This window comes from Pantoea sp. Acro-807, from assembly GCF_011752675.1.
In the GTDB taxonomy this organism is placed as follows: Bacteria; Pseudomonadota; Gammaproteobacteria; order Enterobacterales; family Enterobacteriaceae; genus Pantoea; species Pantoea eucrina.
The window spans coordinates 115,344-173,014 of record NZ_VWXE01000006.1; the positions used below are offsets into that span (position 1 = coordinate 115,344).

At 57.5% G+C, this 57,671-nt stretch carries 48 protein-coding genes and 4 tRNA genes (2 of these 52 cut by a window edge); 41 read left to right on the plus strand and 11 right to left on the minus strand.

What is annotated here, in order from left to right:
• From F3J39_RS14610 to F3J39_RS14635, 6 genes are all read left to right on the plus strand, one after another.
• On the plus strand, positions 1–2,383 hold the 3' portion of the coding sequence (locus F3J39_RS14610; protein WP_104085863.1) for a cellulose biosynthesis protein BcsC. It extends 1,418 nt beyond the left edge of the window; 2,383 of the gene's 3,801 nt are visible here — the last part of the coding sequence; its start codon lies off the left edge, out of view; the stop codon is at positions 2,381–2,383.
• On the plus strand, positions 2,383–2,829 hold the full coding sequence (bcsD, locus tag F3J39_RS14615) for a cellulose biosynthesis protein BcsD (RefSeq protein ID WP_039381668.1): 447 nt from the start codon (positions 2,383–2,385) through the stop codon (positions 2,827–2,829). Before F3J39_RS14610 ends, bcsD begins: the two co-directional genes overlap by 1 nt.
• Positions 2,830–2,847: 18 nt before the next feature.
• Entirely contained in the window at positions 2,848–3,843 is a 996-nt protein-coding gene (locus F3J39_RS14620; RefSeq protein WP_175540446.1) for a glycosyl hydrolase family 8, read from the plus strand.
• A 205-nt stretch (positions 3,844–4,048) separates the two neighbouring features.
• Positions 4,049–6,058, plus strand: coding sequence for a biofilm formation regulator HmsP (hmsP, locus tag F3J39_RS14625; RefSeq protein ID WP_175540445.1), 2,010 nt, complete (start codon positions 4,049–4,051; stop codon positions 6,056–6,058).
• A 233-nt stretch (positions 6,059–6,291) separates the two neighbouring features.
• A complete protein-coding gene (locus F3J39_RS14630) occupies positions 6,292–7,572 on the plus strand; it encodes a dicarboxylate/amino acid:cation symporter (RefSeq protein WP_039385674.1) in 1,281 nt (426 codons plus the stop codon).
• A 245-nt stretch (positions 7,573–7,817) separates the two neighbouring features.
• Entirely contained in the window at positions 7,818–9,308 is a 1,491-nt protein-coding gene (locus F3J39_RS14635; RefSeq protein ID WP_039381678.1) for a pitrilysin family protein, read from the plus strand.
• Between the two features lie 163 nt (positions 9,309–9,471).
• Here F3J39_RS14635 and F3J39_RS14640 read toward each other — a convergent pair whose 3' ends face one another.
• Positions 9,472–10,344, minus strand: a complete 873-nt coding sequence (locus F3J39_RS14640) for an alpha/beta hydrolase (RefSeq protein ID WP_039381681.1) — start codon at positions 10,342–10,344, stop codon at positions 9,472–9,474.
• Positions 10,345–10,919: 575 nt separating this feature from the next.
• Between F3J39_RS14640 and pdeH the strand changes: the two genes are divergently transcribed.
• Together pdeH and F3J39_RS14650 are read left to right on the plus strand one after the other, a co-directional pair.
• Positions 10,920–11,690 carry a cyclic-guanylate-specific phosphodiesterase gene (gene pdeH / locus F3J39_RS14645; protein ID WP_104085862.1) on the plus strand — a complete coding sequence of 257 codons (771 nt, stop codon included), beginning with the start codon at positions 10,920–10,922 and terminating at the stop codon, positions 11,688–11,690.
• Between the two features lie 59 nt (positions 11,691–11,749).
• Positions 11,750–13,810 (plus strand): AsmA family protein, encoded by a 2,061-nt coding sequence (locus F3J39_RS14650; protein ID WP_104085861.1) that lies wholly within the window; start codon positions 11,750–11,752, stop codon positions 13,808–13,810.
• Here F3J39_RS14650 and ppiC read toward each other — a convergent pair whose 3' ends face one another.
• On the minus strand, positions 13,811–14,092 hold the full coding sequence (gene ppiC, locus F3J39_RS14655; RefSeq protein ID WP_039381691.1) for a peptidylprolyl isomerase PpiC: 282 nt from the start codon (positions 14,090–14,092) through the stop codon (positions 13,811–13,813).
• Positions 14,093–14,243: 151 nt separating this feature from the next.
• Between ppiC and rep the strand changes: the two genes are divergently transcribed.
• Positions 14,244–16,262 (plus strand): DNA helicase Rep, encoded by a 2,019-nt coding sequence (rep, locus tag F3J39_RS14660; protein WP_039385675.1) that lies wholly within the window; start codon positions 14,244–14,246, stop codon positions 16,260–16,262.
• 17 nt (positions 16,263–16,279) lie between these two features.
• On the opposite strand, the gene gppA is transcribed toward rep, so the two are convergent.
• Complete coding sequence (gene gppA / locus F3J39_RS14665) at positions 16,280–17,764, minus strand: guanosine-5'-triphosphate,3'-diphosphate diphosphatase (RefSeq protein ID WP_166714346.1); 1,485 nt, start codon at positions 17,762–17,764, stop codon at positions 16,280–16,282.
• A 6-nt stretch (positions 17,765–17,770) separates the two neighbouring features.
• A complete protein-coding gene (gene rhlB, locus F3J39_RS14670; RefSeq protein WP_094111166.1) occupies positions 17,771–19,066 on the minus strand; it encodes an ATP-dependent RNA helicase RhlB in 1,296 nt (431 codons plus the stop codon).
• Positions 19,067–19,182: 116 nt separating this feature from the next.
• Between rhlB and trxA the strand changes: the two genes are divergently transcribed.
• The 18 genes from trxA to F3J39_RS14760 all read left to right on the plus strand — a co-directional run bounded on the left by trxA (position 19,183) and on the right by F3J39_RS14760 (position 34,769).
• Positions 19,183–19,515: a thioredoxin TrxA gene (trxA, locus tag F3J39_RS14675; RefSeq protein WP_039381699.1), complete on the plus strand. Its 333-nt coding sequence runs from the start codon at positions 19,183–19,185 to the stop codon at positions 19,513–19,515.
• A gap of 344 nt (positions 19,516–19,859) precedes the next feature.
• Positions 19,860–21,119 carry a transcription termination factor Rho gene (gene rho / locus F3J39_RS14680; protein ID WP_039381703.1) on the plus strand — a complete coding sequence of 420 codons (1,260 nt, stop codon included), beginning with the start codon at positions 19,860–19,862 and terminating at the stop codon, positions 21,117–21,119.
• Between the two features lie 274 nt (positions 21,120–21,393).
• Positions 21,394–22,470 carry a UDP-N-acetylglucosamine--undecaprenyl-phosphate N-acetylglucosaminephosphotransferase gene (gene wecA / locus F3J39_RS14685; protein WP_071668220.1) on the plus strand — a complete coding sequence of 359 codons (1,077 nt, stop codon included), beginning with the start codon at positions 21,394–21,396 and terminating at the stop codon, positions 22,468–22,470.
• A 33-nt stretch (positions 22,471–22,503) separates the two neighbouring features.
• Positions 22,504–23,550 (plus strand): ECA polysaccharide chain length modulation protein, encoded by a 1,047-nt coding sequence (gene wzzE, locus F3J39_RS14690; protein WP_071668219.1) that lies wholly within the window; start codon positions 22,504–22,506, stop codon positions 23,548–23,550.
• 10 nt (positions 23,551–23,560) lie between these two features.
• On the plus strand, positions 23,561–24,685 hold the full coding sequence (gene wecB, locus F3J39_RS14695) for a UDP-N-acetylglucosamine 2-epimerase (non-hydrolyzing) (protein WP_039385676.1): 1,125 nt from the start codon (positions 23,561–23,563) through the stop codon (positions 24,683–24,685).
• 2 nt (positions 24,686–24,687) lie between these two features.
• On the plus strand, positions 24,688–25,947 hold the full coding sequence (gene wecC, locus F3J39_RS14700; protein ID WP_071668218.1) for a UDP-N-acetyl-D-mannosamine dehydrogenase: 1,260 nt from the start codon (positions 24,688–24,690) through the stop codon (positions 25,945–25,947).
• Positions 25,944–27,020 carry a dTDP-glucose 4,6-dehydratase gene (gene rfbB, locus F3J39_RS14705; protein WP_104085860.1) on the plus strand — a complete coding sequence of 359 codons (1,077 nt, stop codon included), beginning with the start codon at positions 25,944–25,946 and terminating at the stop codon, positions 27,018–27,020. The genes wecC and rfbB overlap by 4 nt, the downstream gene beginning before the upstream one ends.
• Positions 27,021–27,042: 22 nt before the next feature.
• Positions 27,043–27,924 (plus strand): glucose-1-phosphate thymidylyltransferase RfbA, encoded by an 882-nt coding sequence (gene rfbA / locus F3J39_RS14710; RefSeq protein ID WP_039381718.1) that lies wholly within the window; start codon positions 27,043–27,045, stop codon positions 27,922–27,924.
• Positions 27,902–28,600 (plus strand): dTDP-4-amino-4,6-dideoxy-D-galactose acyltransferase, encoded by a 699-nt coding sequence (gene rffC, locus F3J39_RS14715; RefSeq protein ID WP_039381720.1) that lies wholly within the window; start codon positions 27,902–27,904, stop codon positions 28,598–28,600. The genes rfbA and rffC overlap by 23 nt, the downstream gene beginning before the upstream one ends.
• Positions 28,597–29,727, plus strand: coding sequence for a dTDP-4-amino-4,6-dideoxygalactose transaminase (gene rffA / locus F3J39_RS14720; protein ID WP_071668217.1), 1,131 nt, complete (start codon positions 28,597–28,599; stop codon positions 29,725–29,727). The genes rffC and rffA overlap by 4 nt, the downstream gene beginning before the upstream one ends.
• Positions 29,727–30,980, plus strand: coding sequence for a lipid III flippase WzxE (gene wzxE / locus F3J39_RS14725; RefSeq protein ID WP_039381724.1), 1,254 nt, complete (start codon positions 29,727–29,729; stop codon positions 30,978–30,980). The genes rffA and wzxE overlap by 1 nt, the downstream gene beginning before the upstream one ends.
• Positions 30,977–32,047 carry a TDP-N-acetylfucosamine:lipid II N-acetylfucosaminyltransferase gene (locus F3J39_RS14730; RefSeq protein WP_039381728.1) on the plus strand — a complete coding sequence of 357 codons (1,071 nt, stop codon included), beginning with the start codon at positions 30,977–30,979 and terminating at the stop codon, positions 32,045–32,047. Before wzxE ends, F3J39_RS14730 begins: the two co-directional genes overlap by 4 nt.
• Positions 32,044–33,387, plus strand: a complete 1,344-nt coding sequence (gene wzyE / locus F3J39_RS14735) for an ECA oligosaccharide polymerase (protein WP_166714347.1) — start codon at positions 32,044–32,046, stop codon at positions 33,385–33,387. Before F3J39_RS14730 ends, wzyE begins: the two co-directional genes overlap by 4 nt.
• 19 nt (positions 33,388–33,406) lie before the next feature.
• Positions 33,407–34,150 carry a lipopolysaccharide N-acetylmannosaminouronosyltransferase gene (gene wecG, locus F3J39_RS14740; protein ID WP_175540443.1) on the plus strand — a complete coding sequence of 248 codons (744 nt, stop codon included), beginning with the start codon at positions 33,407–33,409 and terminating at the stop codon, positions 34,148–34,150.
• Positions 34,151–34,308: 158 nt separating this feature from the next.
• Positions 34,309–34,385, plus strand: a tRNA-Arg gene (locus tag F3J39_RS14745).
• Positions 34,386–34,475: 90 nt separating this feature from the next.
• Positions 34,476–34,551: transfer RNA gene (locus F3J39_RS14750), tRNA-His, on the plus strand.
• Between the two features lie 16 nt (positions 34,552–34,567).
• A tRNA-Leu gene (locus tag F3J39_RS14755) sits at positions 34,568–34,654 on the plus strand.
• A 38-nt stretch (positions 34,655–34,692) separates the two neighbouring features.
• Positions 34,693–34,769: transfer RNA gene (locus F3J39_RS14760), tRNA-Pro, on the plus strand.
• An 812-nt stretch (positions 34,770–35,581) separates the two neighbouring features.
• Here F3J39_RS14760 and hemY read toward each other — a convergent pair.
• Genes hemY through hemC form a run of 4 tightly spaced genes read right to left on the minus strand, consistent with a single transcriptional unit; the run spans position 35,582 to position 39,613 of the window.
• Positions 35,582–36,778, minus strand: coding sequence for a protoheme IX biogenesis protein HemY (hemY, locus tag F3J39_RS14765; RefSeq protein ID WP_071668214.1), 1,197 nt, complete (start codon positions 36,776–36,778; stop codon positions 35,582–35,584).
• 2 nt (positions 36,779–36,780) lie between these two features.
• Positions 36,781–37,911 (minus strand): uroporphyrinogen-III C-methyltransferase, encoded by a 1,131-nt coding sequence (gene hemX, locus F3J39_RS14770; protein ID WP_039381739.1) that lies wholly within the window; start codon positions 37,909–37,911, stop codon positions 36,781–36,783.
• 23 nt (positions 37,912–37,934) lie between these two features.
• Positions 37,935–38,675, minus strand: coding sequence for a uroporphyrinogen-III synthase (gene hemD / locus F3J39_RS14775; protein WP_104085857.1), 741 nt, complete (start codon positions 38,673–38,675; stop codon positions 37,935–37,937).
• Positions 38,672–39,613 (minus strand): hydroxymethylbilane synthase, encoded by a 942-nt coding sequence (gene hemC, locus F3J39_RS14780; RefSeq protein ID WP_094111176.1) that lies wholly within the window; start codon positions 39,611–39,613, stop codon positions 38,672–38,674. Before hemC ends, hemD begins: the two co-directional genes overlap by 4 nt.
• A gap of 308 nt (positions 39,614–39,921) precedes the next feature.
• Between hemC and F3J39_RS14785 the strand changes: the two genes are divergently transcribed.
• The 9 genes from F3J39_RS14785 (at position 39,922) to F3J39_RS14825 (ending at position 50,828) form a co-directional block, all read left to right on the plus strand.
• On the plus strand, positions 39,922–42,480 hold the full coding sequence (locus tag F3J39_RS14785; protein WP_104085856.1) for a class I adenylate cyclase: 2,559 nt from the start codon (positions 39,922–39,924) through the stop codon (positions 42,478–42,480).
• A gap of 112 nt (positions 42,481–42,592) precedes the next feature.
• On the plus strand, positions 42,593–42,796 hold the full coding sequence (locus tag F3J39_RS14790) for a lipoprotein (protein WP_039381747.1): 204 nt from the start codon (positions 42,593–42,595) through the stop codon (positions 42,794–42,796).
• 29 nt (positions 42,797–42,825) lie between these two features.
• Positions 42,826–43,650, plus strand: a complete 825-nt coding sequence (dapF, locus tag F3J39_RS14795; RefSeq protein ID WP_039385679.1) for a diaminopimelate epimerase — start codon at positions 42,826–42,828, stop codon at positions 43,648–43,650.
• The gene (locus tag F3J39_RS14800) at positions 43,647–44,351 is read left to right on the plus strand and encodes a DUF484 domain-containing protein (protein WP_094111160.1); all 705 of its coding nucleotides are present in this window, start codon (positions 43,647–43,649) and stop codon (positions 44,349–44,351) included. Before dapF ends, F3J39_RS14800 begins: the two co-directional genes overlap by 4 nt.
• Positions 44,348–45,250: a tyrosine recombinase XerC gene (gene xerC / locus F3J39_RS14805; RefSeq protein ID WP_108570304.1), complete on the plus strand. Its 903-nt coding sequence runs from the start codon at positions 44,348–44,350 to the stop codon at positions 45,248–45,250. Before F3J39_RS14800 ends, xerC begins: the two co-directional genes overlap by 4 nt.
• Positions 45,247–45,963, plus strand: a complete 717-nt coding sequence (gene yigB / locus F3J39_RS14810) for a 5-amino-6-(5-phospho-D-ribitylamino)uracil phosphatase YigB (RefSeq protein ID WP_145339801.1) — start codon at positions 45,247–45,249, stop codon at positions 45,961–45,963. Before xerC ends, yigB begins: the two co-directional genes overlap by 4 nt.
• Before the next feature lie 167 nt (positions 45,964–46,130).
• Positions 46,131–48,293, plus strand: coding sequence for a DNA helicase II (gene uvrD, locus F3J39_RS14815; RefSeq protein ID WP_039385680.1), 2,163 nt, complete (start codon positions 46,131–46,133; stop codon positions 48,291–48,293).
• 315 nt (positions 48,294–48,608) lie between these two features.
• Positions 48,609–49,562, plus strand: a complete 954-nt coding sequence (gene corA / locus F3J39_RS14820) for a magnesium/cobalt transporter CorA (protein WP_039381760.1) — start codon at positions 48,609–48,611, stop codon at positions 49,560–49,562.
• A 213-nt stretch (positions 49,563–49,775) separates the two neighbouring features.
• Positions 49,776–50,828 (plus strand): AbrB family transcriptional regulator, encoded by a 1,053-nt coding sequence (locus tag F3J39_RS14825; RefSeq protein ID WP_039381762.1) that lies wholly within the window; start codon positions 49,776–49,778, stop codon positions 50,826–50,828.
• Here the strand turns inward: F3J39_RS14825 and rarD are convergent.
• Entirely contained in the window at positions 50,799–51,698 is a 900-nt protein-coding gene (gene rarD, locus F3J39_RS14830; RefSeq protein WP_104085853.1) for an EamA family transporter RarD, read from the minus strand. The genes F3J39_RS14825 and rarD overlap by 30 nt on opposite strands.
• Before the next feature lie 41 nt (positions 51,699–51,739).
• Positions 51,740–52,210 (minus strand): thioesterase family protein, encoded by a 471-nt coding sequence (locus F3J39_RS14835; protein WP_039381765.1) that lies wholly within the window; start codon positions 52,208–52,210, stop codon positions 51,740–51,742.
• 166 nt (positions 52,211–52,376) lie between these two features.
• Between F3J39_RS14835 and pldA the strand changes: the two genes are divergently transcribed.
• From pldA to rhtC, 3 genes are read left to right on the plus strand one after another with little or no spacing between them, the layout of a single operon-like run.
• Entirely contained in the window at positions 52,377–53,255 is an 879-nt protein-coding gene (gene pldA / locus F3J39_RS14840; protein WP_039381766.1) for a phospholipase A, read from the plus strand.
• A gap of 19 nt (positions 53,256–53,274) precedes the next feature.
• Complete coding sequence (gene recQ / locus F3J39_RS14845) at positions 53,275–55,101, plus strand: ATP-dependent DNA helicase RecQ (RefSeq protein ID WP_039381770.1); 1,827 nt, start codon at positions 53,275–53,277, stop codon at positions 55,099–55,101.
• Positions 55,102–55,113: 12 nt separating this feature from the next.
• A complete protein-coding gene (rhtC, locus tag F3J39_RS14850; RefSeq protein ID WP_104085852.1) occupies positions 55,114–55,737 on the plus strand; it encodes a threonine export protein RhtC in 624 nt (207 codons plus the stop codon).
• 62 nt (positions 55,738–55,799) lie between these two features.
• Here rhtC and rhtB read toward each other — a convergent pair whose 3' ends face one another.
• A complete protein-coding gene (gene rhtB / locus F3J39_RS14855) occupies positions 55,800–56,423 on the minus strand; it encodes a homoserine/homoserine lactone efflux protein (protein ID WP_094111154.1) in 624 nt (207 codons plus the stop codon).
• A 104-nt stretch (positions 56,424–56,527) separates the two neighbouring features.
• Here rhtB and pldB point away from each other — a divergent pair, with 104 nt between their 5' ends.
• Positions 56,528–57,523 (plus strand): lysophospholipase L2, encoded by a 996-nt coding sequence (gene pldB, locus F3J39_RS14860; protein ID WP_166714348.1) that lies wholly within the window; start codon positions 56,528–56,530, stop codon positions 57,521–57,523.
• Between the two features lie 32 nt (positions 57,524–57,555).
• Positions 57,556–57,671, plus strand: the 5' end (the start) of a protein-coding gene (gene yigL, locus F3J39_RS14865) for a sugar/pyridoxal phosphate phosphatase YigL (protein WP_166714349.1). The gene runs 685 nt beyond the window's last position; the window shows 116 of its 801 coding nt (coding positions 1–116); it begins with the start codon at positions 57,556–57,558; the stop codon falls past the right edge of the window.

The following is a 57,671-nucleotide window of genomic DNA, read 5'->3' on the forward strand; positions in this document are numbered from 1 at the left end:
CGCGATCGCCACGCTGACCAGCGGCGTACAGCGCTATCCCACCGATGGCTGGCTGCGTCTGGATCTGGCGCGGCTCTACCGCGCGCAGGGCAATACGCTGATGGCAGCCAATGTGATGCAGCCGGTGATGCGCAATGGCGCGACCAGCAGCGAACTCTATGCCGGTGCGCTCAACGCCAGCGAAAGCGGCGCGTGGCAGCAGGCGAGCCAGCTGCTGGCACGTATTCCCGATCGCAGTAAAACCGGCGCAATGCGTGAACTGGCGCAGCGCGTTAACTTTAATCTGCAAATGGCAACGGCCGATCAGTATCTGGCACAGGGCTCGGATGCGGCGGCGGCGAATACGCTGCGCGCGCTGGCTGCTGCCCCGCCGGCTAATCCGGTTGACGCCGGCAATCTGGCGGAGAAACTGGCGAAAGCGGGCGATCTCACCAGCGCCGTGGCGGTGGTACGCAGCAACATGCAGCGCGGCGTGCAGGGTAACGCCGGGGACTATGCCACGCAGGTCACGGTGCTCAACCAGGCCGGGTTGAGCGGTGAAGCGCAGCGTTTTCTCAGCTCGCCTGAACTGCAGGCGCGCAGTACGCCAGCACAGCTGGCTGATGTGCGCAACGGCTATCTGATCAATGAAGTAGATCGCCTGCGTGAGCAGAAACAGTATGCGGCGGCCTATGACAAACTGGTGGGTGCGCTGCAGCAGGATCCGCAAAACCGCGATCTGATGTTTGCCATGGCGCGTCTCTATCAGTCCGGCAAAATGAACAAAGAGGCGGGCGTGGTCTATGACTATCTGATCACGCAGGATACGCCGCAACAGGATGCGCGCACCGGGGCCATTAACGTGGCGCTGGCAGAGAATGATATCAGCAGGGCGAATACGCTGACGCGCGGACTGCGCAATGAAGAGACGCCGGAGCGGCTGCTGCTGCTGGCGCGCGTAGCGGAAGCCAACGGCGAGCACGGCGAAGCGATGCGTTATCTGCGTACCGCACGCGGTAAAATGATTGGTCTGCAGGGCGCGCAAAGCGGCAGCGTACCTGTGGTTGGCGGACTGGCGCTGGCAGACAATCCCTTTATTAACCGCAGCACCTCGCCGGTTGGCCGTTCCTCTTCCAGCTATGGCGCGGTCATGCCGTGGCAGAACGCACCAACAGTAAGCCGCACAGCAGACACTGCGCTGGCAGCCAATACGCCTGTGCTGCAGCAGAACCAGACGCTGCATCAGATTGACACGATGATGGACGCGCTGCAGGAGAAAACCGGGACCTGGGTACAGGGACAGATGCAGGTGCGCGGACGCGATGGCGAGTCAGGCTTGAGTAAGCTGACCGAAGCGAAAGCGCCGCTGACCTTTTCCACGGTGCCGTTTGGCGAGTCGCGGTTTGATTTTACCGTTACGCCGGTTTCACTGACCGCGGGCAGCGCTGGCGGAGATGCATGGCGCCGCTTTGGCAGCAATGCGCTGGTGCAGGGCAATGTCGTGGCAGCCGGGGATGCGAAAATCACGGACGTTCCCGCTTCAGCCACCGATTCGCAGTCCGCTTCCGGCGTTGAGCTGAACATGGCGCTGAAGGGCGACAGCTATAAAATCGATCTCGGCAGCACGCCGCTGGGCCAGGATCTCAGCACGCTGGTGGGCGGGATCCAGTGGTCACCGAAGCTGACTGATTTCCTGACGCTGATCCTGACCGGTGAACGCCGTGCCATGACCGACAGCCTGCTTTCGTATGTGGGAGCAGAAGATAAAACCAGCGGCAAACGCTGGGGACGCGTAACGAAAAATGGCGCGAATGCCCTGCTGAGCTATGACAACGGCGATGCCGGACTTTATGCCGGCGGCGGCGCTTATAGCTACATTGGCGAAAATGTGGCGAGTAACCAGAGCGTTCAGGCAACCGCTGGCGTTTATGTACGGCCTTTCCACTACGACGATCGCGAGCTGAAGGTGGGAATGAACCTCTCCTGGATGGATTTCTCCAAAAACCTCAGCTATTTCAGTTATGGCCAGGGCGGCTATTTCAGCCCGCAGAACTATGCATCCGTTTCATTCCCGGTGGATTTCAGCCGTCAGTTTGACGATCTGAAAGTCAACGTCGGGGGATCGGTAGGGTATCAGTCTTACAGCCAGGATAAGAGCGCCTACTTCCCGGACGATGCTGCGCTGCAGTCGCAGCTGCAGAGTCTGGCCGATCGCGGCTTTGTCAGAAGTGCTTACTACAGCGGTGAAAGTAAAAACGGCATAGGTTACAACCTGCACGCCGGTGCGGATTATAAAATTAATAAAGATGTCACGATTGGCGGGCAGCTGGGGTATGACACCTTTGGCGACTACAACGAAAGCACTGCCAACCTCTACTTCCGCTATATGTTTGGAGATAACTGATGAGCGAGCAACCCACCGCACGCGTGACCTGGTCGCATCAGCCTGGCTGGTTTGACCTGGTCTGCGTGATGACAGAGAGCGTGCTGGAGAACGGCGGTGATGAAGCCACGGCTTTTCTGGCCAGCACCGGGGAGACGCTGGCGATGCGCTATCCGCTGCCGGCTTCACGTACCGTGCAGGATCTGGAGCGGGAGATGAATCTGCAGCTGGCCCGCTTCAACTGGGGCTTTGTGCAGATTCATCCGGCAGAAAATGCGATTCAGATTGAGCATCATGCGCTGCCGGCCGGTCACGACACGCTGCCGGCTGAACGCTGGCGGCTGGCAATGGGGGCCGTGCTGGGCGGGCTGTATGCGCAGTGGCTGCGCGGTCAGGGCGGCAGCGCCGCAGTACCGCTGACGCTGGAAAACGACAATGGCTCAACGCTGCTGTATCGATATCAATAGGAAGCGGTAATGAATGTAATGCGGCACGGGCGTCGGTGGATGCTCTGTTTAATGATGATATTTTTTAGCGCGCAGGCGATGGCAGACGGCTGGAGCAGTTATAAAAGCCGCTTTCTGAACAGCGACGGCCGGATTATCGATACCGGCAACAAAGGCGTCAGCCATACAGAGGGTCAGGGCTATGGCATGCTGCTGGCGGTAGCGAATAACGATCGCGCTACCTTTGATCTGCTGTGGCAGTGGACGCGTGCGCATCTGCATAATCCGCAAAATGACCTGTTCTACTGGCGCTATGTGCCTGATGCGGCCGATCCGGTGGCAGACAAAAACGACGCCAGCGACGGTAATGTGCTCATTGCCTGGGCGCTGCAGCGCGCGGCCCAAAAGTGGGGAGGAGATTATCAGCAGGATTCCGATCGCATTCAGCGGGCAATTATTAAGCTGAACGTGATCGATTACGCCGGACACAAAGTTATGCTGCCTGGCGCAAACGGCTTTAATAAGTCGAGCTACGTCGTGCTGAACCCCTCCTATTTTCTGTTTGCTGCCTGGCAGGCGTTTGCTCAGCAGAGCCATCTGCGCGTCTGGAATACGCTCATTGACGATGGCATGACGCTGCTGGGTGAGATGCAGTTTGGTAAAACCGCGCTGCCACTGGACTGGGTCGCGCTGAACGCGGATGGCTCTGTCGCACCGGCGGTGGGGTACTCTAATCGGTTCAGTTATGATGCGATTCGCGTGCCGCTGAATATCTGGTGGTACGATCCGCAGAGCCTGCGGCTGGTGCCTTTTCAGCACGTCTGGCAGGGCTATCCGCGTCAGACTACGCCGGCCTGGTTCGACGTACTGGCTAACAGCCCGGCGCCTTATAATATGGAAGGCGGCCTGACAGCGGTACGCGATTTGACGCTGAACCAGACCGGTCATCTCAGCGACCGCATTCAGCCGGAACAGAATTACTTCTCTGCCAGCCTGCAGCTATTAGTGTGGCTTGCCTGGCAGGAAAAAGGTTAATGCTCTCCTGCGAGCGCGCGGTGCGCGCTCGCTTTCTACGCTCCCGGCAACGGGTAAAACGCTGAAAACGCGCCTCTCTTCCTTCCGACCGATGATTTTCACCCTTATCGCGGCGTACAACGTCTGAGACCTGGGATATACTTGCTGCGCATTCAGGCTACTATCACTGCGAATTATGGCGGCATTGCGGCCGGGAGAAATTTTGTTGCGCGTCAGTCGCTCGTTAACCATCAAGCAAATGGCAGCCGTGTCTGCGGTTGTGCTGGTGACGATCACGATTTTTATCGTTATCCAGCTTTTTCATTTTGTGCAGCAGCGCAGGGTTGATTACGCCCAGCAGATGGAGAATGTGGCGCACACGGTACGCCAGCCGCTCTCAGAGGCGGTGCTGAAAGCGGACATCCCTCAGGCGGAGCATATTCTTAATACACTGAAACCCGCCGGTATCCTGTCGCGAGCCGATGTGGTGCTGCCCAATGCGTTTCAGGCGCTGCACGCCGATTTTGCACCGGAAAAGCCGGTTCCGCGTCTGGTCGCCCGGCTGTTTGAACTGCCGGTGCAGATCACGCTGCCGCTGTATGCGATAGAGCGGGGCGGCATGCCAAAGCCCATCGCCTATCTGGTGCTTCAGGCGGACTCCTCGCGCGTTTACCAGTTTCTGCTCAGTACGCTCTCAACCATGATCACCACCTGGCTGCTGATGGCGCTGATCCTCTCAGTCGCTATTAGCTGGTGTATTAACCGTCTGGTTGTGCACCCGCTGCGCGATATTTCACGCGAGCTGCAGGAGCTGCCGCCGCAAGCCATCCTGACACATAAGCTTACGCTGCCCGGCAATCACCGCGATGATGAGATAGGCATGCTGATCCGCAGCTATAACCGCAATCAGCAGGTGCTGGAGTCCGTTCACGATGAGATGAGCCGGCTGACCACCCATTTTGCCGTGACGGATCTGCCTAACCGCACGCTGTTCCTGGCACTGCTCGACCAGCATCTGCAGCAGCGTCACCGGCAGCAGCCCTGGAGCGTCATGGTTATCCGTATCGAAACGCTGCAGGAAGCCAACGGCGTGCTGAGCGATGAGCAGCGTGATGCGCTGATGCTGACGCTGGTAGAGAAAATCCGCAGTACGATTGATGACCACACGCTGCTGGCGCAGACGGGGCCCAGCGATTTTGCGCTGCTGCTGAAGCGGGCGCACAACCCCTTCCGCGCGATGCGTCTGGCGCGCAACCTGATGCTGCGTATCAATCAGCCGGTCAATCTGTATCAGCTGCAGCTGCGACCCAATGCCAGTATCGGGCTGTCGCTCTCTGACGAGAGCCTCTGCTCTGCCCGCGAGCAGCTGGATCGGGCGACGTCAGCCATGATGTCAGCGCGGCATCAGGGGAAAAATCAGATCCTGTTTTTTGATCCGGTCCTGACCGAACGGGCGCAGAAGCGGCTGACGCAGGAGCATGACATTCTGCAGGGGCTGCAGGAGGGTGAGTTTGCGCTTTATCTGCAGCCCCAGCTTAACATGGCAACCGGTGAGCTGACGGGGGCTGAAGCGCTGCTGCGTATGCGGATGGCGGATGGCAGCTTCGGGCTGCCGGAAGAGTTCATCGCCAGCGCGGAAGAGATCGGCGTGATTTCCGCCATCGGTCGCTGGGTATTTGAAGAGGCGTGCCGCATTCTGGCCGGCTGGCAGCGACGGGGGATTACGCTGCCGCTGAGCGTAAATATTTCGGCCGTCCAGCTGCGCGACAGCGGCATGGTGACGCATCTGCAGAGCCTGCTGGAACGGCATCGCATCCGGCCGGGTTCTTTAGTGCTGGAAGTCACCGAAACCGCCGGAATAGGTGATGCCGAACAGGCGATGGCGCTGCTGCTCGCGCTGCAGCAGACCGGAGTTGCCGTTGCGCTGGACGATTTTGGTATGGGCTACTGCAATCTCAATTATCTGCATCAGTTTAAAGCGTTACCGGTTAATAAGCTGAAGATGGACCGCAGCTTTGTCGCCGCGCTGCCGGACGATGACACTATGGTGCGCATTGTGGCCGCCGTGGCAAAGATTGTGGATGCTGACGTTGTGGCTGAAGGGGTGGAAACGGCGGAGCAGCGCGACTGGCTGCTGGCGCGTGGCATTACTATTGGTCAGGGCTATCTGTATGCCGAAGCCCTGCCGCTTACCACCTTTGAACAGGGCTGGCTGCAGCGCTGTTCACGCACGTGATAGTGACCTTATCAATTGATTGTTCTGCAGAAACCGCGCCACAGCGCCAGCTGAAGCGTTTCAGTTCATAGTTAGAGTTTTGTAACTTTTGTAAGGAATGTCAGGGGATACTCATCCTGTTAACAGGGTGTTATTTTCAGTTTATCGGTAAGGTTTTACGCTCTCAGGCGGCTTGCCGCATGCGTTTCTCCCTGACACAGGCGGTGAATGCCGTCTCTACCTGGACACCTGTTATGAAACTGTTTAAAAGCCTCTACTTTCAGGTGCTGGTTGCCATCGGCATCGGCGTTCTGTTAGGCCATTACTATCCCGAATTAGGCGCGCAGATGAAGCCGCTTGGTGATGGTTTTGTAAAGCTGATCAAGATGATCATCGCCCCCGTAATCTTCTGTACGGTGGTGACCGGTATCGCCGGCATGGAGAGCATGAAAGCCGTCGGACGCACCGGCGCCGTAGCGCTGCTCTATTTTGAAATCGTCAGTACTATCGCGCTGATCATCGGACTGGTGGTGGTGAACGTGGTTCAGCCTGGCGCAGGAATGAACGTGGATCCCGCCACCCTGGATGCGAAAGCGGTAGCCGTTTATGCACAGCAGGCAGAACAGCAGGGTGTGATCGCGTTCCTGCTTGATATCATCCCGGGCAGCGTCATTGGTGCCTTTGCCAGCGGCAACATTCTGCAGGTGCTGCTGTTCGCTATTCTGTTTGGTTTCGCACTGCATCGCCTCGGCAGCGCCGGTACCGTGATGTTCAACGTTATCGAAAGCTTCTCAAAAGTGATCTTTGGCGTGATCAACATGATTATGCGCCTGGCACCTATCGGGGCGTTTGGTGCCATGGCCTTCACCATCGGTAAGTATGGTGTCGGCTCGCTGGTGCAGCTTGGCCAGCTGATCATCTGTTTCTATATTACCTGTATCCTGTTTGTCGTGATCGTGCTGGGCGCAATTGCGCGCTGGGCTGGCTTTAACATCTTCAAATTTATCGGTTATATAAAAGAAGAGCTGCTGATTGTGCTGGGTACGTCATCGTCTGAATCAGCGCTGCCGCGCATGCTGGATAAGATGGAGCGCCTCGGCTGCAAAAAATCGGTGGTGGGGCTGGTTATTCCAACGGGCTACTCGTTTAATCTGGATGGCACCTCAATCTATCTGACCATGGCCGCCGTGTTTATTGCGCAGGCGACCAACGCTCATATGGATATCTTCCATCAGATCACCCTGCTGGTGGTCCTGCTGCTCTCCTCGAAAGGCGCGGCGGGCGTTACCGGAAGCGGCTTTATTGTTCTCGCCGCGACGCTCTCTGCGGTAGGGCATCTGCCGGTCGCGGGCCTGGCATTGATTCTGGGCATCGACCGCTTTATGTCCGAAGCGCGTGCGCTGACTAATCTGGTCGGTAACGGCGTAGCCACGGTGGTGGTGGCTAAGTGGGTGGGTCAGCTGGATGAAAACCAGATGAAAGAGACGCTTTCTTCAGCGAAAAAGGTCAATCACGTCTCTCATACCGGCGCATAATCCGCAATTTGCGTTAATTTCCGATTAAATGCCCGCTGTCACTTGCCCTGACAGCGGGCATTTGCATAATAAACCCCGTTGATTTTTTTCCCGATTTTTTTCCTTGTTGCGCGACTTCCTGGCCATCCTGTGGTCAAAGGAACTGTCATTAAATAAACGCGGCGGCAATACGCCGCGCGGGCCGCTTTCCCGGTGGCCAGTCAGTCCGTGCTAACAAGCGTTTATCTGTTTGATTAGGGGTTCACATGCAGGGCACCAGAATTCGGCTTTTGGTTGGCGGCTTGCTGCTTGCAGCAACCGGTTTCGGCGCGCACGCCGAAACACTTCAGCCCGATCCCGCCTGGCAGGAGGGCAAACTGGACAACGGGTTCAGTTGGCAGCTGCTGACCACACCACAACGTCCCAGCGATCGCATTGAGCTTCGCCTGGTGGTTAATACCGGCTCGCTGGCGGAGAGCGCTCAGCAGACCGGCTTCAGTCATCTGTTACCGCGCCTGGCGATGGTGCATAACACCGCGCTGGATACCAATCAGCAGCGTGCACTGTGGCAGCAGGCGATGGATCCGCAGCGTCCGCTGCCGCCAGCGATCTCGTCATACGACTACACTCAGTACAACCTCAGTCTGCCCAACAACCGGCCAGAACTGCTTAAAGAAGCGTTAAACTGGCTGGCGGCGACCGCGGGTAAGATGAGCATTAATGAGCAGGTGGTCGCGACGGCATTAAGCGCGACCGATCCCATCGCCACCTGGCCATCTGACACGCAGGATGTCTGGTGGCGCTACCGCCTGAAAGGCTCAACCATGCTGGCGCACGACCCCGGTGAGCCACCGCGCGCGCCGGTCGATCCCGCGCAGCTGAACAGTTTTTATGAGCAGTGGTATACGCCAGATAATATGACGCTCTATGTGGTTGGTAATGTCGACAGCCGCACTATCATGGAGCAGATTGGCAAGACTTTCGCAACGCTGAAAGGAAAACGCGATACGCCGGCACCACTGCCCACGCTGTCGCCGCTGCCGCATCAGCCGGTCAATCTGGTTGATGGCTCTCTGGCACAGGATCGGCTGTCGCTGGTATGGGATACGTCGTGGCAACCGATTCGCGAATCGCAGTATCTGCAACGTTACTGGCAGAGCGATCTGGCGCGGGAAGCGCTGTTCTGGCACGTGCAGCGCGCGCTGGCAGATAATAAAGCGCAAAATGTGCAGGTCGGCTTTGACTGCCGCGTGCTTTATCAGCGCGCGCAGTGCTCCATCAATATGGAGAGTCCCAACGCGTCACTGCCGCAAAACATGAATCAGATCGCTAAAGCGCTGGCCGTGGTTCGCGATAAAGGGCTGCCGCAGGATGAATTTGATGCGCTTATGGCGCAGAAGCTGCTGGAGCTGAATAAGCTGTTTACCACCTACGCCCGTACGGATACTGACATTCTGATGGGGCAGCGCCTGCGCTCGCAGCAGAATGCGGTAGTGGATATTGCTCCCGAGCAGTATCAGAAACTGCGCCAGTCTTTCCTGAGTGAGTTAACGCGTGAGCAGCTCAACCAGGAACTGCGCCAGCAGCTGACGCAGGAGCTGACTATGGTACTGATCCAGCCACAGGGCGAAGCAGAGACCAATGTGAAGATGTTGCAGGAGAGCTGGAACAAGGTGATGGCAGTGCCTGATGCGCCCGCCGCCCCGGCCCCGGACGAAAGCAGTAAAGCAGAAAACAGCACCGATCGGGGCGCATAAATGCGCCCCCTACGATGAATTCCCCGTAGGGGTGCCATTCATGGCGCGCTGGTCGATGCGCGCACGGGACGTGATGACGTTATTAATGGCCACCGTGCACATGGCCGGCCCGGGGCGCATAAATGCGCCCCCTGTGATGAATTCCGCGCAGGGCGTAACAACGTCAGGTTTTCGCCCGCAGCCATTCGGTGACCAGCATCGGCCAGCTTGCCAGTGGCAGATCGGCTACGCCGCGGATACCGAAACCGTGCCCGCCTTTCTGATAAAAATGGATCTCGGCCGGAATTTTATGTTCACGCAGCGCGCTGAAGAACAGCATGCTGTGGTTAACGGAAACCGCTTCATCGTCAGCCGCATGGATCAGCAGGGCTGGCGGTGTTTGCGCGTGCACGCGCGTCTCCAGCGAATAGGCATCGATACTTTTCTGATCAGGCCAGGCGCCCAGCAGGCGCGTGCGTGAACTTTCGTGTGCCAGGCCGTCACGCATACTGATAATCGGGTAGATCAGCACCATAGCGTCGGGGCGCGGTGAGAGCGCATCGATACGATCCTGGACCGGATAGAGCTTCTCGTTAAACCGCGTTCCCAGCGAGGCCGCAACGTGGCCGCCTGCGGAAAAGCCCATCATCACAATGTACTTACCGTTTTTGCCCTGCTGCGCCCGTTCGCGCAGCACGCGGACCGCCCGCTGGGCATCGGCCAGCGGTGCATCCGCGCCTTCATGATGCCCGTCATAGGGCAGGCGATATGTCATTACGGCCAGCGTATAGCCCATTGAGGTAAAAAACGTGGCCAGCGCGCTGCCTTCACGATCGATTAGCACCCGCTGATAACCGCCGCCCGGTGCCACCAGCAGGGTGATCCCGTTGGAGGTTTCCGGATACCAGATAGCCATTTCCGGGCAGCGCACGCCGGTGGCTGCGCGATCGTAAGGCTCATACTCTTTAGCCAGGTCAACAATCTGCGGCTGAGCGCGGGAGTCACTGGCGCCTGGCGCATCACCGGATGGCCAGATATTGATAATTTCTGTGTGCATAAATCTGTCCTGAGCAGGGCGTATAGTCGTTGTTTTTCTGCGGCCGAAGGAACAGCGTCCTGCTGTTATTGATTAAAAGATGGTCTTCTTTTGCGTTGTCGTCCAGCCGAAAAAACGATAACCAGCGAGAATCAGACTATACCTGGCAGGCGGGCATTCTCTTTCAAGAGACTGAATTTAAACAGTTATGTTTAGCGAAGATAATAAGTGCACACTTCAGATAAAGTGCGAAAGATGGAAGAGGCGTACTAAGCGTAATGAACAGGATAAAACAGAGTAGTAAGTCAAACCAGTCACGGGAAATTTCAGCGGAGAAATCCCTCCGGCTGCGCCTTTTTCCGAACCCTTCCGGCGGCCGGTTTTCTGGCGCGTCAGTTTGCCTTAAGTCTTTAAATCGCCCTCCGGCGACGATTTAGCAGACAAAGCATCCTCTGTTTCTGCGATTAAGGCAAAGGCGCGCTGTTAGACTCGACGCCCTATATGGCTGCACAAAGCGATAAAGTTATCCAGGGACCAGCCGATACTTGCCGCCGGGTTGCTTTCTGCAGGCACTCACCACCGACCAGGAAAAAACCATGGTGATGAAGAATTCCGGACACCGGCTGCCTGTTTCTCTCAAACATGCGCAACCGGATATCGCATTTTTCCGGCAGCAGTGCCAGCGTACTTATACTTTTCAGCCTATTTATCAGATATCTGGCCGCCTGCTGGCGATTGAGCTGCTGACCGCCGTTACGCACGCGGCTATGCCGGAAAAGCGTCTTTCACCGGAAAGCTACTTTGCTGCGCTATCGACAGAGCAGCGGCTGGATGTGGTGCATGAACAACTTACTCTGCTGTTGACGTGGTCCCGCTTTTTTATCCGCCATCAGCTGGTGGCATCGGTCAATATTGACGGGCCGACGCTGCTGGCGATACAGCAGCATCCGGCCCTCCGACGGCTGATTGGCCAGCTGCCGTGGGTGCGCTTTGAACTCACTGAGCATCATGCGCTGCCGCAGGAGGAGATGGTGGCGCAGATGCCGGAGCTGGGGCCGCTATGGCTGGATGATTTTGGCTCCGGCATGGCAAATTTTTCCGCGCTGACCGAACTGCGCTATGACTACATCAAATTATCGCGTGAACTCTTTATGCTGCTGCGCGCGTCAGAAGAGGGGCGAGTCCTTTTCTCAACGCTGCTGACGCTTATTAATCGCTACTGCAATGGCGTAATAGTTGAGGGCGTGGAAACCGAAGAGGAGTGGCGCCAGGTACAATCCTCACCCGCTATTGCAGCTCAGGGATACTTTTTTTCCCGTCCGCTTCCTTTTAGTGAGCTGAGATCGCTGCCGTTGATGCTTCTCTGATGTTGTTGCGCCGCGTCTCGACTATCTTTAATGAGACGTGAGAACAAGGAGGAAAAAGCATGACTCGCACGGGAAAAGCTGCCAGCTGGGTGGCGGGCATTCTGCTGTTACTGATCGTGGTACTGGTTGTGGTGATTGCCACCTTTGACTGGAACCGCCTGAAACCAACCATTAATCAGAAAGTGTCAGCAGAGCTGAACCGTCCTTTCGCGATACGCGGCGACCTTGGCGTACACTGGGCGCGTAACCGCGCTGAGCCGGGCTGGCGCAGCTGGATCCCCTGGCCGCAGGTACACGCTGAAGATATCATGCTGGGCAATCCGCCCGACATTCCTGACGTGACGATGGTACACCTGCAGCGCGTTGATGCGACGCTGGCCCCCCTGGCGCTGCTGCACAAAGAGATCTACCTGCCCTGGATCAAGCTGCAGCAGCCCGACGCGCGTCTGATACAGCTCGCCAGCAAGAAGAATAACTGGACATTTACGCTCGCCAGCAGCGAAAACAGCGAGGCTGACGCCGCTCCCTCAGCCTGGTCATTCCGCATGGATAATATTCTGTTTGATCAGGGGCAGCTGCGCTACCGCGATGCGATCAACAAAGCGGATGTAACGGTGAATATCAACTCACTCGGTAAACCCGTGCCTTATGCTCAGGTTACCGGCGGCGATGATAAGCAGAAAGGCGCCGGCGATTTTGTTTTTGGCTGGCAGGCGAAAGGCACCTATAACCAGCAGCCGCTTTCCGGCGACGGCAGAATTGGCGGCATGCTCTCACTGCGCAGCAAAACCACGCCATTTCCGCTGCAGGCCGATCTGCGTAACGGCACCACGCGGGTAAGGCTGGAAGGCACGCTGCAGGATCCGCTGAACCTGGGCGGGCTGGATGTGCGCCTGCGATTTTCCGGCGATACGCTGGCCAATCTCTATGGCTTAACCGGCGTGCTGCTGCCTGATACCCCCCCTTATGAAACTGACGGTCATCTGACTGCCCGCTTTAATGACGCCAAAGGCGCGCTGTTCCGCTATGAAAAGTTTAATGGCCATATCGGTGACAGTGATATCCATGGATCGCTCACCTATCGTCAGGGCAAACCCCGGCCGAAGCTGAGCGGCGAACTCACTTCCCGTCAACTGCGCATGGCCGATCTCGGCCCGCTGATTGGCGTTGATTCCGGTAAAGGGAGTGAGAAAACGGCGCGGGCGAAGGCGCAGCGTGGTGAAGCCGCCACGCAGCCTGCCGATCGCGTGCTGCCTTACGATAAGTTTGAAACCAAAAGCTGGGATGCGATGGATGCCGACGTGAAGTTTAGCGGCAAGCGCATTGAGCACAGCAGCAAGCTGCCGCTCAGCGACCTCTATACGCATCTGACGCTGGAAAAAGGCGATCTGCTGCTTGATCCGCTGCGCTTCGGCATGGCCGGCGGCAATATCAATACCACTATCCGGCTTGAGGGCAGCCGTTCACCGATGCGCGGCCGCGCCGATCTGCACGCGCGCAAACTGCAGCTGCGCCAGCTGTTCCCTGATGTAACCGCCATGCAGCGCAGCCTGGGCCAGCTCAACGGAGACGCAACGCTAAGCGGTACTGGCAATTCGGTTGCCGCACTGCTGGGCAGCAGCAACGGTCAGCTGCGCCTGCTGATGAACAATGGCCTTATCAGCCGCAGCCTGATGGAAATTGCCGGGCTTAACGTCGGAAACTACGTGGTGGGTAAACTGTTTGGTGATGATGAAGTGCGCATCAACTGTGCCGCCACCGATCTTACGCTGCGCCAGGGCGTTGCAACGCCGCGCCTGTTCGTGTTTGATACCGAAAATGCGGTAATCAACGTCACCGGCAACGTTAACTTTGCCAGCGAGCGACTCGATCTGTCGGTAAATCCGGAGAGCAAAGGCATTCGCATTATTACGCTGCGTTCTCCGCTCTACGTGCGCGGAACCTTTAAAAATCCGGATGCCGGGGTTAAAACCGGGCCGCTTATTGCACGCGGTGCGGCGGCCGTAGCGCTGGGGGCGGTTGTGGCACCGGCTGCCGCGCTGCTGGCGCTGATTTCACCCAGCGACACCGACGATAATCAGTGCAGCAATGTGCTGCAGCAGATGAAGAGCCAGAAGTGATTAACTGCGCCATAGCACCTTAATGATGTGGTAACCAAACGCGGTTTTTACCGGTCCGTAAGGCTTCAGCAGCGGGCAGGTAAAAACCGCTTTATCAAAAGCCGGCACCATCTGTCCCTGACGAAACTCGCCCAAATCACCGCCGTTGCGTCCGGACGGGCAGGTTGAATGTTTTTTTGCCAGCTGCTGAAAGTTGCCTCCTTTCTCCAGCTGCGCCAGCAGGGCTTTCGCCTGTGCTTCCTCTTTCACAAGGATATGTAAAGCTGCTGCGGTTTTCGCCATGGTGCTCTCCTGTTATGTATAATGTGCGGCGCATTATAGCGTAGTGCGCGTCAGTTGCAGGGGCGCCATTGATGGCGACCTTTGCGTTCAGGTACGCACCCTGCGACGCGATGTAATTCTTCCTGTCTGATTCAATCGAGTGATGTTTTTTATGCGTTTAAACCCCGGCCAACAACGTGCTGTCGAATTTGTCACCGGCCCCTGCCTGGTGCTGGCGGGGGCGGGGTCCGGTAAAACCCGCGTCATTACCAATAAAATCGCTCACCTGATCCGCGAATGCGGCTATCAGGCGCGCCACATTGCTGCGGTGACGTTTACCAATAAGGCGTCGCGCGAAATGAAAGAGCGCGTGGCGCAAACGCTGGGACGCAAAGAGGCGCGCGGCCTGATGATTTCAACCTTTCATACGCTGGGGCTGGAGATTATCAAGCGTGAATATGCCGCGCTGGGGATGAAATCGAGCTTTTCGCTGTTTGACGACCAGGATCAGCTGGCGCTGCTGAAAGAGCTGACCAGCCAGTGGCTGGAAGAAGATAAAACACAGCTGCAGCAGCTGATTGCCACGATCTCTAACTGGAAAAACGATCTGATCGATCCGCAGGGTGCGGCAGCAATAGCAAAATCCCAGCGTGACCAGATATTTGCGCACTGCTATCAGCTCTATGATCGGCATCTCAAATCGTGCAACGTGCTCGATTTTGACGATCTCATCCTGCTGCCCACGCTGCTGCTGCAGCGTAATGAGGCGGTACGCGAACGCTGGCAGCAGCGTATTCGCTATCTGCTGGTGGATGAGTATCAGGATACCAACACCAGCCAGTATGAGCTGGTAAAACTGCTGGTCGGCGCGCGCGCGCGATTTACCGTGGTGGGCGATGATGACCAGTCTATCTACTCCTGGCGCGGGGCGCGTCCGCAAAACCTGGTGCTGCTGAAAGAGGACTTTCCGGCGCTGGAGGTCGTGAAGCTGGAGCAGAACTATCGCTCCACGCAGCGTATTCTCAAAGCGGCTAATATATTGATCGCCAATAACCCGCACGTGTTTGAAAAGCGTCTCTTTTCTGAACTGGGGTCAGGCGAATCGCTGAAGGTGCTGAGCGCGAATAATGAAGACCACGAAGCGGAGCGCGTAACCGGCGAGCTGATCGCACATCACTTTATCAACCGCACCCAGTATAAAGATTACGCCATTCTCTATCGCGGCAATCATCAGTCGCGCGTGTTTGAAAAGCTGCTGATGCAGAACCGCATTCCCTACCGTATTTCCGGCGGCACTTCGTTCTTTTCACGCCCGGAGATCAAGGATCTGCTGGCCTATCTGCGCGTGCTGACTAATCAGGATGACGACAGCGCGTTTCTGCGCATCGTAAATACGCCGCGTCGCGAAATCGGCCCGGCCACGCTGCAGAAGCTGGGTGAGTGGGCCACGCTGCGTAATAAGAGCCTGTTTAATGCCAGTTTTGACATGGGGCTGGCTCAGACGCTAAGCGGGCGCGGTCTGGAGCATCTGCAGCGTTTTACCCACTGGCTGAATGAGATTGTGCAGCTGACTGAACGGGAGCCGATCAGCGCGGTGCGCGATCTGATCCGCGGTATCGACTATCAGAGCTGGCTGTTTGAGACCTCCGGCAGTCCGAAAGCCGCAGAGATGCGGATGAAAAACGTCAATACGCTGTTCCAGTGGATGACGGAAATGCTTGAAGGTGATGAGCTGAATGAGCCCATGACGCTGGCACAGGTTGTCACGCGCTTTACCCTGCGCGATATGATGGAGCGGGGAGAGAGTGATGAAGATCTCGACCAGGTTCAGCTGATGACGCTGCACGCATCAAAAGGGCTGGAATTTCCCTATGTCTACCTGGTCGGCATGGAAGAGGGTCTGTTGCCGCATCAGAGCAGCATTGATGAGAACAACATCGAAGAGGAGCGGCGTCTCGCCTATGTGGGCATTACGCGCGCACAGAAAGAGCTGACCTTTACGCTCTGCCGGGAGCGTCGCCAGTATGGTGAGCTGATTCGTCCTGAACCCAGCCGTTTTTTGCTGGAACTGCCGCAGGATGACGTCGAGTGGGAGCGTGAGAAAAAAGTGGTAAGCGCAGAAGAGCGCGTTAAAACCGGGCAAACCCGGGTGGCCGGGTTGCGGGCAATGCTGGCGAATGCAAAAAAGTAGTGGCAGCCGTCACGTCATCAGGAGAAGGTCAGGAGCCAGTGAACGTAGGACTGAAAGTGGCTCTCCTGCTCCAGCAGCTCGGCGCGCAGCGGATGCGCCTCCAGCCAGCCCGCCGGCAGCGTCAGGTGCAGCGTATCCTCTTCTGCCAGTAAGCGTACCGCCGGAAGCGTATCGTCACGGCGACGCGTGGAGAAGATAATCGCCAGGCGCAGCAGGCGGCTCAGGCGTTCTGCCGTACGCGGCGGCACGGCATTTTGCTGGGCCAGCAGAGCCAGATCGATACTGCCGCTCTGGTTCTGCAGCAAACAGGCGAGCACTTTTTTCTGCGCGGGCGTAAAGCCAGGCAGATCGAGATGGCGGATCAGATAGGCGGCGTGCCGGGGAGCCTGACGAAAATCGACGCTCAGGCCAATTTCGTGTACGGCACAGGCGCTTAACAGCAGATCGCGACAGCGCTGGTCAAGCTTCCAGCTCTGGCTGACCTGACGAAAAAAACGTTCAGCCAGCTGCTGCACCCGGTCAGCCTGTTCCACATCGATTGAAAAACGGCGCTGCACATTATGCAGCGTACGGCTGCGGATATCGCGATTGACCGGCAGATGGAGCATGCCATACACCAGACCTTCGCGCAGCGCGCCGCCTGCCAGCGTCATGCTATCAATATTCAGTTCGTTGAAAATGGCGATGAGAATCGACAAACCGCTGGGAAAGACCAGCGCACGCTCCAGCGTCAGCCCTTCAATTTCCAGCTCTTCCAGCTTGCCGCACTGAATAGCGCGCTGCTTCAGCTGCTGCAGTTTACTCAGGGTGATACGCTCATCCATCCCCTGCGCCACCATGATCTCCTGCAGAGCCTGAACCGTACCGGATGCACCGACGCAGACCTGCCATCCTTTCTCACGCAGCGCCGCTACCACGGGTTGCAGCATGTCGCGCGCCGCCTGTTCTGCCCGGTCAAAATTGTCCTGCGTCAGATGGCGATTGCTGAAAAAACGCTCCAGCCAGGTGACGCAGCCCATTGAAAGGCTGAACAGCGTGGTTGCGTGCGAACCTTCACCGGTAACCAGTTCGGTGCTGCCGCCGCCAATATCGACCACCAGACGCTGGTCGGAGCCGCCGGTCGTATGGGCCACGCCCTGATAGATCAGGCGCGCTTCTTCCTCACCGCTGATAACATTGACCGGACAGCCCAGGATCGCTTCAGCGGTGGTCAGAAAGTCTGGCGCGTTGCGTGCGATGCGCAGCGTGGCGGTCGCCACCACGCGGATCTGCTCTGGCGGGATATCCTGCAGCTGTTCCGAAAACAGCTTCAGGCACTGCCAGCCGCGCTGCATCGCCTCAGCAGAGAGTTCGCTGCCAGCATTAAGTCCTGCTGCCAGCCGGACTTTGCGCTTGATGCGCGCCACGGTCTGAATAGTGCCGGAAACTTCACGCACCACCAGCATATGAAAGCTGTTAGACCCGAGGTCGATCGCTGCATAGAGTGATGATGCGCTTAGCATGTGGGATTAACCTGGGCGTTTACGGTTATGATTACGGGGCGCGCTGCTCCGGCGATTACTGTTATTGCCGCCGCGACGCTGACCGTTGCCGGTGCGGTTGCGCTGCAGACGTTTTGCCGGTGGCAGATCGCTGAGCAGCGCATCGCTGTTGTATTTGCTGACCGGAATGCCGTGACCGATATACTCCTCAATCGCGGGCAGATTCAGCGCATACTCTTCACACGCGAGGCTGATAGAGTGTCCGCTGGCGCCGGCACGGCCGGTACGACCAATACGGTGAACGTAATCTTCGCGATCGTCCGGCAGATCGTAGTTAAAGACGTGCGTTACGGCCGGAATATGCAGACCGCGCGCCGCAACATCCGTTGCTACCAGAATATCCACGTCGCCTTTGGTGAAATCATCGAGAATGCGCAGGCGCTTTTTCTGCGGGACATCACCGGTCAGCAGACCGACGCGATGACCGTCGGCGGCCAGATGGCCCCAGATATCTTCACAGCGATACTTGGTGTTAGCAAAGATGATGGCGCGATCGGGCCACTCTTCTTCGATCAGCGTCTGCAGCAGACGCATCTTCTCTTCATTGGATGGATAGAAGAGCTCTTCTTTGATGCGGTGGCCGGTTTTCTGTTCCGGTTCCACTTCGACATATTCCGCGTTGTTCATATGCTCAAACGCCAGTTCCCGGACGCGGTAAGAGAGCGTTGCGGAAAACAGCATGCTCAGACGCTGCGTGGCAGGCGGCATGCGGCGGAATAGCCAGCGAATATCTTTAATAAAGCCGAGATCGAACATGCGATCGGCTTCGTCCAGCACCACAACCTGAATAGCGCCCAGATTCACATGGTTCTGTTTTGCGTAATCAATCAGACGTCCGGTAGTGCCCACCAGGATGTCGACACCGTCAGCGAGCACTTTAAGCTGCTTGTCATAGCCGTCGCCGCCGTAAGCCAGACCCATTTTCAGGCCGGTCGCTTTAGCCAGCGGCTCCGCATCGGCGTGAATCTGTACGGCCAGCTCGCGCGTAGGGGCCATGATCAGCGCACGTGGCTGATTAACCTGGCGCCCTTCAGCTGCAGGGTGAGAAAGAAGATAATGAAACGTTGACGTCAGAAACGCCATCGTTTTGCCGGTACCGGTTTGCGCCTGACCCGCAACATCACGCCCTGAAAGCGCAAAAGGCAGTGCGAGCGCCTGAATAGGCGTGCAATGCTGAAAGCCTTTAGTATCAAGGGCTTCCACGACCTGAGGGTGCAGGGCGAAGTCGGAAAACTTCTGTTCGGTTAAGTGTGTTTTGCTCATAGTGTGGTAGAATATCAGCTTACTATCGCTTTACGAAAGCGTATCCGATGAAATAAAGTTAACCAACGTTGGTATATTTTACGCCAATTCGCCAGGCATAATCTTTGGAGTTAAACATGAGCAGCGATAAAATCGTTCACCTCACCGATGACAGTTTCGATACTGACGTGCTGAAAGCCGAGGGTGTTACCCTGGTTGACTTCTGGGCTGAATGGTGTGGTCCTTGCAAAATGATCGCCCCGATCCTCGATGAAGTTGCTGAAGAGTACGACGGTAAGCTTACCATCGCCAAGCTGAACATTGATGAGAACCCAGGTACCGCGCCAAAATATGGCATCCGTGGTATTCCGACCCTGCTGCTGTTTAAAAACGGCGAAGTGGCGGCAACTAAAGTGGGTGCGCTGTCTAAAGGCCAGCTGAAAGAGTTCCTTAACGCCAATCTGGCGTAAGCGCAACGCGCTCTGTTCCGCAGTGGTGAATTTTTTCGCCACTGCTGGACGCCGCTGGTCAGGCGTGCTAATTTGACGATACTGCATTACGCACTTACCTTTGTAGTTTGCATCTAAAGATTTCTCTTGTCAGACCCCGCTCGAGTTGAACGTTTTTGTGGTTTGGCAATCTGACGGCTAGCATACCCGGCATCATCTTTCGACCGTCTCTCGCTTCCTATCGCTCTATCAGACGATACCCGCCGAGCAGTGTTGAAAAAGAGCCATTAACAGGCATGGAATTTTTGCCATACCATTCACGACAATCATTTCGAGAATTACCCCGAGTTTAAGAACCCATCACTATGAATCTTACCGAATTAAAGAATACGCCGGTTTCTGAGCTGATTACTCTCGGCGAAAATATGGGGCTGGAAAACCTGGCGCGCATGCGCAAACAGGACATTATTTTCGCCATCCTCAAACAACATGCGAAGAGCGGCGAAGACATCTTTGGTGATGGCGTGCTGGAGATATTGCAGGACGGATTTGGATTCCTCCGTTCCGGAGACAGCTCCTACCTCGCCGGTCCTGACGATATCTATGTTTCCCCCAGCCAGATTCGTCGTTTTAACCTGCGTACCGGCGACACCATTTCCGGTAAAATCCGTCCGCCAAAAGAGGGTGAGCGCTATTTTGCCCTGCTGAAAGTTAACGAAGTTAACTACGACAAGCCGGAAAACGCCCGCAGTAAGATTCTGTTCGAAAACCTCACGCCGCTGCACGCTAACAGTCGTCTGCGTATGGAGCGGGGTAATGGCTCAACTGAAGACTTAACCGCTCGCGTGCTGGATCTGGCGTCGCCAATTGGCCGCGGCCAGCGTGGCCTGATTGTGGCACCGCCAAAAGCGGGTAAAACCATGCTGCTGCAGAACATTGCGCAGAGCATTGCGTATAATCATCCGGATTGCGTCCTGATGGTGCTGCTGATTGACGAGCGCCCGGAAGAAGTGACCGAGATGCAGCGTCTGGTTAAAGGTGAAGTTATCGCCTCTACCTTCGATGAGCCTGCATCCCGCCACGTGCAGGTTGCTGAAATGGTCATCGAAAAGGCCAAGCGCCTGGTTGAGCATAAAAAAGATGTCATCATCCTGCTCGACTCAATCACCCGTCTGGCGCGTGCGTATAACACCGTGGTTCCTGCCTCAGGTAAAGTCCTGACCGGTGGTGTTGATGCCAACGCCCTGCATCGTCCGAAGCGTTTCTTCGGTGCAGCACGTAACGTGGAAGAGGGCGGTAGCCTGACTATCATCGCCACAGCGCTGGTTGATACCGGTTCGAAAATGGATGAAGTCATTTACGAAGAGTTTAAAGGTACAGGTAACATGGAACTGCACCTGTCGCGTAAGATTGCGGAAAAACGCGTCTTCCCGGCAATTGACTACAACCGTTCCGGTACCCGTAAAGAAGAGCTGCTCACCTCTCAGGAAGAGCTGCAGAAGATGTGGATCCTGCGCAAAATTATTCACCCGATGGGCGAGATTGACGCGATGGAGTTCCTCATCAACAAGCTGGCGATGACCAAAACCAACGATGAATTCTTCGACATGATGAAGCGTTCATAAGCGGTTAAAAGCGAAACAATGATATTGTTACGCAGGTAATAAATCGGCATTATTTCTGTTAAACGCCACGGCTTATCGTGGCGTTTTTTATTTGTGCGCATTAGGATTAGGCGAGTCAGAAAAGTTTTAGAATGACGCAAGCAGAAAGGCGGCGATTTTTTCAGCAACCGCGCGCGCTGCGGCCTGGTCAGACAGGGATATACAGCAATAACCGGGATTTTGCTTATTGTTGTCCACGATTTTAGCTGAGAGCGTTAATGTGAATTTACTCACTATGGGTGCAGAGCTGGGTTTAACTTTTCTCTTCTCTCTGGCATTCCTTTTTATGGCCCGTAAGGTCGCAAAAAAAATCGGATTAGTTGATAAGCCTAATGCAAGGAAAAAGCATCAGGGCGTTATCCCTCTCGTTGGCGGTATTTCCGTTTACGCTGGCGTTTGCTTCGCTTTCCTTATTACGCAGTCCTATATGCCGAACGGCCTGCTCTATCTCTTCTGTGCCGGCGTGCTGGTGCTGGTCGGCGCACTCGACGATCGCTTTGATATCAGCGTAAAGTTTCGCGCCTGTATGCAGGCGATTATCGCCGTTGTCATGATGTATGGCGCCAAGCTCTATTTGCTGAGTCTCGGTTTTATTGTGGGTCCGGTGGAGATTGTCGTCGGTCCCTTTGGCTACGTATTAACGCTGTTCGCCGTCTGGGCGGCAATTAATGCGTTTAACATGGTCGACGGTATCGATGGTCTGCTGGGCGGACTCTCCTGCGTAACGTTCGGTGCAATGGGGATCATTCTCTATTTTGACGGCATGACCAGCCTGGCAATGTGGTGTTTTGCCATGATCGCCGCCACTATTCCCTATATTTTGCTGAACCTCGGTTTTCTGGGCAAACGCTATAAAGTGTTTATGGGTGATGCCGGCAGCACCATGATCGGTTTCACTATTATCTGGATCCTGCTGGAAACGACACAGGGCCTGAGCCATCCTATTACGCCGGTAACAGCGCTGTGGCTGATCGCCATCCCGCTGATGGATATGGTGGCTATCATGTATCGCCGGCTGCGCAAGGGCATGAGTCCATTCTCAGCCGACAGGCAACATATTCACCATCTCATCATGCGTGCCGGTTTCTCGTCACGTCAGGCTTTTTTACTGATCACGCTGGCGGCGGCGCTGCTGGCAGGCATCGGCGTGCTCGGCGAATATCTGGCGTTCATACCTGAGTGGGTCATGCTGGTGCTCTTCCTGGTAGCATTTCTGCTCTATGGCTACTGCATTAAACACGCGTGGCGTATGGCACGAATGATTCGCCGTCTCAAGCGCAGATGGAATCAAGCGCATATCAATAAAACATGACCTGGATAAGCATCAGATAAGGACACCGCTGTTATGAACTCTGTTGTGGAGAACGAACTGGATATTCGCGGCCTGGGCTGCACGCTGTGGCGCGGTAAACGCTGGATAGCGGGCTGCGCTGTTCTGTTTGCCCTGCTGGCCTGGCTCGCTTCAATGCTGATGAAGCAGGCGTGGAGCACCACGGCAGTCACCGACAGGCCTACGGTTAACATGCTGGGCGACTACTATGTACAGCAGCAGTTTCTGAACAACCTCGATATCCACAGCAATACGCTGAGCCTGAATAATCCGGCCCCTACCGTAATGGATGAGGTCTATCAGGAGTTCACCATGCAGCTCGCTTCATGGGATACGCGGCGCGATTTCTGGCAGCAGACCGACTATTTTAAAAGCCGTAAAAGTGGTAATGCGCATAATGATGCGGCCTTGCTGGACGATATGATCACCAACATCCAGTTTATGCCGGCAGATAGTGCGCACAACACGCTTGATACGGTGCGGCTGGTGGCAGAAACCGCCGGTGATGCTAACAATCTTCTGCGTCAGTATATTGCTTACGCCAGCGAGCGTGCAGCACGCCATCTGAATGAAGAGCTGAAAGGCGCATGGCAGGCGCGTAACGTGCAGCTGCAGTCGCAGGTTGACCGGCAGCAGGCGGTGGCGCAGGCGGTGTACGATCGCCAGCGTCAGCGCATTGAGCAGGCGCTGAAGCTCGCCAGTCAGCAGGGTATTACCGATAACCGTGCGCCTGCTGCAGGTGAGAGCCTGCCAGAGAGCGATCGCTTTTTACTGGGCCAGCAGCGGCTACAGGCGCAGCTCGATATGCTGCAGGCCAGCGGCCCCGCCTACGATTTGAGCTATGATCAAAACAGGGCGATGCTGAGCACGTTACAGGCTGGCCCACGCCTTGATAAACAGTTCCAGACTTACCGCTACCTGCGTACGCCGGAAGAGCCCGTTTCACGCGACAGCCCGCGCCGTCTGTTTATGATGGTGATGTGGGGAGCGATCGGGGCGCTGGTCGGAGCGGGTGTGGCGCTGGTGCGCCGGCCGCGCGCGTTATCAGCTATTCGCCAATAAGAGAATCAGCGTGAAAGTACTGACTGTATTTGGCACCCGTCCTGAAGCCATCAAAATGGCGCCGCTGGTGCAGGCACTGGCGCAGGATGCTGCGTTTGAATCCCGCCTGTGCGTCACCGCACAGCACCGTGAAATGCTCGATCAGGTGCTGCATCTGTTTCAGCTGCAGCCCGATTACGATTTAAATATCATGCGCCCGGAGCAGGGGCTGACCGAGATTACCTGCCGTATTCTGCAGGGCATGAAAACCGTTTTAGCCGATTTTAAACCTGATGTGGTGCTGGTGCACGGTGATACCACCACCACGCTGGCGGCCAGCCTGGCGGCTTTTTATCAGCAGATCCCGGTGGGACACGTCGAGGCTGGTTTACGCACCGGTAATCTGATGTCGCCCTGGCCGGAGGAGGCTAACCGCACGCTCACAGGCCATCTGGCAAGCTATCACTTCACGCCGACCACCACATCGCGGCAGAACCTGCTGCGGGAAAACCTGCCTGATGCGCGTATCTTTGTCACCGGCAATACGGTAATCGACGCGCTGCTGTGGGTGCGCGATCGCGTGCTGACCAACGCCGATCTCAATGCCCGCCTGGCGGCGCACTATCCGTTTCTGGAATCGGACAAAAAGCTGATCCTGGTTACCGGTCACCGGCGCGAAAGTTTTGGTAAGGGCTTTGAGCGTATCTGCAGTGCGCTGGCGCAGATTGCGCGCCTTCATCCGCAGGCGCAGATCGTCTATCCGGTGCATCTCAATCCCAACGTCAGCGAGCCGGTTAACCGGATACTTAGCGGTATCGACAATATTATTCTGATCGAACCGCAGGAGTATCTGCCGTTTGTCTGGTTGATGAACCGTGCCTGGCTGATCCTCACCGATTCCGGCGGAATTCAGGAAGAGGCGCCGTCGCTGGGGAAACCGGTGCTGGTGATGCGCGATACCACGGAGCGGCCGGAAGCGGTCGCGGCAGGGACGGTAAAACTGGTTGGCACCGATGTCGATACCATTGTCGCTGAAGTCACCCTGCTGCTGCAGGACGAAGAGGCGTGGCAGAGTATGAGCCGGGCACACAACCCTTATGGCGACGGCCACGCCTGCGCACGCATTCTGCAGGCGCTGAACAACAACAGAGTTTAATTATGTCTTTTAATACCATTTCCGTGATCGGACTGGGTTACATCGGGCTGCCAACGGCAGCCGTTTTCGCTTCAAGGGGAAAGCAGGTCGTGGGCGTGGATGTCAATCTGCGCGCCGTTGAAACCATTAACCGGGGGGAAATCCACATCGTGGAGCCCGATCTCGGCGAGGTGGTCCGGCAGGCGGTGCAGCAGGGGCTGCTGCGCGCCACCACGACGGCAGAACCGGCAGATGCGTTTCTGATCGCTGTCCCCACGCCCTTTATGAACGATCATCAGCCAGACCTGAGCTTTGTCCGCGCGGCCGCGCTGTCGCTGGCACCGGTACTGAAAACAGGCGATCTGGTGATTCTGGAGTCGACTTCGCCGGTCGGCGCCACAGAGCAGATGGCGGAATGGCTGGCCGAGGCGCGTCCCGATCTGCGTTTTCCTCAGCATGAGGGCGAGAGCGATATCTTTATCGCCTACTGTCCGGAGCGGGTGCTGCCCGGCAAGGTGATGACCGAACTGCTGGAGAACGATCGCGTGATTGGCGGCATGACGCCCGCCTGTTCGGCGCGTGCCAGCGAGCTGTACCGTATTTTCCTGCGCGGAGCCTGCGTTGAAACCAACGCGCGTACGGCGGAGATGTGCAAGCTGACGGAAAACAGCTTCCGCGATGTCAATATCGCTTTTGCTAATGAGCTGTCGCTGATCTGCGCCGATCAGAAGATCAACGTCTGGGAGCTGATTGCGCTGGCGAACCGGCATCCGCGCGTCAATATTCTGCAGCCCGGACCGGGCGTGGGCGGACACTGTATTGCCGTCGACCCGTGGTTTATTGTGGCGCAGAACCCGCAGCAGGCGCGGCTGATTCGCACCGCGCGTGAAGTGAATGATGCCAAACCTGGCTGGGTACTGGAGCAGGTAAAACAGGCGCTGGCGGAGTGCGCGACGCAGAGCGATAAGCGCGCCAGCGAGATCGCTATTGCCTGTTTCGGGCTGGCGTTTAAGCCCGATATCGACGATCTGCGTGAGAGCCCGGCGATGGCGGTCGCGCAGCGCATTGCGGCGTGGCACAGCGGAGAGACCTGGGTTGTCGAGCCGCACGTTACGTCGATTCCTGACCGGCTGGGGCAGGACGCCTCGCTGGTATCCGTGGAGCAGGCGCTACAGCAGGCTGACATTCTGGTGATGCTGGTTGATCATGCACAGTTCCGGGCCATTGACGCTGCGCAGATTGCCCAGCCGTGGATTGTCGATACCAAAGGGGTATGGCGATGAAACGCTTTCTGATCACCGGCGGCGCGGGATTTATAGGCTCAGCGCTGGTGCGCTTTCTGATTGAAAGCACGGAGCATCAGGTCGTGGTGGTGGATAAGCTAAGCTACGCCGGCAATCTGGCGTCGCTGGCGGGCGTGCAGCAGCATCCGCGTTTTGCCTTTGAACAGGTTGATATCTGTAACCGGCCGGAGCTTGATCGGGTGCTGGCGCAGTATCAGCCCGACTGCGTAATGCATCTGGCAGCAGAAAGCCACGTCGACCGCTCGATTGATGGGCCATTTGCCTTTATCGAAACCAATATTGTCGGCACTTATCATCTGCTGGAAGCGGTACGCCACTACTGGCAGGCGATGGAGAGCACGCGCAAAGCTGGCTTCCTGCTGCACCATATTTCCACAGACGAAGTCTTTGGCGATCTGCACGGTACGGATGATTTTTTCACCGAAACCACGCCTTATGCGCCGAGCAGCCCCTACTCCGCATCAAAAGCCAGCAGCGATCATCTGATGCGTGCCTGGATGCGAACGTATGGACTGCCGGTGATCGTCACCAACTGCTCCAATAATTATGGCCCGTGCCATTTTCCGGAGAAGCTGATCCCGCTGACTATCATCAATGCGCTGGCGGGCAAGGCGCTGCCGGTCTACGGCAACGGCAGCCAGATCCGCGACTGGCTCTATGTGGAAGATCATGCGCGCGCGCTCTATACCGTTGTCAGTCACGGCAAAGCAGGAGAGACCTACAATATTGGCGGGCATAATGAGCGACGTAATCTTGAGGTAGTGCACGCTCTGTGCGATCTGCTCGATGAGCTTGCCGCCGGGCAGCGTCCTGCGGCGATTAACAGCTACCGCGAGCTGATCGCCTTTGTTAGCGACCGTCCCGGACACGATCTGCGTTACGCCATCGATGCCAGCAAAATTGCCCGCGAGCTGGGCTGGACGCCACAGGAAACCTTTGAGAGCGGCATACGTAAAACGGTGGAGTGGTATCTGGCCAACCCGCAGTGGTGGCAGGCTATTCTCAACGGCAGCTATCGCGCTGAACGTCTCGGCTTAACCGCATCGCGCTGAAGCAGAGCCAGAAGGAGCAATGATGAAAGGTATTATTCTGGCGGGTGGTTCAGGAACGCGCCTGCATCCGATTACCCGCGCAATTTCCAAGCAGCTGCTGCCGGTGTATGACAAGCCGATGATCTATTATCCCCTTTCTGTCCTGATGCTGGCAGGCATCCGCGATGTGTTGATCATTACCACGCCTGAAGACCGGGCGCACTTTGAGCGTCTGCTGGGGGATGGCAGTGAGTTTGGTGTCCGGCTCTCCTATGCTGAACAGCCAAGCCCCGATGGACTGGCGCAGGCGTTTATTATTGGTGAATCGTTTATTGGTGACGACCACTGCTGTCTGGTGCTGGGCGACAATCTCTACTTTGGTCAGGGTTTTAGTCCGAAGCTGAAAAAAGTGGCTGCCCGAACGGAAGGCGCGACGCTCTTCGCTTACCAGGTGATGGATCCCGAGCGGTTCGGCGTGGTGGAATTTGATGAGGCGTTTAATGCGCTTTCAATCGAAGAGAAGCCGGCGCAGCCAAAATCGCGCTGGGCGGTGACCGGACTCTATTTTTACGATCGCCGCGTGGTGGAGTTTGCAAAGCGCGTCCAGCCCTCGGCGCGCGGTGAGCTGGAGATTACGGCGATTAACCAGATGTACCTGGAGGCTGGCTCACTCTCTGTTGAGCTGCTGGGTCGCGGGTTCGCCTGGCTGGATACCGGTACGCATGACAGCCTGGTTGAAGCCAGCGTCTTTGTGCAGACGGTAGAAAAGCGGCAGGGATTCAAGATAGCCTGCCTGGAAGAGATTGCCTGGCGCAACGGCTGGCTGAGCGATGCTCAGCTACAGGCGGCAGGCGAGGCGTTAACCAAAACCGGCTACGGCCAGTATCTGCTGGATATTTTACATGCCCGTCCGCGTCAGTATTGATCCCCTTGAGTGGGAGAGTGACTTCTTTCATCAGCCCACGGCGCGCCTGACGCTGCAGGGTGAACTAACGTTGCCGCAGGCGCTGCAGCAGGCGACAGGCCTGCTGCAGATAAAAGTGCCGGCAGAGCAGACCGCGGCGATTGATGCGGTCTGCCAGCACGGCTTTCAGCTGGTTGAGGGAGAAGCCGATCTGACGTTACCGCTGACGCAGACGGCGCGTCAGCCTGGCGTACGAATTGCGCGTGAGGCGCAAATCCCGGCGTTGCGTGCCGCCGCTGCAGAAGCCTTCAGCCAGAGCCGGTTTCGTGCCCCGTGGTTTGACGCGGCCGACAGCGGCCGGTTTTATGCGCAGTGGATTGAAAACGCGGTGCGCGGCACCTTCGATCACCAGTGTCTGATCGCCTGCGATGAACAGGGCAGCCTGCAGGGCTTTGTCTCCCTGCGTGAAGTGAACGGCGATGTGCGTATCGGACTGCTGGCGGTGCTGCCTGATGCCCGGTCGCAGGGTATTGGCCAGCGTCTGCTGCTGGCTGCGGCTGACTGGGGCCGGGTGCGCCAGCTGGCGCAGCTGCGCGTTGCCACGCAGCTCAGCAATCTTGCAGCGATGCGCCTCTATTTACGCTGCGGTGCCCGGCTGGAAAGCACCGCCTACTGGTTTTACAGGAAAGCATCATGATCCCTTTTAACGCGCCCCCTGTGGTGGGCACTGAAACAGACTATATGCAGTCGGCGATGGCCAGCGGCAAGCTGTGCGGTGACGGCGGCTTTACCCGCCGCTGCCAGCAGTGGATGGAGCAGCATTTTGGCAGTAAAAAAGTGCTGCTGACGCCCTCCTGCACCGCCTCGCTGGAGATGGCCGCGCTGCTGATCAACATCGAGCCCGGTGATGAAGTGATCATGCCGAGCTATACCTTTGTCTCCACCGCAAACGCGTTTGTGCTGCGCGGCGCCACCATTGTCTTTGTTGACGTGCGCCCGGATACGATGAACATCGATGAGACACTGATTGAGGCTGCGATCACGCCGAAAACGCGCGCTATCGTACCGGTACACTATGCGGGCGTGGCGTGTGAAATGGACACCATTATGGCGCTGGCCGCAAAGCATCAGCTTTATGTCATTGAAGATGCTGCACAGGGCGTCATGTCACAGTATAAAGGCCGCGCGCTTGGCACCATCGGGCACATCGGCTGCTTTAGCTTTCACGAAACGAAAAATTACACCGCCGGAGGTGAAGGCGGTGCGACGCTGATAAATGATGCAGCGCTCACCGAGCGTGCTGAAATTATCCGGGAAAAAGGCACCAACCGCAGTCAGTTTTTCCGTGGTCAGGTGGATAAATATACCTGGCGCGATATCGGCTCAAGCTACCTGATGGCCGATCTGCAGGCAGCCTATCTCTGGGCGCAGCTGGAAGCGGCGCAGACTATTAACCAGCAGCGACTGCGACTGTGGCAGCGCTACTACGACGCGCTGCAGCCGCTGGCGGCTCAGGGGCGGATCGCGCTGCCGGCAGTGCCGGATAGCTGCCGTCATAATGCGCATATGTTCTATCTGAAACTGCGCGATAGTGACGATCGCGAAGCGCTGATACGCTGGATGAAAGAAGCGGAGATCCTCACGGTGTTTCACTACATTCCGCTGCATACGTCGCCTGCCGGTGAGCGATTTGGCCGCTTCCACGGTGAAGATCGCGTCACCACGCGCGACAGCGAGCGCCTGCTGCGCCTGCCGCTGTTCTATAACCTGTCAGATAACAATCAGCGTACCGTGATTAGCTCTCTGCTGAGCTACTTTGCCTGATGTCGCTGGCAAAAGCATCGGTCTGGACCGCGACCTCCACGCTGGTAAAAATTGCGGCTGGCCTGCTGGTGATAAAGCTGCTGGCGCTGAGTTTCGGTCCGGAAGGCGTCGGGCAGGCGGGTAACTTCCGGCAGCTGATTACCGTGCTCGGCGTACTGGCTGGCGCAGGCATTTTTAATGGCGTGACCGCCAGCGTGGCGCAGCTGCAGCATGAACCTGCGCAGCTGCGGGCGCTGACCGGTACGGCCTCTGCGATGGTGCTGGGCTTTTCGGCGCTGCTGGCCGCGGGTCTGCTGCTGGGTGCGGCACCGGTCAGCCGGATGCTGTTTGGGCACGAGCACTACCAGAGCGTGGTGCGCATCGTGGCGTTTCTGCAGTTTGGCATCGCCTGGGCGAATCTGGCACTGGCGCTGCTGAAAGGCTTTCGCGATGCGCGCGGCAATGCGCTGGCGCTGATAACCGGCAGCCTGACAGGGGTGGCCGGTTATATTATTTGCTGGTGGCTGGGCGGTTATCAGGGGGCGCTGGCGGGACTGGCGCTGGTCCCGGCGCTGCTGGTGATACCGGCGCTGATTATGCTGCGGCGCCATCGTGCGGTGCTGCCGCTGCGCTGGCTCAGGCCAGTATGGCAGCCGGAACTGGCACGCAACCTGGCAAAATATACGCTGATGGCGCTGATAACGTCGATCACGCTGCCGGTTGCGTGGGTAATGATGCGTAATCTGCTGGCGGAACAGCAGGGCTGGGCGCAGGTGGGATTATGGCAGGGCGTGACGACGATCTCTGACGCCTATCTGCAGTTTATTACCGCTACTTTCAGCGTCTGGCTGCTGCCGACGCTGGCACGCCTGGAGCATAAGCCGCAGATTGCACGGGAGATAGGCCGCGCGCTGCGGTTTGTACTGCCGGCGGTAGCGGCCGCCAGTTTCGCGGTCTGGCTGCTGCGCGACATGGCGATCTGGCTGCTGTTTTCCCCGCAGTTTAGCGGCATGCGCGATCTTTTTATCTGGCAGTTATGTGGCGATCTCTTTAAAGTCGGCGCCTATGTTTTCGGATATCTGGTGATCGCCAAAGCGTCGCTGCGCTTCTATATTCTCACCGAGATCAGCCAGTTTGCTTTGCTGACGCTGTTTTCGCGCTGGCTGATCCCGCTTCACGGCGCGACTGGCGCAGCGCAGGCGTATATGGCGACCTATATACTCTATTTTGCCCTTTGCTGTGGCGCTTTCCTGATTTATTGCCGGACAAAATGACGTTATTTCATGTGCTGGGATCTGATATCCCGCATCACAATCAGACGGTGCTGCGTTTCTTTAATGACGTTATAGGCACTGAATTGCCTGCCGCCGCGCCGCGCCGCTTTATGGTGGTTGCTGCGCCTGGCTCGCTGCCCGCCTGTAGTCAGCTGCAGATCGAAACTTTCGCTACTAAAGCCGCGCTGGCGCAGGCGGTAATAGCGCGCGCCGCCGATCGCTCCCGGCGCTTTTTCTTTCACGGACAGTTTAACCCGCGTATCTGGCTGGCGCTGCTCAGTGGAAAGATCCGCCGCCATCAGGCGTTCTGGCATGTCTGGGGAGCTGACCTGTATGAAGAGGGTGCCGGGCTGAAATATCGTCTGTTCTATCTGCTGCGCCGCATCGCGCAGGGGCGTATGGCACAGGTGTTTGCTACGCGCGGCGATCTCTTTTTTTATCAGCAGCGGCATCCGCAGGTGCCGGCGTCACTGCTCTATTTTCCGACGCGCATGCCTGATATTGCGCTGCCTGCCGCCACAGCATCAGACAGTGCGCTGACGATCCTGCTGGGCAACTCCGGCGACCGCAGCAACCGGCACATTGAAGGATTGCAGGCGATACGCCGGCAGTTTGGCGAGCAGGTCAGCGTGCTGGTTCCGCTCGGCTACCCGGCCAACAACTATGCCTATATTGATGAGATCGATGCGGCGGCGCAGCGTCTGTTTCCGGCCGGGCAGGTTACGCTGATCCGCGACAGGCTCGATTTTCCAGCCTACCTGCAGTTGCTCAGACGCTGCCAGCTTGGCTATTTTATGTTTGAGCGGCAGCAGGGGATTGGCACGCTCTGTTTGCTGATTCAGGCTAACATTCCCTTTGTGCTGAACCGTAAAAATCCGTTCTGGCGCGATCTCAGCGAGCAGGGCATCCCGGTGCTGTTCAGCTGTGACGAACTTGATGCCAGCCGCATCGCGGAAGCGCAGCGCCAGCTGACGGCGTGCGACAAACCGGCCATCGCTTTTTTTGCGCCGGGCTATCTTGCCGGCTGGCGCCATGCGCTCAGCCTGAGTGAAGGAAGTGCATCATGAGTCTGCTGCAGTTTAGTGGTCTGCTGGTGGTTTATCTCTGCTCGCTGGGCTTTATCCTGACGCTGACCTGGCGTGAGTTCAGGCGCGTGCGCTTTAACTTTCATCTCTTCTTTACGCTGCTGTTTCTGCTGACCTTCTACTTTGGTTTTCCGCTGACCAGCGTACTGGTATTCCGCTTTGATGTGGCCGTGGTACCGCCCGCCTTTCTGCTGCAGGCGCTGCTGGCAGCCACCAGCTTCTACGCTATTTACTACGTCAGTTATAAAGTCCGGCTGCGACCGGCCAGCGCCGCGCCGCGCAAGCCGTGGCTGGTAATGGATCGGGTGGAGACGCATCTCACCTGCCTGCTGCTGGCGCTGGTGGCGATTGGCACGGTGACCGTGTTTTTCATGCACAACGGGCTGCTGCTGTTCCGGCTCTCGGCCTATAACCAGATTTTCTCGAGTGAGGTTTCTGGCGTGGCGCTCAAGCGCTTCTTCTATTTCTTTATTCCGGCGATGCTGATCCGCTATTTTCTGCATCCGACACAGCGGGAGTGGCTGCTGTTTCTGCTGGTAACAGTGGCGTTTGGCTTGCTGACCTATGCGCTGGTGGGCGGTACGCGCGCGAACATCATCATCGCCTTTGCGCTGTTTCTGTTTATTGGTATTACGCGCGGCTGGATCACGCTCTGGATGCTGGCAGGGGCAGGCGCGATGGCAATCTGCGGTATGTTCTGGCTGGCGCTGCGGCGCTACAACCTGGATGTGGCCGGGGCAGAGGCCTTTTATACGTTTCTCTACCTGACGCGGGATACGTTCTCGCCGTGGGAGAACCTGGCGCTGCTGCTGCAGAACTATGACAAAATCGATTTTCAGGGGCTGGCGCCGCTCTGGCGCGACTTTTATGTCTTTATTCCGGGCTGGCTGTGGCCCGATCGTCCCTCTGCGATCCTGAACAGCGCTAACTACTTTACCTGGGAAGTGCTGAATAACCACTCCGGCCTGGCCATTTCGCCGACGCTGATCGGTTCGCTGCTGATCATGGGTGGCGTGCTGTTTATTCCGCTGGGTGCGGTAGCGGTGGGCCTCCTGATGAAAGGCTTTGACGCGCTTTATACGCAGGGACGTGACAGCGACAACCGCTATAGCGGCGCGGTGCTGCAGAGTTTCTGCTTCGGTGCGGTGTTTAACATGATCGTTCTCGCTCGCGAGGGGCTGGACGCATTCGGCTCGCGCGTGGTGTTTTTCTGCATCATTTTTGCCGCCTGTACAGGCCTGGCAAAGCTGCTCAGCTGGCTGCTGGCGCGCGCAGGGCTTATTCGTCCGCGTCGTGTTCAGGCGCTGCGCGGTTCCTCCTGATCATCGGGCAAAACGGAAGATGAAAACCATGACGACCACTGAGCCGCATTACGCGATACGCGGCGTTGATCTGCACGCGTTTAACGATATGGAGAGCTTTGTCAGCTTTCTGCTGCCTGATAACACGCCCCGGCGCGGTACGCTGATTGCAATCAATGCTGAAAAGATGCTGACGCTGGAAGAAGATGCGCAGCTGCGCGCTCTGATTAGCGAAGCTGAGTTTAAATATCCGGATGGCATCAGTATTGTCCGCTCGCTGCGCAAAAAGTATCCGCAGCTGCAGGTCAGCCGCATTGCCGGTGCCGATCTGTGGGAGGCGCTGATGGAGCGCGCCGGACGCACCGGGATTCCGGTATTTTTAATTGGCGGCCGCGAGCAGGTACTGCAGGAGACCTGCGACAAACTGCAGCGTCAGTGGAACGTAAATATTGTCGGCAGCCAGAACGGCTATTTTGCCCCGGCTGACCGCGAGGCGCTGTTTGCACGTATCGCTGCGAGCGGCGCAAAAATCGTTACCGTAGCGCAGGGTTCACCACGTCAGGAGCTTCTGATGCGTGACTGCCGCCAGCACTGGCCCGACGCACTCTATATGGGAGTAGGCGGCACCTATGATGTTTTTACCGGCAACGTTACCCGTGCACCGCGTCTCTGGCAGCGTCTGGGGCTGGAGTGGCTCTATCGGCTGATCCGGCAGCCTTCACGCTGGCGCCGGCAGTTAAAGCTGCTGAAATATTTGCGCTATCACTGGAGGGGCGATCTCTGAGGCTGCTGATTAATCCAGCAATTTTTTAGCTTATAAGCGTGAAATTGCGCTATTTATCGACGGAATGCACAAAGCATAACCAAACGCGTTTTTTTCTTTAAAAAGCACTGGACAGGGTGAAGCCAAATACGTAGTATGCCCATCCGCAACGGCGCTACGCGCCCGTAGCTCAGCTGGATAGAGCGCTGCCCTCCGGAGGCAGAGGTCTCAGGTTCGAATCCTGTCGGGCGCGCCATTTTCTTTTGGGCGCAAGAGCTTCGGTGGTTGGTTTTAACCGCGTTATGCAGTGAATAGTAAGCGTAACAGCTTACGCACCAGAATTATGGTGGCTATAGCTCAGTTGGTAGAGCCCTGGATTGTGATTCCAGTTGTCGTGGGTTCGAGTCCCATTAGCCACCCCAGATTTTGCTGGGACATGCGAAGGTGGCGGAATTGGTAGACGCGCTAGCTTCAGGTGTTAGTGTTCTTACGGACGTGAGGGTTCAAGTCCCTCTCTTCGCACCAGGCAGAATTTTAGTAACAGAAGTAAAGAAGTAAAAAATCGGCGAGTAGCGCAGCTTGGTAGCGCAACTGGTTTGGGACCAGTGGGTCGGAGGTTCGAATCCTCTCTCGCCGACCATATTCGAAAAGCCTGCTTGAAAAAGCAGGCTTTTTTCGTTTGCGTGTAATCTGCGGCCAGGGTCGCATAAATGCGACCCCTGCAAAAAATCCGCGATACGATGCGCGGCCCCCACCAAACCGTAGGGGGGCCATTTATGGCGCCCTGGTTAAGGGCGGGTACGATACGCAATGACGTAACCCGCGATACGGTCTGCGGCCAGGGTCGCATAAATGCGACCCCTGCAAAAAAATCCGCGATACGATGCGCGGCCCCCACCAAACCGTAGGGGCGCCATTTATGGCGCCCTGGTTTAAACCCGCCATTCGACCGCTACAGTTTTTGTCGTATTTTTGCGACAGATAACGCTTTGAATAAATTGAATTTGTTCCATAAGAGAACTATTTGTCGCTGTTTTGCGACGGAAATGACCACAATGGCATACTGCCTGCGGCATGTCGCTTTTAAGATAAGAGAACAGCAGCGTTAACTCTCTGAACCAGAAAAGCTTTTTAAGAAAAATGCCAATCTGGCACATCTTGTGCAATACTTCCTGTCGTAGATGCTCATTCCACCTCTTATGTCCGCTCAGGCGACATAAACCTGGGAATGATGCAGAGCCCCTTACGGTATCCGTTGTCCAGCCTGGCAGTAACGCTGTGCGCTACTGTAGTTAGACGGACATTACGTTGAGTCGGATACCATCAGTTGTCTTACGACCTGATCTTACACCTGCTTCTGGCAGGTGTTTTTTTATCTGCTTACGGCGGGGATGGCACGGTTCAGGCAAAAAAAAGCCGGGACAAGCCCGGCAGACAAACAACAAGCATAAATCAGGTTGCCGGATTGTTCTTCAGCGTCAGCAGCAGGCCCTCGCGGCGCATGCTGGCCGCATCCTCCGGACGCTGCAGGCGATCGTAGACATCCGCCAGCCAGGCATAATCAAACGCATCAGGACGCTGCGCCAGCGCCTGCTCAAACGCATCGGCCGCCTGTTGCCACTCGCCGTGGCGCATCAGCAGCTGCCCCAGCGTGCTGTGCAGCAGTGGCGTTGCCCCATGCTGTTTGATCTGCTGACGCAGCGCTTTCTCCAGCGCATCAGGATTGCCGCTTTTAATGCGCGGCATCAGCAGCACCAGCCGATCGTCATACTGCTTTTTCAGACCGTCCAGCACGATATCCTGAGCCGTGTCGGGATCGTTGCACTCGATCAGATGCTCACTCATGGCGACCTGCAGCGCAGTCTCCTGCCGCGTTTTGCGGCTCTGACTCTGCCACCAGCGCTTCAGGCCCTCGCTACCCTGATCGGCCATCGCCTGGTTCATCAGCCCCAGCCACGCCTGCTGCTGCAGCGCATGACGCTGCGCATCATCGTTAATTTTGGCCTTTTGCATCGCCGGCAGAATATCCAGCAGGGCACCCCAGGCACCGGTACGAATATAGGCCTGCTCCGCCAGACGCAGCACTTCCGGATGGCGCGGCGCAACTTCCAGCAGACGGTCAACACCGTGACGCGCCGCATGATCTTCGTTGCGCGCCAGCTGCAGCCGGACCCGGGTGATCTCCACCGGGATAGTATTGTTCTCTGCCAGTTCAGAAGCGCGTTCCAGATGCTGATTAGCACGGGTTTCATCGCCGCGCTGCTGTGCCGCTTCAGCCGCAAGCAGATAGTTTGCTACCGGCTGATCGGCGTGATCGGCATTCTTCGCCAGCAGCTTCTCTGCCTGCTGATAGTCACCTTCAGCCAGCTTCATCAGCGCATGCTGCGTATGACGCTGCGCGCTGCGACGTTTGCGGCCGGTGAACCAGCCGCGCGTACGGACGCCGGTGCGGAACAGACGACGCAGGATCCACTCTGCCAGCAGAATCACCAGCAGGCTCAGGACCAGGATGATCCCCAGCCCGGTCACGCTGGTCTCAATATTCCAGTTATCAGTCTGGATCAGCACATAACCCTGATGCCCGGCTACCATCGGGCCCAGCACGACGCCAGCCAGCAACAGCAGGAAAAGTACCAGTACTTTTAGCATGGTCAGCCTCCCTGTTGTTCAGCCGCAACCGATGGCTGCGCCAGCAGATTGCGCACGCGCGTTTGCATCAGTTTTTCCAGCAGCGGCTGACTTTCCAGCGAATCCGGCACATCCATTGAGATGGTTTGCTGGCTCAGTTCGTCCAGCTGTGCAAGAAACGCCCGGGTCGCCGCATCGTTGGTGTCATACCAGGCGCGTACCCAGCTCGATACCGCATCCAGCGACTGTTTATAAATCTCCTCCTGATGACGCGGTACCGCCTGCGCAGCCACCAGCAGACGGGAGCGGATATTCTCACGCAGATAGACGTCCTGATTAGGCGCCAGAAGCGGCTGAGCGGTATTATCACGGCGGCGGATGGTAATGAAATCATCCATAAAATTATGCCAGCTCTTCACCAGATTCTGCCGCCATTCGTGCAGCGAGCCGGAGAGTTCGCCGCCGTCGCTATCCATTGGCGCATCGTCGTTGTCGTTGTCCGCCAGGCGCAGATTGTCTACGCCGTTAGAGAGCTGATTCAGCTTGAGAATGATGCCGTCGTAGTCGACCTGGCTGACGGCCGAAAGCGAGCTGATATCCTGCGTCAGCGCCCGACGAACGTTGGTCATGCTGGGATCGTTCATCTCAGCCAGACTGGTATCGGCACTTTTCAGCAGAGCAGCGGCCGTGGTGACATCCTGATCGCTCCAGAGTTTGCGGCCCGCCAGTTTTACCAGATAGTCAGCCTGCGCCAGCAGCCAGGTGCGGGTGTCATTACCGGAGATAGTGGCGACTTTTTCGCGCAGCGTTTCCAGCTCTTTTGCGCTGTTATCCTGCTTCGTGCGCGCTTCCTGCAGGGCAGTGCCCGCGTCAGTCAGCTGCTGCGTCAGCTGGCGTTTGTCGCTGCCAAGCTGCTGCTGCAGCGCGCTGAGCTGCTCGCTGAGCTGCTGGTTAGTCTGAGCCTGTACATCGGCCTGGTGTTTCCCGTTGAGGTAAAGGCCTGCGCCAATCGCCAGCGCAATCACAATTGCCACGGCGCTTAATACCCGGCCATCGCGCTGTTTTTCGCGTGGCGGCTGGTTTTCTGGCGTCGGGGAAGTGTCCGCTGGGGTAGTTTCTTCAACCATGGCGGAGGAAGCTTTGTGTTCCGTCATTGTGGCTCATCCCATTGTTAAGTTCAGCGTAACGCACGCAGCAGCGCGTCGTTATCGGCACCATCGGCTACGTCTATCTCCTGCCAGCCCGCTTCAGCGGCCTGGGTAGCCAAACGTTCACTGACGACCACCAGTCGACAGTGCAGTAACCACTCCCGCCGATCGATTGGCGGAAACAGTGCATGGAGTTGTTTTAACATTTCACCGCTGGTCACCACCAGCGTGGTAATCCCGCGGTCGCGCCAGCGCCGACCCTCAATAGCGCCGTCGTAGTGCTTCTCATTGCGCTGATAGCACTCACAGTATTGCACTTCTGCGCCACGTTCGATGAGAGTTTCAGCTAATAATTCCCGACCGGGAGTGCCGCGCAGGATCAGCGCGCGTTTGCCGCTGACCTGCTGCAGGCGCTGCAGGCGAACCAGCTCTTCGCTGGTCTCCCGCGCATGAGGATAGTCTACTTTGAGATTTGTGACGGTATGCAGCGCCAGCGCGGTTGAGCGACCAATCGCATAGTAGTCAGCGGTAGCGGGCCAGGCTGTCTGGCTGTGCTGCAGCGCCGGATGGGCGAAATTCACTACCTGCTGTGACAGCAGAAACACCAGATCGCCCGGCCGCAGCGCCGTCAGCTGTTGCGGTAACTGTGCTAAATCGCGACCCGGCGTAAATTCAATCAGCGGAAACGCCCACGCCAGCTTGCCCAGGCCGCGCAGGCGCGCAACCAGCTCGCTGGCAGCCGGTTCCGGACGGGTCACGAGAATAGTCATACCGGCGGCTGTCCCTGATAGACCTCATGCAGAATTTCGCGCGCGCCCTTATTCAGCAGCTCTTCAGCCAGCGAAATGCCCATCTGCTCCGCCTGCTCACGCGGGCCACGGCGTTCACCGGTTACCATCTGGCTGCCGTCGGGCGCACCGACCAGACCGCGCAGCCAGAGCTGGTCATCTTCCAGTACGGCAAAACTGCCGATCGGCACCTGACATCCACCCTCAAGCCGGGTATTCATGGCGCGCTCAGCGCGCACGCATACTGCTGTCTCACTGTGGTTCAGCGCCTGCAGCAGCGTAATTAATGCGCTGTCATCAAGCCGGCACTCAATGCCTACGGCACCCTGTCCCACGGCGGGCAGTGAAAGCTCTGCAGGCAGTGCCTGACGAATGCGATCTTCCAGCCCAAGGCGTTTCAGACCGGCAGCGGCCAGAATAATGGCATCATATTCACCCGCATCAAGCTTGCCGAGACGGGTGCCGACATTGCCGCGCAGCGAACGGATAATCAGGTCAGGCCGGCGTGCGCTCAGCTGACACTGGCGGCGCAGGCTGGAGGTGCCGACTACTGCACCCTGAGGCAGCTCATCGATAGCGTTATAGTGATTAGAGACAAAGGCGTCGCGTGGATCTTCACGCTCGCAGATAGTCACCAGACCCAGGCCTTCCGGAAAGTTAACCGGCACATCTTTCATGGAATGCACCGCCAGATCGGCGCGATTCTCCAGCATGGCCTGTTCCAGTTCTTTAACGAACAAACCCTTGCCGCCCACTTTTGCCAGCGGGGTATCGAGAATAACATCGCCTTTGGTCACCATCGGCACCAGCTCTACCTGCAGGCCCGGATGGGCTGCCATCAGGCGCTGCTGAACATATTGTGCCTGCCAGAGTGCGAGAGGACTTTGACGGGTAGCAATTCTGAAAATTTTGTTTAACATACCGTTAACCATTTTGATCGTTCATCGATTATCCTATCATCGATAGGGGAATGCTGTCAGTTTCAACGGATTGAAAAGGCCGCACTATTCATTTGTGGCTCGCCATACCTCAGCAGGCGTGGCGCAAAAAAAGCGGGTTGCTCTGCGGCAGATGCTAAACTGTCATGTAGCGCAACTTTCTTTACGGTCAATCCTTCTGGTGTTAGATTGATCACGTTTCCAGCAATAATTTGCCTGCATACCTCATTATTAAAATGGCAAACGCTGGAAGCAGGGTGCTTAACACTGGGACAATCAGGCGAAACGTCTTGTACCTCTACATTGAGACACTTAAACAGAGACTGGATGCGATTAACCAGCTGCGCGTAGATCGCGCGCTGGCTGCCATGGGGCCTGCTTTCCAGCACGTCTACAGTCTGCTGCCAACATTATTGCACTATCATCATCCTCTGATGCCGGGTTACCTCGAAGGTAACGTTCCACACGGCGTCTGCTTCTTCACGCCTGATGAACAGCAACAGCAGCTGCTGCATACCGTTACCGGCAAACCGGCGGCAGACCTGACGCCAGCGGCCGGGGGCGAACGGCCAATTACCGCTATCTACTCGATGGGCAGCACCTCGTCGGTCGGGCAGAACAGCGCATCCGATCTGGATATCTGGGTGTGCCACCACTCCTGGCTTGATAACGAAGAGCGTCTGGCCCTGCAGCGTAAGTGTACGCTGTTACAGAAGTGGTGTGTGTCAATGGGTGTGGAAGTCAGCTTTTTCCTTATTGATGAAAACCGTTTTCGTCACAACGAGAGCGGCAGCCTCGGCGGTGAGGATTGCGGATCGACCCAGCATATTTTGCTGCTCGATGAGTTCTATCGCACGGCGGTGCGTATGGCAGGTAAGCGCATCCTGTGGAATATGGTGCCGAATGAGGAAGAGCATCACTATGACGATTACGTCATGTCGCTCTATTCACAGGGCGTACTGACACCGAACGAATGGCTCGATTTAGGCGGCCTCGGTACGCTGTCGGCAGAAGAGTATTTTGGCGCCAGCCTGTGGCAGCTCTATAAAAGTATCGACTCCCCTTATAAAGCGGTGCTGAAAACGCTGCTGCTGGAAGCGTACAGCTGGGAGTATCCGAATACGCAGCTGCTGGCGATGGATATCAGACAGCGTCTGCATGAAGGCGAGATCGTCAGCTTCGGGCTGGATCCTTACTGCATGATGCTGGAGCGGGTCACGCGCTATCTGACCAGTGTGGAAGATCACGCCCGCCTCGATCTGGTGCGGCGCTGTTTCTATCTGAAAGTGTGCGAGAAGCTTTCCGGTGACGATCAGCACGCCCGCAACGGCTGGCGGCGCGAAATTCTGCTGCAGCTGGTAAAAGCCTGGGGCTGGGACGAAGCGAAACTCGCCGTTCTGGATAATCGGGCGGAGTGGAAGATCGAGCGCGTGCGCGAGGCGCATAATGAGCTGCTGGATGCGATGATGCAGAGCTATCGTAATCTGATCCGCTTTGCGCGCCGGAACAATTTAAGCGTCAGTGCCAGCCCGCAGGATATCGGCGTACTGACGCGTAAACTGTATGCCGCTTTTGAAGCGCTGCCGGGTAAAGTCACGCTGGTCAACCCGCAAATATCACCCGATCTGTCAGAAGAGAATCTGACCTTTATTCACGTGCCCGCCGGGCGCGCGAACCGGCCAGGCTGGTATCTCTATAATCAGTCGCCGGATATGAGTTCGATTATCAGCCATCAGCCGCTGGAATATAACCGCTATCTGAACAAGCTGGTGGCGTGGGCATGGTTCAACGGATTACTGACGCAGAAAACGCGGCTGCACATTAAAGGTAACGAGCTGTGCGACCTGGCGCGTCTGCAGGAGCTGGTCAGCGATGTCTCCGGCCACTTTCCGCTGCGCCTGCCGGCGCCTACGCCAAAAGCGCTCTACAGCCCGTGCGAAATCCGCCATCTGGCGATTATTGTCAATCTTGAGCACGATCCCACTGCGGCATTCCGTAACCAGGTGGTGCACTTTGATTTCCGCAAGCTGGATGTATTCAGCTTTGGTCAGCAGCAGCAGTGCCTGATTGGCAGCGTCGATCTGCTCTACCGCAACTCGTGGAATGAAGTACGTACCCTGCATTTCAGCGGTGAACAGGCGATGATTGACGCGCTGAAAACCATTCTGGGCAAGATGCATCAGGATGCGGCGCCGCCCGATACGGTTGAGGTATTTTGCTACAGTCAGCATCTGCGTGGCCTGATCCGCACGCGGGTACAGCAGCTGGTATCAGAGTGCATTGAGCTGCGCCTGTCGAGTACGCGGCAGGAGCCGGGCCGCTTCAAAGCGATTCGCGTCGCGGGGCAGACCTGGGGACTCTTCTTTGAACGCATGAGCGTCTCGGTGCAGAAGCTGGAGAACGCGGTAGAGTTTTACGGCGCGATTTCCAACAACAAGCTGCATGGGTTATCGATCAAGGTGGAATCGAATCAGACTCCGCTGCCGCCGGTGGTAAACGGCTACGCCAGCGAAGGCATTATTCAGTTCTTCTTTGAAGACACCAGCGACGATCGCGGATTCAACATCTATATTCTCGATGAGAGCAATCGCGTGGAGATTTACCACCACTGCGAAGGCAGTAAAGAGGAGCTGGTGCGCGACGTCAGCCGTTTCTACTCTTCATCACACGATCGCTTTACCTACGGCTCAAGCTTTATCAATTTCAATCTGCCGCAGTTTTATCAAATCGTGAACACCGGCGACCGTTTTCAGGTGATCCCGTTCCGCAGTCAGACCCTGACGCAGCTCTGCCCGACCCCGCCGGATAACGACAACGCCGATTTTATGCCGCGTTATCAGGTGCACTGATCGCGGGTTTTCAGCCAGCCTGTGCGGCCACCCTGTCCGATATTTCCTGTTGCTTTTACACCATCAGCTGCGATGATAAGCAGCTGAGAATTGGACAATACGAGCAGATAAAATGAGACGAGTCATAAGCCAGTTGGGCATGGCGCTGATGCTGGTCAGCCTGGCAGGCTGCGGCCTGAAAGGCCCGTTATACTTCCCGCCCGCGGATAAGCCGCAGCAGAATGACAAGCCGACAGAACAGCAGCAGCAGGCCGCTCAGCAGGCGGATACCGGGGGCCTGGTCACCGGCAGCTCATCAGGCGTACAGTCAAACTAAATTTAATGAGTAATCCGGCGGAGCAGAAAATGCAGTTCTCGAAAATGCACGGTCTCGGCAACGACTTTATGGTCGTGGATGCAGTGACACAAAACGTCTTTTTTTCGCCGGAATTGATTCGCCGCCTGGCGGATCGGCATCTGGGGATCGGCTTTGATCAGCTGCTGATCGTAGAGCCACCCTACGATCCGGATCTCGACTTTCACTATCGCATATTTAACGCTGACGGCAGTGAAGTGGCGCAGTGTGGCAACGGCGCGCGCTGTTTCGCCCGCTTTGTGCGCCTCAAAGGGCTGACCAATAAAAGTGACATTCGCGTCAGCACTCAAACCGGACGTATGGTGCTGAGCGTGACCAGCGATGAGCTGGTACGGGTCAATATGGGCGAGCCTGATTTTGATCCGCAGCGTGTGCCGCTGCGCGCTAACAAGGCGGAGAATCTCTATCTGCAGCGCGTCGCTGAGCAGACCGTGATGTTTGGTGCCGTCTCAATGGGTAATCCGCACTGTGTGATTCAGGTGGAGAGCGTGATAACTGCAGCCGTTGAGACGCTGGGGCCGGCGCTGGAGAGTCACGAGCGCTTCCCGGAACGCGTTAACGTCGGCTTTATGGAAGTGGTCAGCCGTGAGCACGTACGCCTGCGCGTTTATGAGCGCGGAGCCGGCGAAACCCAGGCGTGCGGCAGCGGCGCCTGTGCAGCGGTAGCCTGTGGTATTCAGCAGGGGCTGCTGGCAGAAAAAGTGCGTGTCGATCTGCCAGGCGGCACGCTGCATATCGCCTGGAAGGGGGCCGGACAGCCGCTATATATGACCGGACCCGCCACCCACGTTTATGACGGATTTATCCATTTATGAAATACCCGGAAGAGCAGACTGACAGCGCGGTGCAGCTTGACGATCGCGCCGTCAGCGCTTATCTGCAGCAGAACCCCGATTTTTTTATCCGCAACGCACGTCAGGTTGAACAGATGGCGGTGCCGCACGCGGTGCGCGGCAGCGTCTCGCTGGTAGAGTGGCATATGGCGCGCCAGCGCAACCACATCCGTCAGCTGGAAGAGGAGATCACGCTGCTGATGGAGCAGGCCAACGCCAATCATCAGCTGTTCGATCGCCTGCTGGCGCTGCAGGGGCATCTCGCCGCTGCTGACAGCCTGCAGGAGATGCTGAACCGCCTGCAGCGCTGGGCGCGCGAGCTGGGTCTGGCGGGCGCCAATGTGCGGCTGTTCAGCGATCAATGGCGCCTCGGCGCACCCTCTGATTTTATCCAGCTGGGTCTGGCGCGACAGGCGTTTGAGCCGCTGCGTATTCAGCGTTTTGGTCAGCAGCAGCACTATCTTGGCAGCCTGAACGGGCCGGAGCTGCTGCTGCTGCTGCCGCAGGCGAAAGCCGTCGGCTCGGTTGCGATGTCGCTGCTGGGCGAGCGGGGTGAAGCGGGCGTCGTCATCTTCAGCAGCCGCGATAATCAGCACTATCAGGCAGGCATGGGAACACTCTTACTGCAGCACCTGGCCCAGATGCTGCCGGCGCTGCTGGCGCGCTGGATCGAGCGCGTATGAGTACGCTGCTGCCCGCGGTCGACGCCTTTCTGCGCTACCTGCAGGTTGAACGTCAGCTCAGCCCGCTGACGCAGAAAAACTATCGTCGCCAGCTGCTGGCGCTTGTGACTCTCGCGGAAAGCATGCAGTTAACCGAATGGTCAAAGCTGGAGCCGGCGCAGGTGCGCAGTCTGGCGGCGCGCAGCCGGCGCGATGGCCTGCAGGCGAGCAGTCTGGCGCTGCGGATGTCTGCCCTGCGCAGCTTTCTCGACTGGCAGGTCAGCCAGGGCATGCTGAGCGCAAATCCGGCGAAAGGTATCGCCACGCCGCGTAACGCCCGCCATCTGCCAAAGAATATGGACGTGGATGAAGTCACGCAGCTGCTGGAGATTGACCTTAATGACCCGCTGGCGGTGCGCGATCGCGCAATGCTTGAAACCATGTATGGCGGCGGCCTGCGTCTCAGCGAGCTGGTCGGGATCAACTGCCGCGATCTTGATGCAGAGTCGGGTGAAGTCCAGGTGCTGGGCAAAGGCAGTAAAGAGCGGCGCGTGCCGGTTGGCGCAACGGCGGTGACCTGGCTGCAGCACTGGCTGGCGCTGCGCGACAGTTTTGCTCCGCAGGATGATGCGCTGTTTGTCTCTTCACGCGGCAGCCGGATTTCCGCGCGCAACGTGCAGAAGCGGTTTGCCGAGTGGGGCATCAAGCAGGGCGTGGCCAGCCATATTCATCCGCATAAGCTGCGCCACTCATTTGCCACGCACCTGCTGGAGTCAAGCGGCGACCTGCGCGCGGTGCAGGAGCTGCTCGGGCATGCCAATCTCTCGACCACCCAGATCTATACCCATCTCGATTTCCAGCATCTGGCCTCGGTCTACGATGCCGCGCATCCGCGTGCCAAACGAGGAAAATCAGAATGAAGTTTTACCGCTCCCTGCATCCGGTTAAGGCGCTGACCTTCGATCTGGATGATACGCTGTATGACAACCGCCCGGTGATCCGTAAGACCGCGCAGGAGACGCATGCGGCGCTACAGGCGTTTCACCCGGCGCTGCGTGAATTCACACCGGCCGATTATCAGCAGCTGCGTGATGAGCTGCTGGCGCGCGAACCCGATATTTATCATGACGTCTCAGAGTGGCGCCGCCGTTCGGTGGAGCTGGCGTTGCTGAATATTGGCCTGCCGGCCGCCGACGCTGCCGCGGGCGCAGGAGAGGTGATGCGCACCTTCCACCACTGGCGCAGTCAGGTTGTGATGCCGGAAGAGACGCACCAGACGCTGTGCTGGCTCGGCGAGCGCGTGCCGCTGGTGGCCATTACTAACGGCAATGCCGATCCGGAAAAGCTCGGTATTCAGCACTACTTTCAGTTTACGCTGCGCGCCGGTCCGCACGGTCGCGCCAAACCGTGGCAGGATATGTATCATCTCGCGGCGGAGCGGCTTGCTATTGCGCCGGAGGCGATCCTGCACGTTGGCGATGACCTGACCACCGATGTTGCAGGCGCACTGCGCGCCGGCCTGCAGGCGTGCTGGATCAACCTGAACAGCGGCAATCTGATGCAGATTGATGACGCCCGTCTGCTGCCGCACGTTGAAATTCATCGGTTGGCATCCCTGACCTCACTGCTATAATGGCTGTAAATTTATCCAGTCGTATCCTCCGGCGCACGGCTTTACGGGCTGTGCCGGTTCACTCTGGCGACTTACCTGCGTAAGCGCGCGACCATTCAGAGATCTGCAGCATCGCTGCAGGACGAATGACTCAGGGTACGCAACTCTATTCTTTAAAAACGGTGCTTATGGACGTTTCTGATCTGCTCGACGGCTTGAATGACAAACAGCGTGAGGCGGTTGCCGCACCGCGCAGCAATCTGCTGGTGCTGGCCGGAGCAGGCAGCGGCAAAACCCGTGTGCTGGTGCACCGCATCGCCTGGCTGCTGTCGGTGGAGAACTGCTCGCCATACTCCATCATGGCGGTCACCTTCACCAATAAAGCGGCGGCTGAGATGCGTCATCGTATCGATCAGCTGATTGGCAGCGGACAGGGCGGCATGTGGATTGGCACATTCCATGGCCTGGCGCATCGCCTGCTGCGGGCGCACCATCTGGATGCCGGACTGCCGCAGGATTTTCAGATCCTCGACAGCGAAGATCAGCTGCGGCTGCTGAAGCGTCTGATTAAGTCAATGAATCTGGATGATAAGCAGTGGCCGGCACGGCAGGGCATGTGGTACATCAACGGCAAGAAAGATGAGGGCCTGCGGCCAAAACATATCGAAAGCTACAACAATCCGGTTGAGCAGACGTGGCTGCGTATTTATCAGGCCTATCAGGAGGCGTGCGATCGCGCCGGCCTGGTCGATTTTGCCGAGCTGCTGCTGCGCGCGCATGAGCTGTGGCTGCATAAGCCTCAGATCCTGAATCATTATCGCGAGCGCTTTAGCAATATTCTGGTCGATGAGTTTCAGGACACCAACAACATTCAGTATGCGTGGATCCGCATGCTGGCGGGCGACAGCAGCCGGGTAATTATTGTCGGCGATGACGATCAGTCCATCTACGGCTGGCGCGGCGCGCAGGTTGAAAATATCCAGCGCTTCCTGCAGGACTTTCCCGGGGCGGAAACTATCCGCCTGGAGCAGAACTACCGCTCCACCAACCATATCCTGAAATCTGCCAATGCCCTGATCGCCAACAACAGCGGGCGGCTCGGAAAAGAGCTCTGGACCGACGGCAGCGACGGCGAAAAGATTTCAATCTACTGCGCGTTTAACGAGCTGGATGAAGCGCGCTTTGTGGTTAACCGCATTAAAACCTGGCATGAGAACGGCAATGCGCTGCAGGATTGCGCGATTCTCTATCGCAGTAACGCCCAGTCGCGCGTGCTGGAAGAGGCGCTGCTGCAGGCCAGCATGCCCTACCGTATTTATGGCGGTATGCGCTTCTTTGAACGCCAGGAGATCAAAGATGCGCTCGCCTATCTGCGCCTGATCGCCAACCGCAACGACGACGCCGCGTTTGAACGCGTGGTCAATACGCCGACGCGCGGCGTGGGCGACAGAACGCTGGATGTGGTACGGCAGACGGCGCGCGAAAAACAGCTGACGCTGTGGCAGGCTACGCGGGAACTGCTGCAGAACCGGGCCCTGGCGGGCCGGGCGGCGTCGGCACTGCAGCGCTTCTGCGAACTGGTTGATGCGCTGGCGCATGAAACCGCAGAGATGCCGCTGCATGTGCAGACCGATCGCGTGATTAAAGATTCCGGTCTGTGGCTGATGTATGAGCAGGAAAAAGGCGAAAAAGGCCAGGCGCGTATCGAGAACTTAGAGGAGCTGGTCACGGCCACCCGCCAGTTCAGCTATCAGGATGAAGATGAAGATTTGATGCCGCTGCAGGCGTTTTTATCGCACGCCGCGCTGGAGGCGGGCGAAGGTCAGGCGGATAAATGGCAGGATGCCGTACAGCTGATGACGCTACACTCGGCAAAAGGGCTGGAGTTTACTCAGGTCTTTATTGTCGGCATGGAAGAGGGCATGTTCCCGAGCCAGATGTCGCTGGATGAGGGCGGGCGTCTGGAGGAGGAGCGGCGGCTGGCCTATGTTGGCGTCACCCGGGCGATGGTCAAGCTGACGCTCACCTACGCCGAGACGCGGCGGCTTTACGGCAAGGAAGTCTATCATCGCCCGTCGCGCTTTATTGGCGAACTGCCGGAAGAGTGCGTGGAGGAAGTGCGCCTGCGCGCCAGCGTCAGCCGTCCGGTCAGCCATCAGCGCATGGGCACGCCCACCAGCAAAAGCGACAGCGGCTTTACCCTGGGTCAGCGGGTGCGCCACGCGAAGTTTGGCGAAGGCACCATTATTAATCTGGAAGGCAGCGGCGAGCACAGTCGCCTGCAGGTCGCTTTCCAGGGGCAGGGCATTAAGTGGCTGGTCGCCGCGTATGCGCGGCTGGAGGCGATGTAGCGCGGCTGCGCTACCTTGACGACTTTTTCGTCTCAGCGTAACATGCGCGCACTATTATCATGAGAGGACAATGCCTTGGACGCGCCCAGTCGATGCTGGCTCAACATCCTGTTTAGCAGGAATATCTAAGGCTACCTCTTTACGCAGGTAGCCTTAAAGGTTATCCGCGACCTCCTTTGCTTATCCGTCGCATGAGTCAGCACTGATCACACCCTGAAGCGAAAGTTTCCGCGTTAAGGCTTTGCCGTGTCCGTTACGTTTCGGACGTGACGGGCACCGCCCTGTCCCATTTGGTCTGCAATGGGGAGTATTGCTATGCTGAGCGCATTTAAACTCGAGCGCGATCGCCTGACGCGCATCGAGCTGGAAGACAACAACGATAAACTCAACACGTCGGTATGGGTCGATCTCATCGAGCCGGATGACAGCGAGCGCGAGCGCGTGCAGTCAGAGCTGGGACAGAGCCTGGCAACGCGTCCGGAGCTGGAAGATATTGAAGCCTCGGCGCGCTTCTTTGAAGATGAAGATGGCCTGCATATCCACTCGTTCTTTTTCTTTGAGGATGCTGAAGATCACGCCGGCAACTCCACCGTGGCCTTTACAATCCGCGAAGATCGCCTCTATACGCTGCGCGAGCGCGAGCTGCCAGCCTTTCGCCTTTACCGCATGCGCGCCCGCAATCAGCAGCTGACCGACGGCAACGCTTACGAGCTGCTGCTGGATCTGTTCGAGACCAAAATTGAGCAGCTGGCGGATGAGATTGAAAATATCTATAGCGCGCTGGAGAAGTTGAGCCGCGTGATTATGGAAGGCCAGCAGGGTGAAGAGTATGACGAGGCGCTGTCGCGTCTCGCCGAGCTGGAAGATATCGGCTGGAAAGTCCGTCTCTGCCTGATGGATACGCAGCGTGCGCTCAATTTCCTTGTGCGTAAGGCGCGCCTGCCAGGTAACCAGCTGGAGCAGGCACGTGAGATCCTGCGCGATATTGAATCGCTGCTGCCGCACAATGAATCCCTGTTCCAGAAGGTCAACTTTCTGATGCAGGCGGCGATGGGCTTTATCAATATCGAACAGAACCGCATTATCAAGATCTTCTCGGTGGTCTCGGTGGTGTTCCTGCCGCCAACGCTGGTGGCTTCCAGCTATGGTATGAACTTTGAGTTTATGCCTGAGCTAAAATGGAGCTTCGGCTATCCTGGCGCAATCTGCCTGATGATGCTGGCAGGCCTGGCACCTTATCTCTATTTCAAACGCAAAAACTGGCTGTGATCGTGGGGTGCCATTCATGGCGCCCTGGTTGAACACCGCACCCGTCTGACGCCAGGGGCGCATAAATGCGCCCCCTACATTTCTGTAGGGGCGCCATTCATGGCGCCCTGGTCAAACATCGCCCCCGCCTGCTGATTAAAAAACGATTTGCGCTGGCTCCGGGGGCGCAACCTGCGTAACCTGTTGAACTCTTATCTTTGTCTGATTTTGCTCATGTCACACTACTCTCTCCGCTTACAATGGATGCTGCTGGTGGTTGCATCTTTGACGCTGGGCGTTGCTCTCCAGCTGCTTCACCTGCCTGCTGCGCTGCTGCTTGGCCCGATGATTACCGGAACCGTAATGGGACTCAGCGGCGCAACGCTGCGCATCGATAAGCGGCTGTTTATTCTGGCGCAGGCGGTGCTGGGCTGCATGATCGCTCAGAGCCTGTCGCCCGCCATACTGACCCCCTTATTAAACGACTGGCCGGTGGTGCTGGCGGTATTGATCCTTACGCTGGCCGCCAGCGGTCTCTCAGGTTTTCTGCTGGTGCGCTTCAGTAACCTGCCGGGGCCTACCGGTGCCTGGGGATCGTCGCCCGGCGGCGCCTCGGCGATGGTGGCGATGGCGGGGGATTTCGGGGCTGACGTGCGGCTGGTCGCGTTTATGCAGTATCTGCGCGTGCTGTTCGTCGCCACGGCGGCGGCGGTAGTGGCGCGTATTGGTCTGGATACCAGCGGCGGTGCGACCGGACTAATCTGGTTTCCGGCGCTCGGCCACGGTTTTTTGCTGACGCTGGTGGTGATGATCGCCGGTGCCTGGCTCGGGCAGCGCCTGCGGATCCCCTCCGGTGCGCTGCTGCTGCCGGCGCTGACTGGGGCCACGCTGCAGGGGAGCGAAATCGCGACGTTGCAGGTGCCGGAGTGGCTGCTGGCGCTGGCCTATGCGCTGATTGGCTGGAGCGTCGGACTGCGCTTTACGCGCCCGATTTTCCTGCTGGCGCTGCGGACGCTGCCGCAGATGCTCGCCTCAATCCTCGGGCTGATGGTGCTGTGTGCGGCGCTGGCATGGATGCTGACGCGGGTATTGCATATTGACCTGATGACCGCCTATCTGGCTACCAGCCCGGGCGGGCTGGATACCGTCGCTATTATCGCCGCCGGCAGCCGGGTCGATATGGCGTTTGTTATGGCGCTGCAGACGCTGCGTCTGTTTACCATTCTGCTCACCGGCCCGGCACTGGCGCGCTTTATCTCACGCTTTGCGCATCCGCGTGCGGGCTGAGAAGAGTACGGCGTCAAAAATAAACACCGCCAGCGCCAGCCAGATAAAGCCAAAGGTGACCAGCTTATCGGGGGTGAGGCGCTCGCCATAAAACAGTACCGCCAGCAGAAACATCAGCGTCGGGCCAAGATACTGGAAAAAGCCCACGGTTGAGAGGCGCAGACGCGCGCAGGCTGCGGCAAACAGCATCAGCGGAATGGTGGTCAGCACGCCGGCGGTCACCAGCATCAGATTGAGGCTGAGCGGATTGGCGCTGAGATGACTGGTCGCGCTGTCGGCAATACCAAACAGATAGATCGCCGCCAGCGGGAACAGCCACAGCGTCTCGATCAGCATGCCGCTTTGTGCATCAACCTGGATCTTTTTCCGCACCAGACCATACAGCGCAAAGCTCAGCGCCAGCCCCAGCGCAATTACCGGCAGCGAGCCAAACTGCCACAGCTGCACCAGTACGCCCGCCGCCGCCAGCACAACCGCCAGCCACTGCAGACGGCGAAAGCGCTCACGCAGAAACAGCATACCCAACACCACATTAATCAGCGGATTGATAAAGTAGCCGAGGCTCGCCTCCAGCATATGCTGATTATTGACCGCCCAGATAAACAGCAGCCAGTTGCCGCCGACGGTGACGGCGGTCAGCGCCAGCAGCAGAACTTTTTTCGGCTGAGCGGCCACCTGACGCACCTGCTTCCAGCTGCGGCTCAGCGTGATCAGGATCAGCATAAACAGCACGGACCAGATCACCCGATGGGTCATGATTTCGGCGGGCGGCACTGCCCTGACCAGTTTGAAGTAGGCCGGAGCAACGCCCCAGATAAAATAAGCGCCGAGCGCATAAAAAATGCCCTCCCGCGTTTGCTGGCTGTCCATTGTATTGTCCATAAGGCGGCGCACCGGTTGCGCTGCGTGGGTTAACCAATCAGGTAGGTGGCGGTGGCCGTAGCGATATAATCGTGCTGCTCATTATGCAGTTCAACGCGCGCCACGGCGACTTTATTACCGGCACGCAGCAGAGTGCCGGTAGCGATAAAACGCTCGCCGCGGCCCGGGCGCAGATAATCAACCCGCAGATCGATAGTGCCCATTCGCGCCAGCCGCTGCCGCAGCTCCTCTTCGCTGATGCTCTCCTGCCGCGTCAGCGCATGGCTGACGCAAACCAGCCCGGCGGTAACATCCAGTACTGAGGCAATCACGCCGCCATGCAGGATTTGCTGTGCGGCGTTGCCTACCAGCATGGTTTTATTGGCAAATGCCAGCCGGACCGTATCAGCATCAAGGTGTTCCAGTTCCAGGCCCAGCGCCTGATTAAACGGCATATGATAAACAAAAATTTCACCAATCAGCTGGCGCGCGTCCTGCTGAGTCAGCATCGGAGATGACATAGTTACGGCCTTAAGATGTTAAGAAGTTGTGTATATTATGCTGCTCCCGCGCTGCTTTCCAGTTTCAGAAATCGGCGCTGATCAACGCCCCGCTTTGCGTGTAGAATGGCCTGCTTTTTGTACCACCGCCCTGAAAACCTTCCCACGCAGCGCACTGGAGAACACTATGCGTAAGCAATACGTCATGCTGGCCGCGGCATTAACCGTTCCTGCACTGGCGCAGGCAGATGAAGCCACGATTAAAAATATTCACGACGCACCTGCGGTGAAGGGGAGCGTGATCGCAAATCTGCTGGAAAAGCATGACAATCCGTTTGTGCTTTACCCCTATGAAAACAACTACCTGCTTTACACCTACACCAGCGACATGAATAAAGAGGCGATTTCCTCTTACAACTGGGCAGACAAAGCGAAAAAAGATGAAGTAAAATTCCAGCTCAGCCTGGCGTTTCCGCTGTGGCGCGGCATTTTAGGTGATAACTCAGTACTGGCCGCCTCGTATACTCAGCGTTCATGGTGGCAGCTGTCGAATCGCGGCGCGTCGTCACCCTTCCGCGAAACGAACTATGAGCCACAGCTGTTTCTGGGCTGGGCAACGGACTACTCACTGGCAGGCTGGACGCTGCGCGATGTGGAGCTGGGCGTTAATCATCAGTCCAATGGTCGCAGCGATCCCACTTCCCGCAGCTGGAACCGCCTTTACGCCCGCCTGATGGCAGAAAACGGCAACTTCCTTGCGGAGATCAAGCCCTGGTATCGTCTGCCGGAAAGCGCCAGCAATGACGATAACCCGGACATTACCAAATACATGGGTTATTACCGCGCGAAGCTCGGCTATATGATGGGCGACAGCATTTTCAGCGTGGAAGGCAACTATAACTGGAACAGCGGCTACGGCGGCGCAACCTTCGCCTGGAGCTATCCTCTCACTGAACACGTTCGCTTTTATACGCAGCTGTTCAGCGGCTATGGCGAATCGCTTATCGACTATAACCACCGTCAGACCCGTTTAGGCGTGGGCGTAACGCTTAACGATCTGTTCTAATCAGTAAAACAGGATTACCGTGGCAATTTCGGCAGTGCACAATCAGGAAACGCTGGCGCAGCAGGTGTTACATGACACCTTCGGCTATCAGCAGTTTCGTCCGGGTCAGCAATCCATTATCGAGTCAGCGCTCTCGGGGCGCGACTGTCTGGTCGTCATGCCGACCGGCGGCGGCAAATCGATCTGTTATCAGATCCCGGCGCTGGTGCAGGACGGGCTGACACTGGTGGTCTCCCCGCTGATTTCACTGATGAAAGATCAGGTTGATCAGCTGCTGGCCAACGGCGTGGCGGCGGCGTGTCTTAACTCGACGCAGACGCGCGAACAGCAGCAGCAGGTTTTTGCCGATTGCCGTACCGGGAAGCTCAAACTGCTCTACATCGCTCCGGAACGGTTGATGATGGACAACTTCCTCGAGGGGCTGCAGCACTGGAATCCGGTGATGCTGGCCGTCGATGAAGCGCACTGTATTTCGCAGTGGGGGCATGACTTCCGGCCGGAGTATGGCGCACTCGGGCAGCTGAGGCAGCGCTTTCCGCAGTTGCCGGTGATGGCGCTGACCGCCACGGCCGATGAAACCACGCGTAACGACATTGTCCATTTGCTGCAGATGCGCGATCCGCTGATTCAGGTCAGCAGCTTTGATCGTCCTAACATTCGCTATACCCTGGTGGAGAAGTTTAAACCCACCGATCAGCTGCTGCGCTACGTACAGGAGCAGCGCGGCAAAAGCGGCATTATCTACTGCAACAGCCGGGCAAAAGTGGAAGATACCGCCGCGCGTCTGCAGAGCCGTGGTCTGAGCGTGGGCGCCTATCACGCCGGCATCGACAGCGCACAGCGCGCGCATGTGCAGGAAGCGTTTCAGCGCGACGATCTGCAGATTGTGGTCGCTACCGTGGCGTTTGGCATGGGGATCAACAAACCCAACGTACGCTTTGTGGTGCATTTTGATATCCCGCGCAACATCGAATCCTACTATCAGGAGACCGGCCGCGCCGGCCGCGATGGCCTGCCTGCTGAAGCGATGATGCTTTACGATCCGGCGGATATGGTCTGGCTACGCAAATGCCTGGAAGAGAAAGTCCCGGGGCCGCTGCAGGATATCGAGCGTCACAAGCTCAATGCGATGGGCGCGTTTGCGGAAGCGCAAACCTGCCGGCGTCTGGTACTGCTGAACTACTTTGGCGAAGGGCGTCAGCAGCCCTGCGGCAACTGTGATATCTGCCTCGATCCTCCCCGCCGCTATGACGGGCTGGTTGACGGGCAGAAAGCGCTGTCGTGCATTTACCGTACCGGCCAGCGTTTTGGCATGAGCTACATTGTGGAAGTATTGCGCGGCTCAGCCAGCCAGCGTATTCGCGATAACGGCCATGACAAACTGCCGATCTATGGTTTGGGGCGCGAGCAGAGCCTGGAGCACTGGATCAGCGTACTGCGTCAGCTCATCCACCTCGGCATGGTGACACAAAATATCGCTATGCACTCTGCGCTGCAGCTCACCGAGGCCGCGCGTCCGGTACTGCGCGCTGAAATACCGCTGATGCTTGCGGTACCGCGCACCGTGACGGCGAAAAGCCGCAGCAGTGCGCCAAAAGTGTACGGCGGCAACTACGATCGCAAGCTGTTTGCCAAGCTGCGTAAGCTGCGCAAGGCGATAGCTGATGAAGAGAATATTCCGCCTTACGTGGTGTTTAATGACGCCACGCTGATTGAAATGGCGGAACAGTTGCCGGTCAGCGCGTCAGATATGCTGAGCGTAAACGGCGTAGGGCATCGCAAGCTGGAGCGCTTTGGTAAGCCGTTCCTGCTGATGATCCGGGAACATCTTGATAATGACGAATAAAGGACTAAACGCATGCTGATATTATTTGCTACCGTCGCGCTGGTGCACCTGGTTGCGCTGATGAGCCCCGGCCCTGACTTCTTTTTTGTGTCGCAAACTGCGGCCAGCCGCTCGCGTAAAGAGGCGATGATGGGCGTGCTGGGCATTACGCTGGGCATTGTTGTCTGGGCGGGCGTAGCGCTGATGGGGCTGCACCTGCTGCTGGCCAAAATGGCATGGCTGCATGAAATTATCATGGTGGGCGGCGGGCTCTATCTGCTGTGGATGGGCTGGCAGCTGCTGCGCTCGGCGCGTCAGCGCCATAAGCAGCCGCAGAGTGATGCACCCGAGGTGGAGCTGCCGAAGCGCGGCATGAGCTTTCTGAAAGGGCTGCTGACAAACCTGTCCAATCCCAAAGCCATTATCTATTTTGGCAGCGTCTTTTCGCTGTTTGTCGGTAATGATGTCGGTGCCGCGACGCGCTGGGGGCTATTCCTGCTGATTATTGCGGAAACCTTTGCATGGTTTGCGCTGGTGGCCGCTATCTTTGCCCTGCCGTGGATGCGCGAGAAGTATCAGCGCATGGCAAAGTGGGTGGATGGCATGGCGGGCGTGCTGTTTGCCGGTTTTGGCATTCACCTGATTATTTCGCGCTAGGCCCGGTCGCCTGAAACGGCGACGCTGCGCCGGGTGTGGCTGACCGCACACCCGGCCGTTTATTACGCTATTTTACGCGCGCTGGCTAACAGCGCGCCGACCGCCATAAACAATCCGCCAAAAATGCGGTTCAGCAGCTTCATCTGTCTCGGGCCTTTGATCCAGCCCGCAATGCGCGTTGCCAGCGTGGCGTAGCCAATCATCACGATGATATCGACCACAATCGTGGTCACGCCGAGAATCAGATACTGCATCAGCTGCGGCTGATGGGGCAGAATAAACTGCGGAAACAGCGCGGCGAGAAACACGATACTTTTAGGGTTGGTCAGGTTCACCAGCAGCGCGCGCTGAAACAGGTGCCGGCGCGGCATCGCTTTGGCAACGGCGTTCAGGTCGAGGCTGCCAGCGGCGCGCCACTGCTGAATACCCAGCCAGATCAGATAGGCAGCACCGGCCCATTTGAGGATCTCAAACGCCAGCAGCGACTGTGAAAATAGCGCGCCGAGTCCGGCCCCCACCAGCACAATATGCACCGCCAGTCCGAGCTGTAAGCCGGTAATCGATACGGCCGCACCGCGATAGCCGTGGCTGATACCGGTGCTCATGGTATTGATAGCGCCTGAGCCTGGTGAAAGGCTGAGGATGGTTGTGGTAAGCAGGTAGGTTAACCACCATTCTGTCGTCATGTGTGACATTCCCTGAAGCGAGCGAAGTATGACACAATACGCCAGAAAATTGCGCTGCGCTATGGCATACCAGCAGGGCGAACTGAACTCTCCGGGAGGGGCAGATGCAGCATCACAGAGAGAGCTGGCTCAGGCGTGAACGCGCTTTTGCGGCGTTTGCTACCGGTCCGCTGCTCGACTTCTGGCGGCAGCGGGAAGAGTGTGAGTTCACCGGAACGGGTAATCTTACTCTCCGCTATGTACGTTTTACTGCGCCACACCACACGCGCGTGATCCTGATTGTGCCGGGGCGTATTGAAAGCTATATCAAATACCCGGAGCTGGCATACGACCTGTTTCACTGCGGCTACGATGTGGTGATTATTGACCATCGCGGGCAGGGGCGCTCTGAGCGGCTGCTGGCAGATTCGCACCGCGGACACGTGGTGGAGTTCAGCGACTATGTTGACGATCTGGAGACGCTCTACCTGAAAGAGATTGTCAGCCAGCATTATCAGCAGCGCTATGTCCTCGCTCACTCAATGGGCGGTGCGATTGTCGCGCTGTTTCTGGCCCGGCAGCCGCGGGCATTTCATGCGGCGGTGCTGTGCGCACCTATGTTTGGCATTGTGCTACCGCTGCCGCCCTTTCTGGCGCACCGTATTCTTGACTGGGCAGAGAAGCGGCCGGCGCTGCGCGACGGATACGCCCTTGGTACCGGACGCTGGCGCGCGCATCCGTTTGGCATTAACCGCCTGACGCACAGCCGCGAGCGCTATCGACGCAATCTGCGCTTTTATGCTGACGATCCGGCTATTCGCGTCGGCGGTCCGACCTATCACTGGGTGCGTGAAGGCGTGCAGGCCGGACGCAATATCATGCGTCAGGCGGCAAATATCACCACGCCGCTGCTGCTGCTGCAGGCGAGTGAAGATGATGTGGTGGACAACCGTTCACAGGATCTCTTCTGCCAGGCGCTGGCGGCAGCCGGGCATCCCTGTGAAGGTAACGCACCGCGCGTCATTAAAGGCGCGCGACATGAAATTCTGTTTGAATCAGATGCAATGCGCGCCGAAGCGCTCAATGCCACCGTGGATTTTTTTGCCCGTCATCTCAGCTGACGTTATTTCCGTTATTACAACCCGAGGTTTCCATGTTTCACATCGTTGCATCCGATCTGGATGGCACGCTGCTCTCGCCGCAACATCGTCTGACGCCGTTTGCCCGTACCACGCTGCAGGCGCTGGTGGCGCGTGATATCCATTTTGT

Bases quoted from the DNA above. Each gene is read 5' to 3' on its own strand.
- F3J39_RS14825 (WP_039381762.1), top strand. From the start codon at position 49,776: ATGTCACACTACTCTCTCCGCTTACAATGGATGCTGCTGGTGGTTGCA.
- F3J39_RS14630 (WP_039385674.1), top strand. From the start codon at position 6,292: ATGAAACTGTTTAAAAGCCTCTACTTTCAGGTGCTGGTTGCCATCGGC.
- rep (WP_039385675.1), top strand. From the start codon at position 14,244: ATGCGTTTAAACCCCGGCCAACAACGTGCTGTCGAATTTGTCACCGGC.
- corA (WP_039381760.1), top strand. From the start codon at position 48,609: ATGCTGAGCGCATTTAAACTCGAGCGCGATCGCCTGACGCGCATCGAG.
- pldB (WP_166714348.1), top strand. From the start codon at position 56,528: ATGCAGCATCACAGAGAGAGCTGGCTCAGGCGTGAACGCGCTTTTGCG.
- hemX (WP_039381739.1), bottom strand. From the start codon at position 37,911: ATGACGGAACACAAAGCTTCCTCCGCCATGGTTGAAGAAACTACCCCA.
- uvrD (WP_039385680.1), top strand. From the start codon at position 46,131: ATGGACGTTTCTGATCTGCTCGACGGCTTGAATGACAAACAGCGTGAG.
- trxA (WP_039381699.1), top strand. From the start codon at position 19,183: ATGAGCAGCGATAAAATCGTTCACCTCACCGATGACAGTTTCGATACT.
- wecA (WP_071668220.1), top strand. From the start codon at position 21,394: ATGGGTGCAGAGCTGGGTTTAACTTTTCTCTTCTCTCTGGCATTCCTT.
- hemC (WP_094111176.1), bottom strand. From the start codon at position 39,613: ATGTTAAACAAAATTTTCAGAATTGCTACCCGTCAAAGTCCTCTCGCA.
- yigB (WP_145339801.1), top strand. From the start codon at position 45,247: ATGAAGTTTTACCGCTCCCTGCATCCGGTTAAGGCGCTGACCTTCGAT.
- gppA (WP_166714346.1), bottom strand. From the start codon at position 17,764: ATGCTAAGCGCATCATCACTCTATGCAGCGATCGACCTCGGGTCTAAC.
- ppiC (WP_039381691.1), bottom strand. From the start codon at position 14,092: ATGGCGAAAACCGCAGCAGCTTTACATATCCTTGTGAAAGAGGAAGCA.
- F3J39_RS14650 (WP_104085861.1), top strand. From the start codon at position 11,750: ATGACTCGCACGGGAAAAGCTGCCAGCTGGGTGGCGGGCATTCTGCTG.
- F3J39_RS14800 (WP_094111160.1), top strand. From the start codon at position 43,647: ATGAAATACCCGGAAGAGCAGACTGACAGCGCGGTGCAGCTTGACGAT.
- wzxE (WP_039381724.1), top strand. From the start codon at position 29,727: ATGTCGCTGGCAAAAGCATCGGTCTGGACCGCGACCTCCACGCTGGTA.
- F3J39_RS14790 (WP_039381747.1), top strand. From the start codon at position 42,593: ATGAGACGAGTCATAAGCCAGTTGGGCATGGCGCTGATGCTGGTCAGC.
- dapF (WP_039385679.1), top strand. From the start codon at position 42,826: ATGCAGTTCTCGAAAATGCACGGTCTCGGCAACGACTTTATGGTCGTG.
- F3J39_RS14835 (WP_039381765.1), bottom strand. From the start codon at position 52,210: ATGTCATCTCCGATGCTGACTCAGCAGGACGCGCGCCAGCTGATTGGT.
- rffC (WP_039381720.1), top strand. From the start codon at position 27,902: ATGCCCGTCCGCGTCAGTATTGATCCCCTTGAGTGGGAGAGTGACTTC.
- bcsD (WP_039381668.1), top strand. From the start codon at position 2,383: ATGAGCGAGCAACCCACCGCACGCGTGACCTGGTCGCATCAGCCTGGC.
- F3J39_RS14620 (WP_175540446.1), top strand. From the start codon at position 2,848: ATGCGGCACGGGCGTCGGTGGATGCTCTGTTTAATGATGATATTTTTT.
- xerC (WP_108570304.1), top strand. From the start codon at position 44,348: ATGAGTACGCTGCTGCCCGCGGTCGACGCCTTTCTGCGCTACCTGCAG.
- rarD (WP_104085853.1), bottom strand. From the start codon at position 51,698: ATGGACAGCCAGCAAACGCGGGAGGGCATTTTTTATGCGCTCGGCGCT.
- wzzE (WP_071668219.1), top strand. From the start codon at position 22,504: ATGAACTCTGTTGTGGAGAACGAACTGGATATTCGCGGCCTGGGCTGC.
- pldA (WP_039381766.1), top strand. From the start codon at position 52,377: ATGCGTAAGCAATACGTCATGCTGGCCGCGGCATTAACCGTTCCTGCA.
- rfbB (WP_104085860.1), top strand. From the start codon at position 25,944: ATGAAACGCTTTCTGATCACCGGCGGCGCGGGATTTATAGGCTCAGCG.
- wecG (WP_175540443.1), top strand. From the start codon at position 33,407: ATGAAAACCATGACGACCACTGAGCCGCATTACGCGATACGCGGCGTT.
- pdeH (WP_104085862.1), top strand. From the start codon at position 10,920: ATGGTGATGAAGAATTCCGGACACCGGCTGCCTGTTTCTCTCAAACAT.
- wzyE (WP_166714347.1), top strand. From the start codon at position 32,044: ATGAGTCTGCTGCAGTTTAGTGGTCTGCTGGTGGTTTATCTCTGCTCG.
- hemD (WP_104085857.1), bottom strand. From the start codon at position 38,675: ATGACTATTCTCGTGACCCGTCCGGAACCGGCTGCCAGCGAGCTGGTT.
- rfbA (WP_039381718.1), top strand. From the start codon at position 27,043: ATGAAAGGTATTATTCTGGCGGGTGGTTCAGGAACGCGCCTGCATCCG.
- F3J39_RS14640 (WP_039381681.1), bottom strand. From the start codon at position 10,344: ATGCACACAGAAATTATCAATATCTGGCCATCCGGTGATGCGCCAGGC.
- rho (WP_039381703.1), top strand. From the start codon at position 19,860: ATGAATCTTACCGAATTAAAGAATACGCCGGTTTCTGAGCTGATTACT.
- rhtB (WP_094111154.1), bottom strand. From the start codon at position 56,423: ATGACGACAGAATGGTGGTTAACCTACCTGCTTACCACAACCATCCTC.
- rhtC (WP_104085852.1), top strand. From the start codon at position 55,114: ATGCTGATATTATTTGCTACCGTCGCGCTGGTGCACCTGGTTGCGCTG.
- F3J39_RS14730 (WP_039381728.1), top strand. From the start codon at position 30,977: ATGACGTTATTTCATGTGCTGGGATCTGATATCCCGCATCACAATCAG.
- rffA (WP_071668217.1), top strand. From the start codon at position 28,597: ATGATCCCTTTTAACGCGCCCCCTGTGGTGGGCACTGAAACAGACTAT.
- hemY (WP_071668214.1), bottom strand. From the start codon at position 36,778: ATGCTAAAAGTACTGGTACTTTTCCTGCTGTTGCTGGCTGGCGTCGTG.
- F3J39_RS14635 (WP_039381678.1), top strand. From the start codon at position 7,818: ATGCAGGGCACCAGAATTCGGCTTTTGGTTGGCGGCTTGCTGCTTGCA.
- rhlB (WP_094111166.1), bottom strand. From the start codon at position 19,066: ATGAGCAAAACACACTTAACCGAACAGAAGTTTTCCGACTTCGCCCTG.
- wecC (WP_071668218.1), top strand. From the start codon at position 24,688: ATGTCTTTTAATACCATTTCCGTGATCGGACTGGGTTACATCGGGCTG.